At 48.9% G+C, this 48,188-nt stretch carries 49 protein-coding genes, 1 tRNA gene and 2 riboswitches (1 of these 52 only partly in view); of the genes, 41 read left to right on the top strand and 9 right to left on the bottom strand.

Annotated elements, in window-relative coordinates; all coding sequences use genetic code 11:
- From PBN151_RS26790 to PBN151_RS26740, 11 genes are all read left to right on the top strand, one after another.
- Nucleotides 1–950: WIAG-tail domain (locus tag PBN151_RS26790; RefSeq protein ID WP_139295433.1), on the top strand; the 950-nt coding region annotated here is incomplete at its 5' end.
- A gap of 204 nt (nt 951–1,154) precedes the next feature.
- Nucleotides 1,155–1,985, top strand: coding sequence for a glycosyltransferase family 2 protein (locus PBN151_RS26785; RefSeq protein ID WP_227775122.1), 831 nt, complete (start codon nt 1,155–1,157; stop codon nt 1,983–1,985).
- A gap of 219 nt (nt 1,986–2,204) precedes the next feature.
- Nucleotides 2,205–3,170: a glycosyltransferase family 2 protein gene (locus PBN151_RS26780; RefSeq protein ID WP_227775119.1), complete on the top strand. Its 966-nt coding sequence runs from the start codon at nt 2,205–2,207 to the stop codon at nt 3,168–3,170.
- A 122-nt stretch (nt 3,171–3,292) separates the two neighbouring features.
- A complete protein-coding gene (locus tag PBN151_RS26775) occupies nt 3,293–4,024 on the top strand; it encodes a sugar phosphate nucleotidyltransferase (RefSeq protein WP_072731633.1) in 732 nt (243 codons plus the stop codon).
- Nucleotides 4,021–5,013 carry a dTDP-glucose 4,6-dehydratase gene (gene rfbB, locus PBN151_RS26770; RefSeq protein WP_072731632.1) on the top strand — a complete coding sequence of 331 codons (993 nt, stop codon included), beginning with the start codon at nt 4,021–4,023 and terminating at the stop codon, nt 5,011–5,013. Before PBN151_RS26775 ends, rfbB begins: the two co-directional genes overlap by 4 nt.
- 66 nt (nt 5,014–5,079) lie before the next feature.
- Nucleotides 5,080–6,189, top strand: a complete 1,110-nt coding sequence (locus tag PBN151_RS26765) for a GT-D fold domain-containing protein (protein WP_227775117.1) — start codon at nt 5,080–5,082, stop codon at nt 6,187–6,189.
- Nucleotides 6,190–6,251: 62 nt separating this feature from the next.
- Complete coding sequence (locus PBN151_RS26760; RefSeq protein ID WP_072731630.1) at nt 6,252–7,634, top strand: glycosyltransferase family 2 protein; 1,383 nt, start codon at nt 6,252–6,254, stop codon at nt 7,632–7,634.
- A 47-nt stretch (nt 7,635–7,681) separates the two neighbouring features.
- Nucleotides 7,682–7,969: a nucleoside-diphosphate sugar epimerase gene (locus PBN151_RS26755; protein ID WP_072731629.1), complete on the top strand. Its 288-nt coding sequence runs from the start codon at nt 7,682–7,684 to the stop codon at nt 7,967–7,969.
- Between the two features lie 23 nt (nt 7,970–7,992).
- Nucleotides 7,993–8,337 (top strand): alpha-helical endospore appendage domain-containing protein, encoded by a 345-nt coding sequence (locus PBN151_RS26750; RefSeq protein WP_021252375.1) that lies wholly within the window; start codon nt 7,993–7,995, stop codon nt 8,335–8,337.
- Nucleotides 8,337–8,642 carry a hypothetical protein gene (locus PBN151_RS26745; RefSeq protein WP_021259107.1) on the top strand — a complete coding sequence of 102 codons (306 nt, stop codon included), beginning with the start codon at nt 8,337–8,339 and terminating at the stop codon, nt 8,640–8,642. The genes PBN151_RS26750 and PBN151_RS26745 overlap by 1 nt, the downstream gene beginning before the upstream one ends.
- Entirely contained in the window at nt 8,635–8,934 is a 300-nt protein-coding gene (locus PBN151_RS26740) for a hypothetical protein (protein ID WP_139295431.1), read from the top strand. Before PBN151_RS26745 ends, PBN151_RS26740 begins: the two co-directional genes overlap by 8 nt.
- Before the next feature lie 193 nt (nt 8,935–9,127).
- Here the strand turns inward: PBN151_RS26740 and PBN151_RS26735 are convergent, their stop codons facing one another.
- On the bottom strand, nt 9,128–9,520 hold the full coding sequence (locus PBN151_RS26735) for a hypothetical protein (RefSeq protein ID WP_072731626.1): 393 nt from the start codon (nt 9,518–9,520) through the stop codon (nt 9,128–9,130).
- 376 nt (nt 9,521–9,896) lie between these two features.
- Nucleotides 9,897–10,086, top strand: a riboswitch (cyclic di-AMP (ydaO/yuaA leader).
- Between the two features lie 70 nt (nt 10,087–10,156).
- Between PBN151_RS26735 and PBN151_RS26730 the strand changes: the two genes are divergently transcribed.
- The 10 genes from PBN151_RS26730 (at nt 10,157) to PBN151_RS26685 (ending at nt 22,429) form a co-directional block, all read left to right on the top strand.
- Nucleotides 10,157–10,564 carry a hypothetical protein gene (locus PBN151_RS26730; RefSeq protein ID WP_028533775.1) on the top strand — a complete coding sequence of 136 codons (408 nt, stop codon included), beginning with the start codon at nt 10,157–10,159 and terminating at the stop codon, nt 10,562–10,564.
- A gap of 14 nt (nt 10,565–10,578) precedes the next feature.
- Nucleotides 10,579–10,756: riboswitch (cyclic di-AMP (ydaO/yuaA leader) on the top strand.
- Between the two features lie 300 nt (nt 10,757–11,056).
- The gene (gene kdpF, locus PBN151_RS32600) at nt 11,057–11,137 is read left to right on the top strand and encodes a K(+)-transporting ATPase subunit F (protein ID WP_065291998.1); all 81 of its coding nucleotides are present in this window, start codon (nt 11,057–11,059) and stop codon (nt 11,135–11,137) included.
- Between the two features lie 54 nt (nt 11,138–11,191).
- Complete coding sequence (kdpA, locus tag PBN151_RS26720; protein ID WP_370510459.1) at nt 11,192–12,871, top strand: potassium-transporting ATPase subunit KdpA; 1,680 nt, start codon at nt 11,192–11,194, stop codon at nt 12,869–12,871.
- Between the two features lie 94 nt (nt 12,872–12,965).
- A complete protein-coding gene (gene kdpB, locus PBN151_RS26715; RefSeq protein WP_227775126.1) occupies nt 12,966–14,975 on the top strand; it encodes a potassium-transporting ATPase subunit KdpB in 2,010 nt (669 codons plus the stop codon).
- 183 nt (nt 14,976–15,158) lie between these two features.
- Nucleotides 15,159–15,743 carry a potassium-transporting ATPase subunit KdpC gene (kdpC, locus tag PBN151_RS26710; protein WP_072731624.1) on the top strand — a complete coding sequence of 195 codons (585 nt, stop codon included), beginning with the start codon at nt 15,159–15,161 and terminating at the stop codon, nt 15,741–15,743.
- A complete protein-coding gene (locus tag PBN151_RS26705) occupies nt 15,744–18,122 on the top strand; it encodes a histidine kinase (RefSeq protein ID WP_483311014.1) in 2,379 nt (792 codons plus the stop codon).
- A 236-nt stretch (nt 18,123–18,358) separates the two neighbouring features.
- Nucleotides 18,359–19,309, top strand: coding sequence for an ABC transporter ATP-binding protein (locus tag PBN151_RS26700; protein WP_072731622.1), 951 nt, complete (start codon nt 18,359–18,361; stop codon nt 19,307–19,309).
- Nucleotides 19,296–20,003: an ABC transporter permease subunit gene (locus PBN151_RS26695; RefSeq protein ID WP_021252365.1), complete on the top strand. Its 708-nt coding sequence runs from the start codon at nt 19,296–19,298 to the stop codon at nt 20,001–20,003. The genes PBN151_RS26700 and PBN151_RS26695 overlap by 14 nt, the downstream gene beginning before the upstream one ends.
- A gap of 3 nt (nt 20,004–20,006) precedes the next feature.
- On the top strand, nt 20,007–21,395 hold the full coding sequence (locus PBN151_RS26690) for a GldG family protein (RefSeq protein ID WP_227775115.1): 1,389 nt from the start codon (nt 20,007–20,009) through the stop codon (nt 21,393–21,395).
- A 5-nt stretch (nt 21,396–21,400) separates the two neighbouring features.
- Nucleotides 21,401–22,429: a DUF4340 domain-containing protein gene (locus tag PBN151_RS26685; protein WP_227775124.1), complete on the top strand. Its 1,029-nt coding sequence runs from the start codon at nt 21,401–21,403 to the stop codon at nt 22,427–22,429.
- 209 nt (nt 22,430–22,638) lie between these two features.
- On the opposite strand, the gene PBN151_RS26680 is transcribed toward PBN151_RS26685, so the two are convergent.
- Nucleotides 22,639–23,649 carry a ketoacyl-ACP synthase III gene (locus PBN151_RS26680; protein WP_072731618.1) on the bottom strand — a complete coding sequence of 337 codons (1,011 nt, stop codon included), beginning with the start codon at nt 23,647–23,649 and terminating at the stop codon, nt 22,639–22,641.
- Nucleotides 23,650–23,985: 336 nt separating this feature from the next.
- Between PBN151_RS26680 and PBN151_RS26675 the strand changes: the two genes are divergently transcribed.
- The gene (locus tag PBN151_RS26675) at nt 23,986–24,891 is read left to right on the top strand and encodes a YhcN/YlaJ family sporulation lipoprotein (protein WP_072731616.1); all 906 of its coding nucleotides are present in this window, start codon (nt 23,986–23,988) and stop codon (nt 24,889–24,891) included.
- A 240-nt stretch (nt 24,892–25,131) separates the two neighbouring features.
- Nucleotides 25,132–25,356 carry a helix-turn-helix domain-containing protein gene (locus PBN151_RS26670; protein WP_005547175.1) on the top strand — a complete coding sequence of 75 codons (225 nt, stop codon included), beginning with the start codon at nt 25,132–25,134 and terminating at the stop codon, nt 25,354–25,356.
- 289 nt (nt 25,357–25,645) lie between these two features.
- Here the strand turns inward: PBN151_RS26670 and nagA are convergent, their stop codons facing one another.
- From nagA to PBN151_RS26650, 4 genes are all read right to left on the bottom strand, one after another.
- Nucleotides 25,646–26,824, bottom strand: coding sequence for an N-acetylglucosamine-6-phosphate deacetylase (gene nagA, locus PBN151_RS26665; RefSeq protein ID WP_021252360.1), 1,179 nt, complete (start codon nt 26,822–26,824; stop codon nt 25,646–25,648).
- A complete protein-coding gene (gene nagB / locus PBN151_RS26660; RefSeq protein WP_072731615.1) occupies nt 26,817–27,545 on the bottom strand; it encodes a glucosamine-6-phosphate deaminase in 729 nt (242 codons plus the stop codon). Before nagB ends, nagA begins: the two co-directional genes overlap by 8 nt.
- 8 nt (nt 27,546–27,553) lie before the next feature.
- Nucleotides 27,554–28,411: a MurR/RpiR family transcriptional regulator gene (locus PBN151_RS26655; RefSeq protein WP_021252358.1), complete on the bottom strand. Its 858-nt coding sequence runs from the start codon at nt 28,409–28,411 to the stop codon at nt 27,554–27,556.
- A 158-nt stretch (nt 28,412–28,569) separates the two neighbouring features.
- Nucleotides 28,570–29,439 carry an AraC family transcriptional regulator gene (locus PBN151_RS26650; protein WP_072731613.1) on the bottom strand — a complete coding sequence of 290 codons (870 nt, stop codon included), beginning with the start codon at nt 29,437–29,439 and terminating at the stop codon, nt 28,570–28,572.
- A 210-nt stretch (nt 29,440–29,649) separates the two neighbouring features.
- Between PBN151_RS26650 and PBN151_RS26645 the strand changes: the two genes are divergently transcribed.
- From PBN151_RS26645 to PBN151_RS26610, 9 genes are all read left to right on the top strand, one after another.
- A complete protein-coding gene (locus PBN151_RS26645; protein ID WP_175560805.1) occupies nt 29,650–30,408 on the top strand; it encodes a sugar phosphate isomerase/epimerase family protein in 759 nt (252 codons plus the stop codon).
- 103 nt (nt 30,409–30,511) lie between these two features.
- Complete coding sequence (locus PBN151_RS26640; protein ID WP_021252355.1) at nt 30,512–31,594, top strand: Gfo/Idh/MocA family protein; 1,083 nt, start codon at nt 30,512–30,514, stop codon at nt 31,592–31,594.
- A 56-nt stretch (nt 31,595–31,650) separates the two neighbouring features.
- The gene (locus PBN151_RS26635) at nt 31,651–32,619 is read left to right on the top strand and encodes a sugar phosphate isomerase/epimerase family protein (protein ID WP_021252354.1); all 969 of its coding nucleotides are present in this window, start codon (nt 31,651–31,653) and stop codon (nt 32,617–32,619) included.
- Between the two features lie 155 nt (nt 32,620–32,774).
- Nucleotides 32,775–33,494, top strand: a complete 720-nt coding sequence (locus PBN151_RS26630) for a ThuA domain-containing protein (protein ID WP_065292008.1) — start codon at nt 32,775–32,777, stop codon at nt 33,492–33,494.
- 86 nt (nt 33,495–33,580) lie between these two features.
- Nucleotides 33,581–34,636 carry a Gfo/Idh/MocA family protein gene (locus tag PBN151_RS26625; RefSeq protein ID WP_083545342.1) on the top strand — a complete coding sequence of 352 codons (1,056 nt, stop codon included), beginning with the start codon at nt 33,581–33,583 and terminating at the stop codon, nt 34,634–34,636.
- 266 nt (nt 34,637–34,902) lie between these two features.
- Nucleotides 34,903–35,064 (top strand): hypothetical protein, encoded by a 162-nt coding sequence (locus PBN151_RS31560; RefSeq protein WP_174811209.1) that lies wholly within the window; start codon nt 34,903–34,905, stop codon nt 35,062–35,064.
- 17 nt (nt 35,065–35,081) lie between these two features.
- Complete coding sequence (locus tag PBN151_RS26620; protein ID WP_072731612.1) at nt 35,082–36,242, top strand: glycosyl hydrolase family 8; 1,161 nt, start codon at nt 35,082–35,084, stop codon at nt 36,240–36,242.
- A 202-nt stretch (nt 36,243–36,444) separates the two neighbouring features.
- A complete protein-coding gene (locus tag PBN151_RS26615; RefSeq protein WP_036590195.1) occupies nt 36,445–37,182 on the top strand; it encodes a class I SAM-dependent methyltransferase in 738 nt (245 codons plus the stop codon).
- Between the two features lie 94 nt (nt 37,183–37,276).
- On the top strand, nt 37,277–38,254 hold the full coding sequence (locus PBN151_RS26610) for an MBL fold metallo-hydrolase (RefSeq protein ID WP_072731611.1): 978 nt from the start codon (nt 37,277–37,279) through the stop codon (nt 38,252–38,254).
- A gap of 1 nt (nt 38,255) precedes the next feature.
- Here the strand turns inward: PBN151_RS26610 and PBN151_RS26605 are convergent, their stop codons facing one another.
- Nucleotides 38,256–38,801 (bottom strand): phosphatidylglycerophosphatase A family protein, encoded by a 546-nt coding sequence (locus tag PBN151_RS26605; protein ID WP_021252348.1) that lies wholly within the window; start codon nt 38,799–38,801, stop codon nt 38,256–38,258.
- Between the two features lie 272 nt (nt 38,802–39,073).
- Here PBN151_RS26605 and PBN151_RS26600 point away from each other — a divergent pair, with 272 nt between their 5' ends.
- From PBN151_RS26600 to PBN151_RS26585, 4 genes are all read left to right on the top strand, one after another.
- Nucleotides 39,074–40,132, top strand: a complete 1,059-nt coding sequence (locus PBN151_RS26600; RefSeq protein ID WP_072731609.1) for a GerMN domain-containing protein — start codon at nt 39,074–39,076, stop codon at nt 40,130–40,132.
- An 81-nt stretch (nt 40,133–40,213) separates the two neighbouring features.
- The gene (rph, locus tag PBN151_RS26595) at nt 40,214–40,999 is read left to right on the top strand and encodes a ribonuclease PH (protein ID WP_021252346.1); all 786 of its coding nucleotides are present in this window, start codon (nt 40,214–40,216) and stop codon (nt 40,997–40,999) included.
- Nucleotides 40,983–41,642: an XTP/dITP diphosphatase gene (locus PBN151_RS26590; protein WP_072731608.1), complete on the top strand. Its 660-nt coding sequence runs from the start codon at nt 40,983–40,985 to the stop codon at nt 41,640–41,642. The genes rph and PBN151_RS26590 overlap by 17 nt, the downstream gene beginning before the upstream one ends.
- A gap of 304 nt (nt 41,643–41,946) precedes the next feature.
- A complete protein-coding gene (locus PBN151_RS26585) occupies nt 41,947–43,254 on the top strand; it encodes a homocysteine synthase (protein ID WP_072731641.1) in 1,308 nt (435 codons plus the stop codon).
- 94 nt (nt 43,255–43,348) lie between these two features.
- Here PBN151_RS26585 and asnB read toward each other — a convergent pair whose 3' ends face one another.
- Nucleotides 43,349–45,196, bottom strand: a complete 1,848-nt coding sequence (gene asnB / locus PBN151_RS26580) for an asparagine synthase (glutamine-hydrolyzing) (protein WP_072731606.1) — start codon at nt 45,194–45,196, stop codon at nt 43,349–43,351.
- Nucleotides 45,197–45,412: 216 nt separating this feature from the next.
- Between asnB and PBN151_RS26575 the strand changes: the two genes are divergently transcribed.
- From PBN151_RS26575 to PBN151_RS32390, 3 genes are all read left to right on the top strand, one after another.
- Nucleotides 45,413–45,715, top strand: coding sequence for a hypothetical protein (locus PBN151_RS26575; protein ID WP_021259076.1), 303 nt, complete (start codon nt 45,413–45,415; stop codon nt 45,713–45,715).
- A gap of 15 nt (nt 45,716–45,730) precedes the next feature.
- Complete coding sequence (locus PBN151_RS26570; protein WP_072731605.1) at nt 45,731–46,081, top strand: carboxypeptidase; 351 nt, start codon at nt 45,731–45,733, stop codon at nt 46,079–46,081.
- Nucleotides 46,082–46,177: 96 nt separating this feature from the next.
- The gene (locus PBN151_RS32390; RefSeq protein ID WP_260612424.1) at nt 46,178–46,306 is read left to right on the top strand and encodes a hypothetical protein; all 129 of its coding nucleotides are present in this window, start codon (nt 46,178–46,180) and stop codon (nt 46,304–46,306) included.
- Between the two features lie 181 nt (nt 46,307–46,487).
- Here PBN151_RS32390 and PBN151_RS26565 read toward each other — a convergent pair.
- A tRNA-Arg gene (locus PBN151_RS26565) sits at nt 46,488–46,564 on the bottom strand.
- Nucleotides 46,565–46,822: 258 nt separating this feature from the next.
- Between PBN151_RS26565 and PBN151_RS26560 the strand changes: the two genes are divergently transcribed.
- Both PBN151_RS26560 and tig read left to right on the top strand, forming a co-directional pair.
- Nucleotides 46,823–47,773, top strand: coding sequence for a hypothetical protein (locus PBN151_RS26560; protein ID WP_072731603.1), 951 nt, complete (start codon nt 46,823–46,825; stop codon nt 47,771–47,773).
- A 172-nt stretch (nt 47,774–47,945) separates the two neighbouring features.
- Nucleotides 47,946–48,188, top strand: partial view of a trigger factor gene (gene tig, locus PBN151_RS26555; protein WP_065292018.1) — the 5' end (the start) only. 1,044 nt of this gene lie beyond the right edge of the window; the window shows 243 of its 1,287 coding nt (coding positions 1–243); its start codon is at nt 47,946–47,948; its stop codon lies off the right edge, out of view.

Here is a 48,188-nt window from a genome sequence, read left to right as displayed (position 1 = left end):
AGCACGTGAGTCAAGGGGCAATAACAGCGGAGCACGTGAGCCAAGGAGCGATAGGCTCGGAGCATGTGAGCCACGGGGCAATAACAGCGGAGCATGTGAGCCATGGGGCAATAAGCGCGGAGCACGTGAGCCAAGGAGCGATAAGCTCAGAGCATGTGAGCCAAGGAGCGATAAGCGCGGAGCATGTGAGCCAAGGAGCGATAAGCGCGGAGCACGTGAGCCATGGGGCAATAAGCTCGGAGCATGTAAGCCACAGGGCAATAAGCGCGGAGCATGTGAGCCAAGGAGCGATAGGCTCGGAGCATGTGAGCCACGGGGCAATAAGCTCGGAGCACGTAAGCCACAGAGCAATAAGCTCGGAGCACGTGAGCCAAGGAGCGATAGGCTCGGAGCATGTGAGCCACGGGGCAATAACAGCGGAGCATGTGAGCCATGGGGCAATAAGCGCGGAACACGTGAGCCAAGGAGCGATAACTGCGGAGCATGTGAGCCACGGGGCAATAAGCGCGGAGCACGTGAGCCAAGGAGCGATCACTGCGGAGCATGTGAGTCAAGGGGCAATAACAGCGGAGCACGTGAGCCACGGGGCAATAACAGCGGAGCACGTGAGCCAAGGAGCAATAAGTTCTGAGCATGTTAGCTTTGGGGCAATAACGCCAGAACATTGTACGTTCTCGTCTATTCGTACTACATCGACGAGAACCTCTGCACTGCAGCAATTCGGGATGTCGTCTTTCGCTTTCCGTGAACTAGACGAGAAGATTGAGTTAACGATACAGTTCGAAGAATCCTATCCGCATGAAAACTATGTTTTCGTCGCAATGACCAATCATCCCTCTTGTTATGCAGTTCTGAAGTCGCAGTTCACGGATCATGTCGTCATTGAAATTATCCGTACACGCATTGGTCCGCAGCCGGAAGGATTCGTATCATGGATCGTGATCGGATAGAAAAGGATCACTTCGCAAATGCCGATTCGTGATTATGAGTAACCGTCAGCGTCAACATGGCTGCTGGCGGTTATTCACCCACGTATTTCAGCCGTTTATCCCCGCTAATCCCTCGTGTATGTACAGATGCCGTTACAACTTATCAGGTAGGCACATACAATGTGGTGGTTACACAGGCATAACTGTCCTAGGGGGTGAAGCGAATTGCGGAGAGTGAAACTGCGTCGGCGGCGGTTCCGTTCTACAAAAAAGCGTAAACGGAGAATGCGCAGATGGAGTCCCAAGTTAAAAATACCTGCCCATTCTTATCCGGTCTTATCTGTGATCATTCCTGTCTTAAATGAACGCCGCACGCTGTCAAAAGTCATTGAACAGGCTGCCCGAGTCCATCCAAGGACAGAAGTTATCGTGGTATCGAACGGCAGTACAGACGGATCAGATCGGATTGCTGAGTCAATGGGAGCCCGGGTGCTCCGATATGATCAGCCATTAGGGCATGACATAGGGCGAACCGTTGGGGCACAGGCAGCTCGGGGGAATATTTTATTATTCTTGGATGGCGATATGGTGATCGCATCCTCGAAGCTCAGACCTTATATACGGAAGGTTGAAGAAGGCAAAGACATTGTACTTAATGACTATTCAGGACCTGTGAATCGCCATGAAGTGCATCAGGTCGTCTTGGCCAAGCATGCGCTTAACGCGCTGCTATCACGTCCTGACTTGAAGGGGGCATCAATGACAGCGGTGCCCCACGTCATTAGCCGTCGGGGATTGGAAGTTATCGGAGCGGATGCGTTGTCCGTACCGCCGCTCGCACAGGCCATGGCCATCAACAAAGGGCTCGTTGTCACGACCGCTCCTTCCATCGATGTAGGGAAATTGAACCGAATTCGCACCAAAGGGCACATAGCGGATCCATTAGAACAGCTCATCAATGACGATCATATGCGGGCAGTTTGCTGGCTGCTCGAACAGGCTGGAGATCGTGGTGGACATACTGACTTGACTAGACAACGATGGCGGGTGAATTAAGTGAAACTAAGGAGAAAGCGACAACGGCGCATCAAGATACGGCGTAGAACCCGGCAAGTATTCAGCGTGGCCAGTCGGCGGCGACGCAAAAAAATCCGCCAGCGGAAATCCCAACGGAGGACGAGGAGGAAGCCTCGCCCAATTGCTCCGAAGGTTAGCATCACGGCTGTTCCCCGCGTCCCACGGGAAATGTGCATGGAGGCCTCAAGGGCTGGACAGGTGCAAGGCATCGAATACGCTATGCAACAAGAAGTGTCGACAGAAGTCCCGCGCCCAATCGTCAAGAATGAGATGCAGAGGCGGTTTGCATTGTTTATGGAGCCTTATCGCCCCATCCTGCGGCACTTTGAGTGGATAAGGGCTATGGCTGAATCGTTCCGAGACGGGTTCGTACAGAGTCGTTTCCCTCAGGCTGCAGATGCGGTGCTTGTGCCGACAACGAAGCGTGTAGACGTCGTGCTCAGCGCATGCAATGAGGAGAGAAGCATTGGAGCTGTTCTGCAGCAATTGCAGCAATTGTCGCTAAATGCTCTCTTTGTCATCATCAATGGTTCCAAAGACGGTACGCTGCAGGTCGCCAAAGAGCAGGCCCAGGAGGCAACCATTGTTCATTATACCGATCCGCTAGGGCACGATATAGGCCGCTCAATAGGGGCAAAGCTGTCGGACGCTGATATTGTATTGTTTATGGATGGGGACTTTCCAGTACCTGCTGATAATTTGGCCCCGTTCATATGGGCAATTGAGACGGGGGTCGATGTTGCACTGAATAATATTACTCCATTACTTCATCATTTCGGACAGCAGGATGGAATTACGCACTGCAAGCAATGGCTCAATCGCTGCTTGGGGAGAGAAGATCTGTATGCGAACTCAATGACAGCAGTTCCGCATGCCCTTAGCCGCCATGCCATCGAGACGGTGGGTGAAGAGGCGCTCTGTGTTCCACCCAAGGCGCAGGCACTTGCTATCGTACGGGGGCTCCATGTTCAGGCCGTACAGGTCGTGGACGTCATTCATAATAACCGAATTAGACAAACGAATGTCGGAGCAAGCAATCCGGTTGCCACATTAATTCTTGGCGATCACATGGAAGCCTTCCAGGCGCTGATGATGGAGAGGGATACAGTTCAAACAGACAACGTGGAGCGAGAGCGCATTGCAAGGGGAAGAAATGTTGGTTGAAGAAATCATATCCGTCTCCACACACCAGTATGATCATTTCAACATATAATGCGCGCAAGTAACGGATAAATGTGCGAGATCAAGTATCGAACGCATATGTTCATGTAGGGAGGATGTACGTCATGAAGGGCATCATATTGGCTGGGGGGACTGGAACCCGTCTCTATCCACTGACCAAGCTAATGAATAAGCACTTAATACCTGTGGGCAAACATCCTATGGTTAGCTATGGGATAGAACGATTGCGCTCAGCGGGCATAACCGACATTTTCATGGTGATTGGTAAAATGTCTGCTTCGTTGTATACCGAGTATTACGGCAGCGGCCAGTCTATGGGGGTGCGCATAACGTATGCAATTCAGGATGAAGCAGGGGGCATCGCGCAGGCGCTGTCGTTGGCAGAGCCCTATTTGACGCGGGATGAGAAGTTTGTTGTGTTGCTGGGCGACAACTTATTTTTGGACAATTTAACCCCTTATGTAGAAGCGTTTCATCAACAAGATGCTGGAGAGGCCCGTATTCTGCTCAAAAAAGTCAAGGATCCGCATCGATACGGCGTCCCTAAATTCGATAGAGAGCATCAAGATCGAATAGCATGCATTGTAGAAAAGCCAAAAAGCCCCCCATCATCCTATTGTGTCACAGGCATATACATGTACGATACTCAGGTGTTCGAACATATTCGCGCAATTGAGCCATCCGCGCGAGGGGAACTGGAAATTACCGACGTGAACAACTGCTATGCGCAAGCTGGCAAGCTGCAATACAATACGCTTCAGCAATGGTGGATCGATGCGGGGACATTTGATTCCTTATCAGAGGCTTCGCAACAATTGTGGGAGGTGCGGTTGTGACGCATTTGCTCGTAACCGGCGGCATGGGATTTATCGGGAGCAACTTTATTTCATATATGCTCTCTCAATATGAGGGATTGCGCATTACGAATTTGGATGCACTCACTTACGCTGGCAACCCAGATAATGTGGGGGATGTTGTAACATCCGGTCGTTATCGTTTTATTAAAGCGGACATTACAGAACAGGCGCGTCTCGAACAGATCTTTGCGGAGACGGCGTATGATGCGGTAGTCCATTTCGCGGCCGAGTCCCATGTTGATCGCAGCATTTCTGATCCAGAGGCATTTGTCCGTACGAATGTATTCGGAACATTTCAGTTGCTTGAGGCTGCGAAGCGTCACCAGATCTCGAAGTTCATTCATGTATCTACGGATGAAGTATATGGATCGCTAGGCAAGACAGGTTATTTCACAGAAGAGTCTCCATTGGCGCCGAACAGCCCCTATTCTGCATCGAAAGCGGGATCTGACTTGCTTGTGCGAGCTTATGCACATACGTATGGAATGCCTGTTGTAATTACTCGATGCTCCAATAATTATGGGCCAAGACAGTTCCCGGAGAAGCTTATTCCGACGATTATCCTGCGTGCATTGCATGATGAACCGATTCCTGTATATGGTGACGGGATGTACGTGCGGGATTGGCTGTATGTTACAGACCATTGTGCGGCAATTGATGCGGCATTGAGAGCGGGTAAGGCAGGGGAAGCCTATAACATTGGCGGGCATAATGAGCGTACGAATATTGACATCGTGAAGATGATTCTTCAAGTGCTGGATAAACCGGAATCACTCATCTCCTTTACCTCAGATCGTCCTGGACACGACAAGCGTTATGCCATTGACCCAGCAAAAAGTGAGCGTGAGTTGGGCTGGCGCCCAGCCGTCAATCTGGAGCAAGGGATGCAGGAAACGATCGATTGGTATGTATCCAACCGAACTTGGTGGGAGAGGGTTCGCACCGGCGCTTATTTAGGCGCACGCTGATTCAGGCTTCAGGCATAATAGGCTTTATAGGCAGATAACTGCATGATGACAAGGGAAGGTGAAGGCATGAGTACGACTGTGGGCCGCAAGAGGCCGCTGCTTATTCTAACTACAGCTTCTATTCGTACTCCACGCAAAAGAAAGCGTCGTCCGCTTGGCAAGCGATTGCGAACAAAGAATGGTCGAGCGGGCAGTCTGAGACGCAAAGGGGCGCGAAGAGGGTTACGGAAAAAGGGGGTTCTGAGATCGAGGCTATCGAAGCTATCGAAGCAGTCGAGGCTGCCGAAGCTAGGAAAAAACGACCCTGTTATTCATCAATTCATTCCAACCATCCCCAATCTGGAGGATGAGAAGCGGCTTAGCTTTGAAGATGGATACCGTCATGGAAGGTATGAGGGAGGCGAGTTGATTCTGGCGAATTTATTGCCTGAGAATACGTATCTCCCTGATATATCCGTAGAAGACGTCATCACTGCAGGCTTCGAACAGTTCCGGCATCAGTTGCAGTCGTTCATAGAACCGGAGGCAGTATGCGCAGAGCTTCATAAGGCGCTGGAAGAGCGAAGACCGATGTCCCTTGTCCGACTTGGTGATGGAGAGATGTTCGCCTTGGCACATGATAAGGTCGTTTCGACTGAACTCGTGCGGAGACATGGCGATTTCCTGGCCTATGCAGGACTTGAAATTCCTGATCATAATTGCCGGGAACAATTGGCTGAAGCTGTGCGCAAAGCGTCATTTGTCGGTGTACCTACCTTCCGTTCTCCGAATTTCCATGGCCTCCTCTTGCCGGTGCTTCGTGCACATGGCATACACATGGGTGATATGAGGCTGACCGTGTCGACAGTGAATTACGCTATTGCATTGCAGGGACACCTGTATGGCTTGCTTAGAAGGCGCCGCGTATTGACTGTGGGCAATGCCGCCGTGGGATTAGCATCCATGTTGAGGAAGCGAGGAATTACAGTTACCGGTACAATTGCTCCTGTTCGGGGGACAACGGATATCCCACGCATTCTAGATGAGGTGTCCCGATATGAATTTGATATCGCCTTGGTAGCGGCAGGAATTCCAGCGGTCATCCTGGCACAGCAAATAGCAGAGCGATACAACAAAGTGGCCATTGATTTCGGCCATTTAGCGAACAAGATCGCGGATGGAGTCATTGCAATATGAAGTTGAGATTGGATTCGGTAGTGTGAACTTGCATTAAGGGGAAGGGGAGGTGTGACACGTTTATGACTCGACATCGTCGGCCGGTACTGCAGAAGACGCGGAGGGCAGGAGCTCGAACATCAAACAGCACACACCAGCTATCAGGGAAGGGCAAGGGTGACCGAAGGCAAGACCGATTCGATCATGGTTATTCGTTAGGTTATGTCAGAGGCTTTCAGGCAGGTCAAGAACGGTATGGCACCCCATTCGACGGAACGAGCATCATTTTACCTGTTTATAATCAACGGAATCAGCTGGAGCAGTGCTTGGACAGTATTTTCTCGAATACGGACAGACCGATCGAAGTGATCGTTGTTGATGATGCCTCAACCGATGATACGCTGGCCTATCTGCAAAGGCTTAGCGGACAGATTAGATATCACAGCCATGAGACCAATCGAGGTCTGGCAAGTGCAATCAATACTGGATTGATGATGTCCAAAGGCAGCACGATATGCATATTGAACAGTGATACGCTCGTAACGCCGAATTGGTTGTCCGGTATGCTGAATTGCTTACACAGCAACATAGAATTTGGTATGGTTGGATCAGTGTCGAACCGTGTTGACGGCGAACAGCAGATACCTGTGCCTTACGAACATATCAAAGATATGTATGACTTTGCTGCTGAATATAATATCCCAGATGCAAGTCGGTGGCATAGCACAGATCGTTTGTTCCATGTGTGCCGCCTTATGCGCCGCAGCACATTTGAAGCGAATGGATACTTTGATGAGCGATTTGAGAATAGCGGATTTGCAGATGAAGATTATCATTTGCGCATGCGGCTGCTAGGGCTCAAGCTTATCGTATCGAGGGACGTATTTATCCATCGCTCGTTCCAAGCAAGCCTGCAGGAGCAGGACGGTCACACTCAATCTAGTAAGGATAAGCATGCGGCTTTCTTTCAAGAGAAGTGGGGCAATGCTTATGATTGGCTTCAGCGTATTCGTACGCAGCATGGGATGCTTGCGGGCCGGCAATGTCAGGCATTTTATCCGTCTCAGGTGGCAGTTACTGGACTAAACGATGCAAATTATTGGATTGAAAATGGGGCAAAACGTCCTGTTCAAGGGGAGTTGCGTATCCCGATTGTAAGGGTAAGTCAGCTTGAATTGCGAGGCTGGCCAACAGGAGTACCAATTGAGGCTACTGCGGTTGCGCAGAAATGGAGTAAACAGCATGCAACAGAGGGAAAGATTCCTGACGGTGCTGTATTTAAAACGGAACTAGGAAAGTATTATCGTCGTGAGGGTGAAGCATGCAGAGAGCTTGTTAGTGATCATGCGCTGAACCGCTGGGGATTCGCTGATAAGGTAGCAATCCGTACGGAACAAGAGAGAAGCAACCTTACGGAACAGTTGCCAATTATGGCGCACCCGGTCATTCATTCCTATCACATTTGAGGAATTGAAGAGTGGAAGTTAGGCCTTGTGCTTGGGAGGGGAGAATATTGCAACATTTCATCACGGACATGATTGGTCAAATGTCATATACACAGCGGCATATGGCGCGCGTGCTTGACGCAGAGCGGCAAGTAGCGGTTCGCATGGCGCAAATCGTGCATGCACTGCCGGATGTTGACCCTCAATTCGGGGGGGAGAACGATTATAAGGAATACTCCCAGGCATTAACGAAAAGTATCGTTGCTTATCTGAACGGAATTGCCGAGCTAGAGGAAGCGATGGCGGAACAGCTGCAGCATGTGTTGAAGGAGATTTCGGATGATGCAGAGGAATAATGCGCATGCAAGGGGGGATCTGCATGAATAGAGAACAGTCCTATCACGTCATTCTGGAGGCTATGGCCAAGATGCAGGGCAATGTAGCGAAGATCCTAGAAGCTAAAGCAGTAGAGGCCGAGAAAATGCGCAACTGGACGTTGAATCATATGACAGAGCACTCGTTCACGAATCATCGGGAACAGATTGTCGAACCTCTTGACGTGCATGCGCAAGTGGTTGAAGTAATCGAGAGTTTGACGAAGCTGCAAGTCAGTCTGTCCCACAATATGAAGGTACTGCTCCGGCGTGAAGAATCCGAGGGTTACGGGGATAGCCTCGGAGGGGGCATGTTGAATGGAGAGTTCGGAATAGGAGACAAAATGTAATGGCTGCAGCGCACGAGGAGCAGCAGGTGCAGATTGAAATGATCAAGGCTATTGTGCAGAGCCAATCCGCATTGGCACGTATGTTGAATCAAATGGCTGACCTCACAGCACATTCAGAAGCTGCAACGAAATTGCTCAAGGACAATATTCGTCTGTTGTCCATGTATCAGCTTGCACTATGCGGCATGGTCACAGGTTTTCAGACCCGTATTCGCAAGACAGGCACAGCTGCGCCTCCATGGCTGCATCCGGATTGTCAATTCGAGGAGATGAGAGTGGAGGAGGGAGAAGTTGCAAGTGAATAAGCTGAAGCGAGCACGGAGATCCCGGCGGCAAATAGGACAGCAGAAGTTGGTTAGCGGCACTGCATCAACGGGAAGCGTAAGGAAAGCGGGCAAGCAGGTTCCGCAACGGAAATCGCAACGCCGTCTTCAGGTTGTGAAGCAGCCCGATCGTCGGCGTACAACGAAGCAATTTGCCTCAACACATTCGACTCATCATCGCATTCAGCATCCTGCATATCAAGATGGATATCGGGTGGGGTATGCGAAAGGATATGAAGATGCACATCAACTGTCCTATGCCAATCAAGCATAACGAAGTGAACAGTCTGACGCTTGCATGGGCAAGAGGAGGGCTGTTTTTTAATAGCTATCGAGTGATAGGATTCGGGCAAGAAGGAACTTGAACAAGTATCACGTTTGGGTAAACGGGGTAGAACGATGCGCAGTTGTATGCCTGCGCATCGTCAGAAACTTGATTTTCGTTTACAGCTCTCTATAAATTGGTTTCAAGGGGAGAGACATAGCTTCCTGCTTGAATGTGGCTCCAGTTGTATGACGTCAAGCGTGGTTCCGCCTACCAGAGGTAGATCGAGCCACATGCGCATAACGCTTACTCCCCATGCACGAGGAATGATCGTATCCCACATGATTCCACGCTGCTGCACTTCCCATTGGGAGATCGCCTTGTGAGCTCGTAGACGAGTGCTGCCGCTATAGTTGTGTTCCGCACTGTCGAGTAGCTGTTCACGCGGTTGAAGTCGAATATAAACAAGGTCGGAAGCAAGATGAACGTCCATCTCTTCTGGTTGAACGATTCTGTCTCCATGCTGCTCGCTCCATTTTCCCCAGTGTTCAGATAGCTTGTGACTTAGTAATTGTGCAAGTTCTAGGTCTTGCATATCGTGCCTCCTCTCGATGAGATGCAATATCTGCCGTGCAGATCGAAATCGATTGCAAGCAGCGTCTCAGTTGTTGTGCGTATCCTACCTTTTGGAATAGAGATTGTAAATAGAATCCAATCCAGGAAATCCAAACAAATGGTCAAACAAAGCGTTTACATACAGGTATTTATTTAAATTTCTTTGTTTTTCTCATGAAATCATCGCCGCATAAGCAAAGTTGAGAAATTGCGAGGTAATGATGCTGTAATGAGAGATAAGATGGGATTAGTTGATCACAATTGCCCGGAAATGGAGAAATTATGGTTTTCATTTCATTTACAGCAGGAGGGGGAAAGGCGTAAGATTCAGTTCAGCAACAACAACGTTATCCGTTGCGTCTCAATCGCTGAATTCCGCAGGAAGCGGAAGCGGGGGAACCAATCAAGTGAATGGAGCTGAGTGGACAGTCAGCAGCCACCGTTCGCATGGGGTGAATCCGGCACAGGATTACTGTCCTGGCTGGTAGGGCGACTCTTCGCGCCCGAATCCGTCAGCTAACCTCGTAAGCGTACGGGAGAGGCGCGCCTGATCATATGGCGACGCACCTCTTTCTTGCAAGTAGGGCTTCGGACAGATGAACAGGAGGAACTGGATATGTACGATGCGGACCGGGTCATTACAGTGTTCGCAGGCTGTGAGACGGGGATTGAATTCATACGTCAGTTGAAAGGAGCAGGATATTCGGTGGCGGGAATTGCCCATAATGGGCGATTGGCAAAGCGATTAGAAGGTATTGGCGTTCATTCCATATGCCGGATCAATACGACGGAGCCGAAGGCGTGGGCCGTCCCTCATGTCCCGATTGGCCGAATCTATGTGTTTGAACAGAGCTTTGCGCTTTCCTGCCGGCTGCTTCAAATATGCCGGCAATGGACGACGGATCCGATCACAATCGTGACGAAACGTCATCATCCGCAGTCGATCTACCGATTGCTTGGTGCAAATTACGTCATTTATACGCAATCGGATCAAGTTTCATTTTTACTATCAGATATCATCTAATTTATCCATATAGGCAATGCTCACCGCTGAATCCCATTCATGGGAACGGGGGAACCAATGTTAGTGCGCCAGCTGTACATCTACAGTTCGCGCAAGGGGTGAATCCGGCACAGGAATCTGTTCCTGGCTGGTAGGGCGACTCTTCGCGCCCGAATCCGTCAGCTAACCTCGTAAGCGTCCAAGGAGGCAGCCTTTATTTCGTCGTGGAACATTACGCGCACGTTTTTTTGACGATGCGCGAAATAGGCCACACGGAAAGGGTCCCTCTTTCCGTGTGGCTTTTTGTGTTGCCTGCGCGTTCCTACTGAGCAGGAAGTCTTGGTAGGAGCGGGATCGCGGCAGCATTGCCTGGAGAGATGAGAACCTTATTCAGGAGGAGGAAGGGACTATGTTTGATGCAGTCATGATGATTCTTCTCGCACTGCTTGGACTAAGCGTATTGGGTATTCTCCATTGGTGCAAGACAGAAGTGGAGGAACGGGGTGATCGCTCATGATGATCGTGTTATTCACCTTAATTACGGCACTGTTCATTTATTTGCTATATGCCTTAGTCAAGCCGGAACGATTTTAGTTTGGGCAGAGTGATTATTGATATTTGTACATTAGAGAAGGGTGGAACGGAACAATGAGTGCAATCGAATGGATCGCCATTGGAATTACCTTATTGCTTGCCTTGGCGATAGCGCGTCCGATCGGAATATATATGGCAGGGGTGTTTGATAATAGCGGAGCTCCAAGACCGCTGGATCTTGTATTTGGTCCGATAGATCGTTTTTTATTTAAGTGTTTCGGCATTAAGGATCAATCGCAAAGCTGGAAGGCATACGCCTTTACGGCAGTTGCCACGAACGTGCTGATGATTGTGGTGACGTATGCAATATTCCGCCTTCAAGGGGTATTGCCGCTCAATCCGAATGGCATTCCTGGCATGGAACCGGGAGTAGCATTCAATACGGCGATCAGCTTCATGGCGAATACGAACTTGCAGCACTATAGCGGTGAAAGTGGACTGTCTCCGCTGTCACAAATGACGGGCATTATTTTCTTGATGTTTACGTCACCTGCTACTGCGCTAGCGGCAGTAATGGCCATTGTACGAGGGTTGACTGGCAAACCGCTCGGCAACTTCTTGGCAGACCTTGTGCGTTCGATTACGCGCATTTTCCTGCCAATTGCGATCGTTGCCAGTGTACTGTTCATCTGGAATGGGGTTCCGCAATCCTTAAGTCCAATGGAAAGTGCAGTAACTGTTGAAGGAGCAGAGCAGCACATTCCGCTTGGGCCCGTAGGCTCGATGATGTCGATTAAGGAGCTTGGCAACAATGGCGGTGGCCATTATGGAGCGAACTCCGCACATCCATACGAGAATCCGAACGGTGTGACGAATTTAATTCATATTTTACTCATGTTGATGCTGTGCACGGGGCTGCCGTTTGCCTACAGCCGCATGGTCGGCAACAAGAAGGAAGGGCGAGTGCTGTTCGTCTCCATGGCAATCTTGTTCCTCATTATGCTCGGATCATCGCTTACGGCCGAACATATGGGCAATCCTGTGCTGAACACAGCAGGATTAAGTGGAACAGGCAGCATGGAAGGGAAGGAAGTGCGCATTGGCGTTGTGCAATCGTCACTGTATTCGGTCGTTACGACTGCATCGGAGACGGGCGGAGTCAATAATATGCATGACACGCTGACACCACTCGGTGGCTTGATCCCGATGGCGAATATGATGCTGAATACCGTATTCGGCGGCGTCGGTGCTGGATTTATGAACGTGCTGCTGTACGTCATGATCGCCGTATTCCTATCCGGTCTCATGGTCGGACGGACACCTGAATTTTTGGGCCGCAAGCTGGAAAGTAAGGAGATGAAACTGCTGGCGGTTACCTTGCTGGTGCATCCGATATTGATTCTAGTACCGACTGCAATTGCAGTTGCTACACAGGCGGACACACTGTCCAATCCAGGATTCCACGGATTGTCGCAAGCATTATATGAGTTTACATCATCTGCGGCGAACAATGGATCCGGGTTTGAAGGGTTGGGAGATGCAACGCCGTTTTGGAACATTTCCACAGGTATTGTCATGTTCTTAGGGCGCTACGTATCGCTCGTTACGCTCCTTGCCGTAGCAGGATCGATGGCGAAGAAGCAGCCAATTCCGAACACAAGTGGTACGTTCCAGACGAATACGGCGCTGTTCGGTATCGTATTTGTCGGCACAGTACTTATTGTGGGTGCTCTGACGTTCTTCCCGGTAGTCGTGCTCGGTCCGGTCGCAGAACATCTGACGTTGTGGAAATAAGGGGGAACGGAAAATGAAGACGGAAAAACAGATGAAAACACCTGCGCCATTTGAACCGGCGCGCACGCATACACATCAAGACAAGGAACGGAGCATGTTCCAAGGCAGCTTAATGCGGGCAGCATCGATCGATGCGTTGCGGAAGTTCGATCCGCGCCAGATGGTTAAAAACCCGATGATGTTTATTTGCGAGGTTGGCTTCGTTATTACACTGCTGCTTACGTTCGTGCCGGATGCCTTTGGTTCGCCAATGCCACGTTGGTTCAACGGCGCGGTCAGCTTCATCTTATTCATTACGGTTTGGTTCGCGAACTTTGCTGAGGCTCTCGCTGAAGGTCGCGGCAAGGCACAGGCGGATTCGTTGAAGCAGGCGAAGCGGGATTTGTGGGCGAACAAGATAACCGAAGGTGGAACGGTTCGCGTATCCTCATCCGAGCTCCGTAAGGGTGATGTCGTAGTCGTTCGTGAAGGGGAGACGATTCCTGGCGATGGCGAGGTCATCTCCGGATTGGCCTCTGTGGATGAATCAGCGATTACTGGGGAGTCTGCGCCAGTATTGAAAGAAGCAGGCGGGGATTTCTGCTCGGTAACTGCTGGAACGAAGGTAATTAGTGATGAGATTCGTATTCGGATTACAAGCGATCCGGGAGAATCGTTCTTAGATCGAATGATTTCATTAGTTGAAGGCGCGCAGCGCAAGAAGACTCCGAATGAGCTTGCTCTTCATACTGTACTTGTCAGCTTGACGCTTATCTTCTTGGTTGTCGTTGTGACCTTGCCTGTATTCAGTCATTATTTGCAGGTCGAATTGAATGCGGCGGTGCTAATTGCCCTGCTGGTCTGCTTGATTCCTACTACGATTGGGGGGTTGCTGTCCGCGATCGGTATTGCAGGTATGGACCGCGTAACTCGGTTCAATGTCATTGCAACGTCAGGTAAGGCGGTTGAAGCCTGCGGGGATATTCATACAATTATTCTAGATAAGACGGGAACCATTACGTTCGGGAATCGCTTGGCTCATGAACTCATTCCGGTGCAAGGAACGAATGTAAACACATTGTCTCAGTGGGCAGCTGTTGCCTCTCATCATGATGAGACACCTGAAGGTCGCTCTGTCGTGGATTGGGTATCCAAGGCAGGAATTAAGTATGAAGCAGAACTTGCTATACAAGGGGAATTCATCCCGTTCAAAGCGGAAACACGCATGAGCGGTGTTGACCTGAAGGATGGGCGCAGCGTGCGCAAAGGGGCTGTTGATGCGGTGAAACGCTGGGTTATCGCCCAGGGAGGTACCGTTCCGCAGGATTTGGATGCCAATTCAGATGCGATTGCTTCTGCTGGCGGAACGCCGCTGGCTGTGGCCGTCGGACGCGATATTTATGGGCTGATCTACTTGAAGGATACGGTGAAGCCAGGCATGCGGGAACGGTTCGAACAGCTTCGCCGCATGGGCATTCGCACCGTCATGTGTACAGGGGATAATCCACTGACGGCAGCAACCATTGCTCGGGAAGCGGGGGTAGATGACTTCATCGCAGAGAGCAAGCCAGAAGATAAGCTGGCTCTGATTCGCAAGGAGCAGGCGGCAGGGAAGCTGGTAGCAATGACTGGAGACGGTACGAATGATGCTCCGGCACTGGCACAGGCGGATGTCGGCATCGCGATGAACAGCGGTACGGCAGCAGCGAAGGAAGCGGCAAATATGGTCGATCTCGATTCTGATCCGACGAAGGTCATTGAGGTGGTATCGATCGGCAAGCAGCTTCTCATGACGCGTGGCGCATTGACGACATTCAGTATTGCGAACGATGTGGCGAAATACTTTGCTATCATTCCAGCAATGTTCATGATTGCCATTCCGCAGATGTCAGCCCTGAATATTATGGGCTTGCATTCGCCCGTATCAGCCATTTTGTCGGCGCTTATTTTTAACGCCATCATCATTCCGTTATTAATTCCGCTGGCGGTCAAAGGCGTGGCGTATAAGCCGATGTCTTCGGCTAAGCTGCTTCAGCGCAACCTGTTCGTATACGGCTTGGGCGGATTAGTAGCTCCGTTCGTCGGCATTAAGCTGATCGATCTAATTGTGGGCATTTTAGTGTAACCTTGCAACAATTGTAACTGCAAATAGCCGAATAACAACCTTAACTGTAATAGCTGAGTAGCTGTCCCAAATTGTAATTAGCGGCAATAACTGGAATAACGCTAATGGTTGGTATGTAGATAGAGAAGATTGTTGAAATAATCATATCGGGTTCAAGCAAGGAAGAAGAGAGGATGAACGAACATGACAGAGCGTATGAATATTGGTGGAGCGATGGTGCGGACGACAATCGGCTTGCTGCTGCTGTGCGGCCTTGCTTATCCATTTGCAATGACGGGGCTTGCACAGGCGGTAATGCCGAATCAAGCGAACGGCAGCATGGTATACAATGAGAAGGGGCAGTTGCTGGGCTCGAAGTTGATCGGACAGACATTTACAGAACCGCAATATTTCCATGGGCGAATATCTAGCATCGGGAACGATGCTGCTGGCTCTGGTTCGCCGAACTACGCTCCTTCGAATCCAGCGCTTAAAGAGAGAGTTGACAAGTCAGTTGAGGAATGGGGCAAGGAGAATCCAGATGCGGATGTGAAGCGGATTCCACAGGATTTGCTGACCAACTCTGCCTCGGGACTGGATCCGCACATTACACCGGAGGCGGCACGTGTACAGCTGCCTCGTGTAGCGAAGGCTAGCGGAATCTCGAAGGAACGACTTGAACAGTTGATTACGAAATATACAGAAGGAAGAGACTTGGGAGTATTCGGTCAACAGCGCATCAATGTATTGTTGCTGAACCTGGAAGTACAGCACGAAATGAAAGGTTAGGTGTCGGCTGTGAATGAAGGGGATGAGTACCGTAGGCAATCGCCGGAAATGATATTGCGAATGCTTGAGCAGATGAAGCGGGGAAGGCTGCGGATTCTTATGGCTGTTGCCAGTGGGGCGGGCAAGACGACACAGCTGCTGCTGGAAGGGGTGAATTGTACCAAGCAAGGGCTGGATGTGGTGTACGGCACAGTGCTGCCGACGCAGGAAATATGGAATGAGGCTGGGCTGCACGTTGGCATTGATTCTTCCCCCATTCAAGCCATTCCGATGATCGCATGGCAGAGGGATGGACAGGATCGTTACGACATCGATGTGGAGGCCATTACAGTTCGGATGCCGGATGTGGTGCTTATTGATGGACTTGCTCATCGTAATCGACCGGAAGCCTTACGTTCAACGAGGCTGGAAGATGTAAGAGAATTGTTGAAACGGGGCATGAACGTAATTGCGACGATGAATGCTTATGAAGAGGAAAGTGTTCAAGCTGCGGCAAAGAAAATGGCAGGCGTCGTCAGCGAATGGACGATACCAAGTGAGGCATTGAAGGAGGCAGACGAAGTCCGCCTCCTTGATGTGTCTGCAGAGTCTTTAATGGAGCGTAGAATGCAGGGGCAGTTCAGTCGAGCTAAGCATTCGCGGAAGCATCGAGCGGAAGAGCGAAGCCGTATAAGTATATTGCGCGAGCTCGCGCTCCGCACGATGGCGGAGCATGTCAACGGCTCACTTGAGCAGCATCGGAATGAGATGGGCCTTACAGGCCCTTCGGGAGCTTCCGAACGGATTCTTGTTCTTGCACAATACGGCTGGAATGGATCGATTCATATTCGAAGAGGGCAGCAAATTGCGAAGCGGCTTAACGGTGAACTGTATATTGTGACCTTTGTTCAGCCAGATATGGAATTGACGACGGAGCAGGCTGCATTCCGCCGCTCGCTGAAGAAGATGGCGATGAAGACGGAAGCGGTATGGGAGGAGATTGCTTCCCGATCGCGCCGCGATATGGCATCTGCACTGGCTGAATATGCGAAGATGCATGGGATAACCCGCTTCGTACTCGGCCATTCTCGTCAGACGCGGTGGCAGGAGCTGTTGAAAGGTTCGCTGATTGGAGCTCTGCTGAAACGTATCGAGATGACGGACTTGTTCCTCATTGCCGATCACTCGATTGCAGAGGGGGAGCGGATACTGCCTGCCCGCCTATCCGGCGCAGCTGAGGCTGAGACGCCATTTAAGCGGGTGACGGAACAGCGGGTTCAAGAGAAGGCAGCCGGACTGAAGCGAGGGAAGCTGAAAGTGATTATTGGTGCGGCACCTGGGGTGGGAAAAACCTATCATATGCTTCAGGAAGGCAACCGCTTGCGGGAGCAGGGCGTTGACGTCGTCATTGGCTTGCTGGAAACGCACGGGAGAGCAGAGACAGCCGGTCAAGTAGGAGGGCTTCCGGTTATTCCTCGCAAGCGCATTGCGTATAATGGCAAGATGCTGGAGGAGATGGATACGGAGGAGCTGCTCCGCATTCATGCAGAGGTTGTGCTTGTCGATGAACTGGCGCATACGAATGTGCCGGGAAGTATTCGAGCCAAGCGATATGAAGATGTCTTATGTTTGCTTGAGGCGGGGATATCCGTCGTAACGACGGTCAATGTCCAGCATATTGAAAGCTTGAATGATGCAGTTGAGCATGTAACAGGAGTACGCGTGCGTGAGACGGTTCCGGATGTCGTGCTTCGGCAGGCGCGGGAGATTCAATTGATTGATGTAACGCCGCAGACGATCCAGGAACGAATGCGTGCTGGGTTGATCTACAAGGCGGATAAGGTAGATCAAGCCTTATCGAATTTCTTCCGTACGCCGAATCTGATTGGCCTGCGGGAGCTTGCACTGCGCGAGGTTGCTGACGATGTGGATGAGCGATTGGAGTCATGGGAACGAAGAGCACTGTTCCGTGGACCGTGGCGGAGGCAGGAAGTGATATTCGTATGTATCGACTCTGACGTGCGGCCCGAGAGATTGGTGCGCCATGGCTTCCGCATTGCCCATCGCTTGAAGGCGCCTATGCATGTGGTACATCTGCCTATTGCTCCATGGAGAAGAAGAGGAAAGACGGCAGATATAGAGAAGGAGATGGCCGCTGTGCAGGCATTGACCGAACGGCTTGGCGGTACGTACCAAGAATATGAGGCAGTTGCACGCAGAAGATGGGCCAGTACGGCTGTGTATGTAGCAGATCAACTGCGGGCAAGCCAAATCATCGTAGGGATGCCGAGTCGTGTACGCCGCTTGGGCAGGTTAGGAGCTATGAAGGCGTTGGTGCGTCATGCGAGGCATATGGATGTGCTAGTTCTCTCTGAATGGGAGGACTTGCGAGTGCGATAACCTATTATTTATCCCTCTATTTAACTATTTTTATATCAATGCCATGAATCATAGCCTTGCCGGGCTATGATTTTTTTTGTTCACAAATTAGACACGGGTTTTTAAGTTACCTTTCAGCCTCTTTTCAGCTTGATTTAGAGTTGAATCGTTATCATGAGTATAGCGATTCATACAGACTTACTTAGTTAACATGGGTGAGGTATGTCTTGGATGAAGTCTGGACAAGGGGGATACAGATGTTAGAAGTGAAGGACGTTAGTAAGCTGTACAACGAGCGTCGTGGTGTTCAGCATATCGACTTCTCTATGGCGCGCGGCGAAGTTGTGGGCTTTCTAGGCCCTAACGGTGCGGGGAAGACGACGACGATGCGGATGATTACGGGATATTTGCATCCGACAAGCGGGAGCATCTCCATTGATGGCATTTCCATGGCAGACCATGGGGGTACGGCCAGAAGCAAGATTGGTTATTTGCCGGAAAGCCCGCCGCTGTACCCAGATATGACGGTGAAGTCGTATTTGCGTTTTGTGGCGGATATAAGAGGTGTATCGGTACGAGAACGCAGCGTGCGAATTAGTGAAATGGTAGACAGATTGGGCTTGCAAGGCAGAGAAAATCAGGCGATTCGGGGGCTATCCAAGGGCTACAAGCAGCGGCTAGGACTTGCGCAAGCCATCATTCACAAGCCGGATCTGCTTGTTCTGGACGAGCCTACATCAGGGCTAGACCCGAATCAGATCGTGGAAATACGCCAGCTCATTCGAGAGCTCGGGGAGCAGCATACGGTATTGCTCAGTACACATATTCTCCCGGAAGTGAACACACTATGCAACCGGGTCATTATTATTCATCAAGGGCAAATTGTGCTTGACGAGCTGCCTGAACAACTGGGAACTGCACTTGGTCAAGAATCGAAGCTGCATCTCATTGTGAAGGGAACAGCTGCAGAGGTGGTTGAAGCGATAACGGTTATTCCCGAGATCGCCCACATCGAATCTGAAAGCAATGATCAAGAGGTTCATCTTCAGATTACTGCGAAGGAGCAGGCGGATATAAGGGAAGCTCTTTTTTTCACTTTGGCTAATGCAGGGTATCCCCTACTAGAGATGAAGCGGGAATCGACAAGTCTGGAGGATGTATTTACGAGATTGACGACAGAGGAGGAGTCTGGTGATGCGCAGATTTAGCGCGATATTTCGCAAAGAAATGCTCGCATATTTCACATCGCCGACATCTTATGCGGCTTTCTCGGTGTATGTGTTGATTTCAGGGATTATGTTTTATTTGAATTTTGTATTGTTCCAACCTAGTATCGTTGATTTCCGGCTTGTAACGGGCAATACCACATTTATGTATATTTTTATCATTCCCTTGTTGACGATGCGGCTGTTCGCAGATGAATTCCGCCACGGTACCGATGAGCTGCTGCTTACTTCGCCTGCCCGTCTGAGCGAGATTGTTCTTGGCAAATATGCTGCAGCATGTGTCTTGATGGTTGTGCTTGTCGGGTTTAGCTTGGTGTATCCATTCGTCATGTCGTTCTTCGGAACATTGGATATGCGTGTGCTGCTGACTTCTGTACTCGGATTGCTGCTGCTTACGATTGCAATGGCTTCTATTGGCTTATTTGCATCTGCACTGTCTGAGCATCAGATGGTAACCGCCATCGCTGCATTCGTGATCCTGCTCATGTTCTGGCTGCTGGATGCCATTCCTTCTTCTGCCGTCGGTGATTGGATTGCTCCATTTTCGATGAACAATCGATTGCAGTCCTTTATGAAAGGGGTACTGAATGGGCCGGACGTACTCTTTTTCCTAACACTCGCGATTGTATTTGTCGTGCTGAGTATCCAAGTACTTGAAAGAAAACGGTGGAGGTAACGAATGATGAACAAGTGGCTGCGAAGAACGAATGCGGCAGTACGATCAGTCGCTGTCCTCGGAATTTTTGTGTTGTTGACCTATTTTCTACAATCGATGACGGGGTGGCAGTGGGACTTCACGAAGAATAAGTCTTTCACGCTATCGGAACAAACGATTGCCGCTCTGACTTCGGTCGAAGATAAGGTCAATGTGAAGCTGTTCTATACGTCGCAGGATGATCCTGTGCTAATTAGGGAAGTTGCTGACATGGCAGAACAGTATGCACTGCGAAATAAACATATTAAGGTCGAACAAATTGATTTAATGAAGGAACCCTCCCTAGCACAGCAATATGGCTTAGCGGGGAGCTCCCTTGTGTTCGAGCGCGGAACGAAGCGCAAGACTGTTGGACTGTATGAGATGTTCAGTGGTGGAGAGGACTATGGGGCTTATCGTTTTAGTGGCGAGGAAAAAATGACCCAAGCACTTAGAAGCCTAACATCTGAGCGCAAAGCAACAGCTTACGTATTGTCTGGCCATGAAGAGCTGCCGTTGTCGCAAGTAACTGCCCTCCGCTCCAGCTTGGAAGAGGACAATATCCAAGTCAAAGAGCTGAATTTATATCGAGAAGGTGCAGTCCCACAGGATGCGGACATGGTCATGATGCTAGGCGCAAACAAAGATATTACGGATAAGGAAGCGAAGCTTCTGCAACAGTATGTGGATGACAAGGGGAAGTTGTACATTGCGCTTGGCTTCAATCCAGACATGTCGAAATCTTGGAAGAACATTGACAGCTTGCTCAAGCATCTTGGTGTGACGAACAAGCATGCAGTCGCAGTCGAGCAGAAGAAGAGCACATTGTATGATCCATTTACGATTGTGCCTGAATACGGAGAGCATGAACTAACATCCAAGCTGTCGCAGTATAATTTGCTTACTTTGCTGACGTTGGGGCTGCCTTTAGAAGCTTCGTCTACCGATAAGCTGTCAGTGGAGCCGATCTTGAAGACTTCTACAACTTCTTATGGGGAGACAGATATTCCAAGGCTAATGCAAGAGGGAAGCGAACGCGACGATAAGGATCTTGCTGGATCATTAACGCTGGGCGTAGCCGTAACGACAACAGACGGGAAGCCAAAGGCAGTTATTATTGGTGGATCGAGTTATATCGAAGATCAGAATCTATATACGCAGGGTAATCGGGACTTCGCGCTGAATAGCATGAACTGGCTCCAGGGGAATCAAGAACAAGTGACGATCAGGCCACGGGAGAATGAAGCCTATCAAATTGCATACCTGACTCCTGGACAGGGCAAGGCAATTCTATGGACGACTGTTATCGGCTTCCCGGTGCTATTGCTTGGTATAGGGGCAGCATTATGGTGGAGAAGGAGACGGGCGTCGTGAATAATATGAGACAGATGAGAAGGCTCATCCCAACCTTTCTATTATTGATTGTATTCATAGCCGGTTATGTGTACGCCTCTACACACGATTTCTTCCGCACCAAACAGGAGAATACGGAGGCCGTGCCGCTCATAACGATGCAAGCGCAGGATATTGATTCTATTATGATAGCGGGGGAAGGTTCCCGAGTATCGCTTCATAAGAAGGGCGAACAGTGGGAGATGTTAGAGCCGCGTCCGTATCCGCTCAATTCGTATCCGATTAATGACTGGATCTCTATAGTGACAAAGGCGAAGGCAGATTCGATCGTTGAGGGAGAGTCAGCGAACCTTGGGAAATATGGCTTGGATAAGCCAACGTGGGTATTCCAGGCAACTGGTGCTAACGGGATAAGACATAATCTTAAGATCGGCAATGAAACCCCGATTTCAGGCACTTACTATGCAATGGTAGATGACAATAACAAGGTATATCAAGTCCCTGCTACTGAATGGTCGGGATTGAAGCGGAGCGCGTATGATTTTGTGTTGAAGGAACCGATAACATTCCCAATTGAACGGGTGGAACAATTTAGTTGGAGCTATGCGGGGAACACATATAACCTAAGTTCAAATGATGATCCAGGATCCGTTCCAACGAATGTGAATGAAAGGGATTCTTCTGCAGGGAATTCAGACTCAGGCAATCAAACAGAGATGAATTGGCGGCTTCAGGACAAGTCTATTACGGAAGATAAAGCTAATGTGCTCATCAATCAATTCCGAGATTGGTCGACAACCGAACTGCCGAAGCAGAAGAAGGAATTATTGGCAGGCTCATCTCACGAGCCAGGTTGGAAGCTGGAACTCTCATTGAAGCCAGATGCCATCAATGCTACGGAGAAGAGGATATTTGAAGGATATGTGATCGGAGAGAAAGTATGGATAATCCCTCAAGACGGGCAATGGGCGTATGCTGTCCCGAAGGCGAAGCTTGATGAAGCAATCAAAGAATGGGAAATTAAGGGGAATAGTGCATCTGCAACAGGTAAATAGAGTTTGTACGTAGGAATGCATGTGGGTCTGTCCCAAGAAATGTGAGCCAGTCCTGCTAGATGAACAAAGACGCTTCCGGAACCACTGTATTGGTGGGGATGGAAGCGTCTTTTTATGCATGCTCATTCAAAATTAGGGGCACCCTCTGGTTCCATTGTGTAGGAGTTATAAGAGATTTAGGTGAATCATAGAGATGCCCAATCCGAGCCTTATGCTTGTAAATCCGGCCAGCGCAGCAGCAAGATCGATTGCGAGAATCCGCCGCCGAATCCATACAGTAAAGTGAGTGCTCCCGGTTTCAGACGGCCGTCTGCTAATCCTCCCGCTATCGCCAGCGGAATACTGGCTGCAGATGTATTACCATAATATTGGACACTAGTAAGCGTGCGCTCAAGCGGAATCCCACTTCGTTCACATATGGACTCTATCATCCGTAGATTAGCGCTGTGCGGCACAAAGATGTCAATTTGCTCTGTCGTGTAGCCAGTGTCTTGAAGCAATTGCTGAATGCCTACCGGAACTTGGCGGAGCGCCCACTTAAGGACCTCGCGCCCATTTTGAACTAACGTGCTGTCAGGTTTCATCTCCACATCGCCAATCCGATCGGCGACAGCCTTGCGATGCAAGATCCCGCCCAAATCTCCTGTCGTTAATGATCCAGAAGCAAGGAAACAAGATTGCTGCTCAGCAGTCCCAGCTTCTAGAAGAATCGCTCCAGCCCCATCTCCGAATAAGATGCAAGTGCTGCGATCCGTGTAATCAACCGTGCGGGTCAGCACTTCGGTTCCAATTACTAATACTTTGCGATGCATACCAGCATCAATGAGTCCTATCGCCAATTGCATGGCACTAACAAATCCTGCACATGCATTCGATATATCAAGCGCCATTGCTTGAGGGATGCCAAGTCTTCCTTGAATGATGCCAGCCGTGCTTGGGAAGAAGGCATCTGGTGTTGATGTTGCTACAAGTACTGCATCAACCGTTTGCAGATCAACATGATACGTGTCTGCCAGATTCTTAGCAGCTTCGAACGCAAGATCGCTGGCATATGTTCCTTCATCTACAATCCGTCGTTCAATCATGCCCGTTCGTTGAACAATCCATTCATGGTTCGTATCAACCATGTGCGACAGATCCTCATTTGTTAAGCGGCGCTCAGGCACATAGGTGCCGAATGCTGTAATTTGCGCTTTGGTGTGCAGTTTCACCGTTTGCATGCTTATCCTCCTTCTTTATGTTCGGACCGAAAGGGAGCGTGCGATCCAAGTAAATCGAGATGAATGAACGCCTAAACAAAAATTAGTGTATATAATTTAAATTAGTACCTGGTACTATAGTCTAATACTAATATGATAATACGTCCGGTAAAAAATTGTCAATCCATGCTTTTGTAATTTGCACGATTGGGGAATTCGTCATTCTTTTTAGGACAAGCTGATAACAAGATGCAAGGAGTGGAAGTATCGGAAAAACCTATCGGCATAACATCAGGCGGTCAGCGCATGCTAACATTGTTGGCACCTCAATTATGAACTGAACAAGGAGGAACATTGATGCGAGCAAAAGCAGTTTTGCTAACGTTGACGGCAGCATTAGTGATGACAATGGGGCTTACAGGTTGTGGAAATCGGGACAATATGTCCACGAAGAGTGTGCGTCAGCATAATATGAATTATGGCAATGATGGTGTAAGACCGCTCGGAACGGATCATCGTTATAACGCGAACCGCTACAATACGAACTTCTCGGGTGATGGACTACGTTCCTATAACATGAATCAGTTCAGCCCAGATGGTTATACACGCGGTTACGGTTATGATGGAGGTTACCGCACCAATAATTTCAACAATGGTACGTATGGACAGTATGGTACGTATGGTTACAATGGTTCGTATGGTAACAATGGTACGTATGGTAACAATGCCTACGGAGGGCGCTACGGCACTCATTCCGCGAACAAGCTGGAAATGAACCAAAAACTGGCCAAAAAAATCGCTTCTATTAAGGGTGTGAAGTCGGCACATGTCATGATGACGAACAACAACAATGCTTATGTTGCTGTTGTAACTGATCATACATCTAAAGGAGTTCACAGCAAGAGCGTTAAGCCTGGACATGGACCACGGCCATACTCTGCTGGCAGCCTCGGTTCTTATGATGGTACATCTAATGTGAATGATAACATATCTGGTGACTTGAAGGCACATATTGCCAACGCGGTGAAGAAGGAAGATCCGAGCTGCAATAATGTGTATGTATCTGCCAATCCAGACTTCGTCAACCGCATGAATGAGTACAGCAAGCAAGTAGGTGCAGGCCATCCGATTGCAGGATTTGCTAATGAATTCTCTGAGATGGTGTACCGTTTGTTCCCAACCAATGTAACGAATCAATCGTACAATCATCCAACTCGCTTGCACAATATGGCTCCAGGAACAGGAACAACAGGAACTCGTTAATTTCACGCTTCGAACGGACTTCATTCCTCACTCTGTTGAGGGCGGAGTCCTGTTTACATAATCGGATAAGGGTAGCATTTGACGAACATAAGGAATTATACTGTTTTAGCCAAACAAACACGTTAGTTAGCCCATTTTTGCGCATTACCGCACCAAGTGTAATGGCCCTTCATAGTATAAATTTGACTGTATCCCTAAACCTTGTTAAATTACAAAAACTCGGGCAAGGAGGGGTGACACTTGAAGGGTAGCGATCACAAAAATAAGTTTCTACTGACTAATCGTGAGCGCGAAGTTTTTGAATTATTAGTTCAGGACAAAACGACCCGTGATATTGCACAACAATTGTTCATTAGTGAGAAAACCGTTCGAAATCATATTTCGAATGTGATGCAGAAATTGAATGTAAAAGGTCGTTCGCAAGCGGTAGTCGAGCTAATCAAGCTTGGGGAGTTAAAAATCTAACAATAAGCTAAGCCCATCGCCCTGACAATTCAGCCTTCTGGAACACATCGGTTGGTGTGGGAAGGAAGGTCTTTGATGAGTAGGTCCGGATGACAGACTCGGATAGATTCGAGCGTATACCCATGCTGCATAGAACGAGCATCGTGGCAAGTACGCTTTATTTTTTGTTCCGATGGTCATGCCCTGCAATCAACAAATGGCTTCCCGAATACGATGCAGGTATCGTTTCGGAAAGCCATTCTTTTTTATGCGGATATGGTTGTAAACAAGGTATGATAACAACAGCTGCTTACATATGCGTGCTGCCTTTTACCCATACGCGTTCAATGTTCAGATCAGCATCTGTCCATACCAAGTCAGCTTGCTTGCCAACTTCGATGCTGCCTGTATAGCCGTCGATTCCAATTTGCTTCGCAGGATTCAAGCTTGCAAGGCGTGATACTTCATGCAGCGGGAGTCCGGTAAATTGAATCATATTCTTCACAGCCTGAATCATCGTAAGCGTACTGCCTGCGAGCGAACCGCCGTCAGTCAATCGGCATACGCCTTCCTTCATCGTTACAGCGAGACCGCCAAGATCATACTGTCCATCAGGCATACCAGCTGCGGACATCGCGTCTGTAATCATTACGAGCTTGCCGGAAGCCTTCGTACGGCTCAGCATCTTGATGCAAGCAGGGTGTACGTGAATTCCGTCGGAGATAATCTCAGCTGTAATGCGGTCATCGGTAAGCACGGCTCCGGCTACACCTGGATCACGATGGTGGATTGGAGTCATTGCGTTGAACGTGTGAACCGCTTGGTTCAGACCAGCATTGGCTGCGGCCGTCACTTGATCGTACGTAGCTGCTGTATGTGCTGCAGCAGCATTTACGTCGTGAGCGCGAAGCCAGCGGATGGCTTCCGTAGCGTTGTTACGCTCAGGCGCTAAGCTCACTTGCTTCATCAGGCCAGGGAAGCGTGCATGCCAATCCTCGAACCAGTCGATTTGAGGATCGATCATGTAGATATCGTTCTGTGCGCCCTTGTACTTCGGATTCACGAACGGACCTTCCAAATGAACGCCTGCCAATTGAGTATACTTCATGCCTTGCTTGATGTAGGCATCAACCGCTACCATAACACGATCCAGTGCTTCATGAGATTGTGTCATCGAAGTAGCGAGCATAGCAGTTGTACCGTGCTCCATATGGAACTTCGTAATTTTATCGTAAGATTCGGCATTTGCATCCATGAAGTCTGCGCCGAAGCCGCCATGAATATGCAGATCGACAAAGCCTGGTAGCACCCAGCCGCCCTTAGCGTCTACTGCTTCCTTGCCCCAAGCATCCTGCTCAGGCTGTGCCAATTCTGACCACTTTCCAATAAAGGAAATAAGGCCATCTTCTACCCGAACGACTCCATCATACAATACGCCGTTCGGTGTTACGACATTTGCATTGGTTAGGGTAAACGTTGAATTAGCCATGGAAATGTTGTGCCGCCTCCTTGTCAAGCAAAACTACTACATTCGGATGAGTTTGCAACAATGATGCCGGAACTTCTGTCGTAACCGGGCCAGTCAAAGCGCGATGAACAATGTCAGCCTTGTCCGCACCGCGAACAACGAGCATAATCATTTTAGCCTTCAAGATCGAGCCAACGCCCATTGTTACCGCTTGTGTTGGCACTTCATCAATGGAATCGAAGAAGCGCTTGTTCGCTTGACGAGTCTCTTCTTTCAATTGGACAAGATGTGTGCCTGCATGCAGATTTTGGTCTGGTTCGTTGAAGCCAATGTGACCATTGTGGCCAAGGCCGAGCAGCTGCAGGTCGATGGATGCATCAAAGAGCATCTCATCATATTGCTTGCACTCTTGTTCCAAGTCGGCTGCATTGCCGTTTGGTACACGAGTGTTCTCTTTATTGATATCGATATGATCGAACAATTGCTTGTTCATGAACGACATGTACGATTCTGGATGGCCTTCAGGCAGACCAACGTATTCGTCCAGGTTGAAGGAACGCACATTTTTGAAGCTTACATACTTTTTCTCATTCAGGCGAATCAGCTCTTGGTAGATGCCGATTGGCGTACTGCCAGTTGCCAAGCCGAGTACGGCATTAGGCTTTGTCTGGATGAGGCTTGCAAAGATGCCTGCAGCGATTTGGTTTAATTCCTCGTTTGTTTGGAACGTTAAGATGTTCATGAACTGAGTTACCTCCCTTTATCTTTACGGTACTTTCGTACCATGCGATACGACTGTTCTAGCTTCGGAATATGATCATCGAACTGCTCCGTGACCATTCCCGCGAACAAAATATCAATTATATGGAGCTGTGCGATACGGGAAGCCATGTCACCGCGACGCATGCCTTCTTCGAGAGAAGAAGCAGATAAATGAATATCAGCAAGACTAGCGAGGCGATTAGAACCAACCTTCGTTAGTGAGATGGTGGTCGCGCCGCGCTCCTTGGCGCATTGCAGCGCATCGATCGTCTCGGGTGTCTCTCCAGAATAGGAGATGGCGAACGCCACATCAAGCTCATTCAAGTTGGCGGCAGATGTAATCTGCATATGCGGATCGGAGAAGCAGGTCGCGCGTTTGCCAACACGAATCAGCTTCTGGTAGAAGTCCAGTGCTACGATACCGGACGTTGCCATTCCGTACAGATCAATCTGTCTTGCCTGCTGAAAAGCATGCATTGCCCGCTCTAGCGTAACCATGTCTAATAGCCGCGTCGTGTCGGATATCGAGCGTATATGATTGGACTCGATGGCCGTAATAATATCGCGCAGCGGATTACCTGCGATAATGTCCTGATAGGATAGTGGTGTGGACTGCTGTGCCATGTCGGCCGCCAGCTTCGTCTTGAAGTCCGGGAATCCACGGAAATGAAGGGTTTTACAAAATCTAGTGACGGTTGCGGGTGAAGTGCCGGATTGTTCAGCCAGCTCTGTGATGCCCATCGTCACTACATTGCCCGGAAACTGCAAAATATAGTCCGCCACTTTGCGCTCCTGCGGGTGAAAATCTTGAACCTGCTGCCGGATCGCATGCAAAATGCTCGACAAAAATATCATCCTCTTACGTGAAAAATGGTGAAAATAATTTTAACCATATATCTAATCTTGATGAAAATTATTTCAATATCATCATAGTCAATCCACAGCAGAAACACAAGCTGATTATGCAAAATACCACAATTTCCTCACAAATCATTTCGCGACCGTCAATTGCTCGAATCCGCATGATTGTCCAGCTGCCGCTGCTCCCGGAAATCACGTGGCGCTATGCCAAGGCGAGTTTTGAACGTTCGATGGAAATAGGAGTAACTTTGAAATCCACACATTTCAGCAATTTGCTCCAGCGGCATATACCCATGCAAAATCCGCTCGCAAGCCATCGTCAATCGGAGTTGGATGGCATAGTCCATGACGGATTGATGGAATGTTTCTTTGAAAATATGTGATGCTCTGGACACACTTAGCTGCACGCGGGTTGCTACATCCTGCAGCGTAAACGGCTCCGTAACATTCATTTCAATATAATGCTTCATTTGATGGGCGACCTGTTCACTGCGATTGCGATTCAAATAAGAGGGATGTGCGCGTTCATTTAAGGTTCTCTCCAACATGCGGAAGTAAGCAAAGCTTAGGTGTCTAACAATATCGTTCATGTTGTGGCTTCCATAAAGCCGCTGCTCCTGCATAATCTCCCGCCATATCGACAGAAGACGATCGTCGATTCCGATGTCTACCTTGCCGTGAGTGGTAATCTGGTTCCACCACGCTTGTATCCATGGACCATTCAATATGAAGTAGTAGTCGAGGCTGTGCACTTTTTTGTGAGGGATGCCTGATTCGGGGTGGCGGTACCCTATTTTCAAATCATAATGAGAGCCCGGTGACAGCATGAGCATATCGCCAGGTGTAATTTCCGTATATTGATCATCCATCCAGACATGAGCATTGCCTTCCAACTGTATGCGAATGAGGTAATGCTCCAGCTTAGGGATGACGAGAGTGAATGGCTTCGTGTGTCTCGCATGCCCGGAGTACATAATCGTAAATTCTTCTTGATTGATAGCAGATTGCGACATATTCTCCTCCATCATGTCCATATATAGGTGTCTACGCTCTTTACAAAGAGTATAGCAAAGATAGCAAGATTGTTCATGTTAAAAGGATATCCTTCATTCACACCCCGAAAGCAATGTGGCACAATGAAATCAGTTCATTGAAAACCTTTTCAAAAAGTAAGCCGATATCATAATCGTTCATAACGATTTATACAAAATGAGGTGGATCCATTGAAAATTGGAGTACAGCTTTATACATTGCGCGATGAGATGCAAAAAGACTTTATCGGAACACTGGAGCAAGTGGCGGCTATGGGCTATGAAGGTGTAGAATTTGCCGGCTACGGCGGATTGGCGCCGGAGAAATTAGCAGGTGAACTGAAGCGCCTGAATTTGAAGGCGGCCGGGTCTCATGTCAGCATCGAGCAATTGACTGAACACCTAGATGAGCAAATTGAAATGAATCTTGCCATCGGCAACCGGAACATCATTTGTCCGGGAATTCCGAAGCTGCACGAAGCCGATGAAGACATCTTGGAAGAGTCGGTTCGCGCGCTTGCAGCTGTTGCGGAGCGACTTGCAGCGCATGGAATTAAGCTGGGCTATCACAATCATGGATATGAATTTGAAGCTAAGATTGGGCAGGAGACGGTATTTGATTTGCTGTTCAGGAAGCTGCCTGAAGACAGTCTCTTCGCGGAACTGGATGTTTGTTGGGTGAAGCATGGTGGTTTCAACCCGTTGGAAGTAATCGCTCAATATTCAGGTCGTGTTCCGTTCATTCATTATAAGGATCTCAAATATGATGGAGAAGGCAAGCCAATGACAATGGAGCTTGGTCAGGGTGAACTCGATTTAGTGGGTGTAGCTCAAGCTGCTCGAGAAGCAGGAACGGAATGGCTTATCGTAGAGCAGGATGATTGTCAGCGTGCACCACTTGATAGCGTGCGCGGAAGCCGTCAATGGATTAAGGACAATCTCGGACTTTAATAGAAGACTTCAAGAGAAAACTTCAAGAGGTATGACCTCTACACATATTACAGTTGAATACAATGACCTACACCATCAATCTAAACTCGGGAGGAATAGATTCATGTCAAAAGTATATAAAATTGCGATTATCGGATGCGGCGGCATTGCCAATGCCAAGCACATGCCTAGCTTGGCCAAGCTGAAAAATGTTGAAATGGTAGCATTCTGCGACATTGTTGAGGAGCGTGCGGTTGAGGCGAAAGAAAAGTACGGCACACCGGATGCTAAAGTCTATACCGATTATAAGGCCGTATTGGAAGATAAGAGCATTGACATCGTCCATGTATGTACGCCGAATGATTCCCATGCAGAGATTACAATTGCTTCGCTGGAGAGCGATAAGCATGTATTGTGTGAGAAGCCAATGGCGAAGAAGGCGGAAGATGCACGCCGCATGGTTGAAGTGGCGAAGCGTACAGGCAAGAAGCTTACAGTAGGCTACAATAACCGCTTCCGCAGTGACAGCCGCTATTTGAAGAAGCTGTGTGAAGAGGGCACCTTGGGTGAGATTTATTTCGCCAAAGCGCATGCGATTCGTCGCCGCGCGGTTCCTACATGGGGCGTGTTCTTGGATGAAGAGAAGCAAGGCGGAGGCCCGCTTATCGATATCGGTACACACTCGCTGGATATGACGTTGTGGATGATGGACAACTACGAACCGCATATCGTGCTTGGCAAGGCTTATCATAAGTTGAGCGGCCGTGAGAATGCAGCGAATGCTTGGGGTTCATGGGATCCAGCGAAGTTCACGGTTGAAGATTCCGCGTTCGGGATGATTGTGATGAAGAACGGAGCGACAGTTATTTTGGAATCCAGCTGGGCGCTTAACGTAACATCCAACATCGAAGCGAAGTGTACGCTATGCGGTACAGAAGGCGGCGCAGATATGAATGACGGCTTGACGATTAACGGGGAAAGACACGGCCAACTGTACGATCAAAAATTCCATTTGACTGCGAGTGGCGTTGATTTCTATGAAGGTGATTCTGATAATCCGCCAGATGTAGAGATGCATATGTGGATTGATGCGATTGAAAATGACAAGACGCCAATCATTACGCCGGAACAAGCGTGCGTCGTTTCTGAGATTTTGGAAGCCATTTACGAATCCTCGCGCACAGGCAAAGCAATTTACTTTGACTAATCGGAATAAGCAGCACGAATGCACATGAATCGTACCGAAGGAGGCAAAGAACACTCATGAAATTAGGCGTATTCTTAGTTCTGTACGGACAATTGCCATTAGAAGAGGCATTGGATACAGTAGCAGCTAAAGGTGTGGAAGCTGTTGAGATAGGTACTGGCGGGTATCCAGGCGCGAAGCATTGCAACCCCCATGAACTGTTAGCGAGTGAGGCGAAGCTAAAGGCATTTAAGGAAGCTGTTGCTTCCCGGGGCTTGACGATCAGTGCGCTAAGCTGTCATGGCAATCCGCTTCACCCACAGAAGGATATTGCGAAGCAGTATCATGAAGATTTCATGGCGACGCTGGATCTCGCCGCGAAGCTGGAAGTGCCAGTTGTGAACGGCTTCTCCGGCTGCCCGGGTGACCATGAAGGCGCGAAATACCCGAACTGGCCTGTGGCACCATGGCCTACAGATTATCAGGAAATTCTGGACTGGCAGTGGAAGGAAAAGGTTATTCCGTACTGGACAGAGGTGGGCAAGTTAGCCACTGAACGCGGCTTGAAGATCGGACTCGAGCTGCACGGCGGCTTCTCCGTTCACTCGCCAGGTACGATGCTTCGTCTCCGCGAAGCGGCAGGCGAGGCAATCGGAGCGAACCTTGACCCGAGCCATATGTGGTGGCAAGGCATAGATCCGGTACAAGCAATCCGTATTCTGGGGCAGGCGAATGCCATTCATCACTTCCATGCCAAGGATACGACCATTGATCCTGTGAACATCCATAAGCACGGGATAACAGATATGCAGTCTTATACGATGATGTTGGATCGCGCTTGGCAGTTCCGTACTGTTGGTTATGGTCATGATACGAAGACATGGGCTGATATAATTAGTGCCCTTCGCCTTGTCGGTTATGACTATGTTGTGAGCATAGAACATGAGGATGGCTTGATGTCCGTTGATGAGGGCTTCACGAAAGCTGTTGAGAATTTGAAGCCGATCTTAATGAAGGAACCGATTGGTGAGATGTGGTGGGTCTAGGCCTCAAATCATGCACGCCAAGTAACGTGATATAGGCATCGCATCTTCCTCGTTCTCGTGCATCAATGGATGAATGGAAGGTGCGATTGCTTTTCTAAATAAGATGTTGTCAGTAATGAGCTTATCTATATGAATGGACAAAGGAGCATGCAGCGATGACAAAACAAAACGTAACGATCTGGAATGAATACAGACATGAACAACACAACAAGACCGTAGCTGATATTTATCCGCAAGGGATTCATACAGCGATCGGCGAGGGACTGGGTCAGGAGTTTCATGTGCGCTATGCAACGCTCGATATGCCTGAACATGGGTTGACTGAGGAAGTATTGAATGAGACAGACGTATTGATTTGGTGGGGGCATAAGGCACACGAAGAGGTGGACGAGGCGATTGTAGAGCGTGTCTATCAACGCGTGCTCCACGGGATGGGGCTAATTGTACTTCATTCCGGTCATTTCTCGAAAATTTTCAAGAAGCTTATGGGAACCGGCTGTGATTTGAAATGGCGTGAAGCGAACGACAAGGAACGGTTGTGGGTTGTAGCTCCAGGGCACCCGATCGCAGAAGGAATTGGGGAGTATATTGAGCTTGAAGCGGAAGAAATGTACGGCGAGCACTTCGACATTCCGGCACCGGATGAGCTTGTATTCGTCAGCTGGTTTACTGGCGGAGAAGTATTCCGCAGCGGCTGCTGCTATCAGCGCGGCATGGGCAAAGTCTTCTACTTCCGTCCAGGTCATGAGACATATCCGACCTATTACAATGAGCAAATTCGTCGTGTCATCGCCAATGCGGTGAAGTGGGCTAAGCCGTCGGAACGCACATATCCGAAGTATGGCAACGCTCAACCGCTTGAACCATTGAATTAATGGGACAAGTTAGACAACATGCACGGATTTCGTTGAGATATCATCATACAGCCTAATGTAATTTGAAAGAAAGAGTGGGTATAAACATGACATCAATTGAATCTTCACAACCATTACGCGTCGGAGTTGTTTCAACAGGCAACATATTCCGTGGGGCGCATATGCCTGCATTTCTCTCAAACCCGCATGTTCAGATCGTCGCTGTATGCGATCCGCATAAGCCATCTGCTTGCGAAGTTGCGGATCAAATTGGTCAGGTTCGAGTCTATGAAGACTGGCAGGAGATGCTTGAACACGAGGAGTTGGATATTGTAGATATTTGCTCCCCGAACTATTTGCACGCTCCAGTTGCGATTGCTGCCTTAGAAAAAGGGTTGCACGTATTCTGCGAGAAGCCTGATGCGACGAATCCAGAAGATGCGGTACGTATGCAGCAGGCTGCCGAGAAGTCGGGCAAAGTGCTGATGGTCATGCGGAATAATCGTTTCCGCTCGCGTTCTCAATTTCTAAAACAGTACATTGATGAAGGACAGATGGGGCAGATATACACGGGAAGATGCGGCTGGGTGCGCAGATATGGCATTCCAGGTGCAGGAGGCTGGTTCACAACCAAATCCAAATCTGGAGGAGGGCCTCTGATCGATTTGGGTGTGCATATGATCGACTTGGCCATCTGGCTGATGGGCAATCCGAAGCCAGTTGCAGTATCAGGAGCGACATACGGCCATTTCATGGATAAGGCTGCTCCGTCAGGGAGTCGGGATACGTTCAATGTGGAAGATCTGGCAACTGGATTCATTCGCTTTGACAATGGGGCGACGCTCCAGCTGGAAGTAAGCTGGGCTTCACATATCGAGAAGGAACAATCGTTCGTGGAGCTGCGCGGGACACAAGCTGGCTTCAGCCTGCATGATAATGAGCTTCAGATGTTCACAGTTGCTGCTGGCAAGCATATGAACATGAAGCCCGAAGGATTCACAGATGGATCAGGACATAAGGAGAATGTGGATCACTTTGTCGATGTAATATTAGGCAAAGCTGATCCGATATTCACACCAGAACAGGGTGTAGACATGATCCGCATACTAAATGCGATTTATGAATCGGCGAAGCTTGGCCAAGAAGTAAGATTGTCTCTATAGCCATTCATGCTGATGTAAACCTGAGTACAAATGTGCTGTACGCTCATTTGTACTCAGGTTTTTTTGTGTTCAACAAGCACATCCTAAAAATTACGTTTGGTTCATGGTGTGACAACTTGCGTCATTGCCGGGAAGCCGTGTTGCCTATTCTGCCGTGAAGGCGTCGGAGTTCCAGTTTGCCCAGCAGCAGGACGAGCATTTCATCTTCACCGGCCCGCCGCAGGGTGGACACTAGAGGGGAAAGTATGGCATCCTGAGAAGGATGGATGCATTCATATAATGCCATCTCCTTGGAATGCAAATCGTTCCGTACTGACGATCAGATCTGGGTTCGATTTGAGATAGAGGCTGTCTTTGGATTGCGCTATTTGCAATCACTGTACTTATATGGAGAGCGATTCAGCGGAGACGGAAATAACGGAAACTAAGGGAGGAGCCATCTCCAATGAATTTGAAGAGAAATCGATCGATAGGTGTAAAGATCATAGGGGGCGCCTTATTTATTGTATTAATATGGGTTGCTGCGGATATGTGGTATTCAGACACGAAACAGGTTGCTGCTGTTCCTCTGCAGCTAACGGAGCAGCAATCGCCGCTCCTGTTGTTTGTCGCGAAACACATGATGAGCAGCGATGGCGGAGTCTTTACGAATTTGCGTGACGACTTGCCCGAGTCAGAGCATCAAGCAGCCAATCATCAGATGCTCTCAGAATCAACAGGGCTGATGATGTTGTATGCAGTACAGATGAACAATCGTAACCTGTTCGATAATCAGCTCGCGTTCTTGCAGCGGCGTCTATTAGCGGAGAAAGGCTACGTCCGCTGGCGCTACTCCCCTAAGCATGAACCGACTGACGTTAATGCGGCAGTCGATGATCTGCGTATTGCTCGGGCACTGCTCGATGCGGATCAATTATGGGGGGTCGAGGAAGCAAGACGGATCGCGAAGGGAATCAGCAAGACGCTGTTGGATGGCAATGTGAGCAAGGACTACATGTTCGACCATTATGATTGGAAGTATAAATCCCGCTCAGACCGTGCAACGATCTCCTATATGGATATTCATACGATGGGAATGCTGGCTGTGTTCGATAAGAAGTGGGAGACGGTTCGGAATAACAGTTTGCAGCTAATGAAGAAGGGCTCGATTGGGAACGGGTTGTTCAAGACGTTCTGGACACCTGATCAAGGTTATTCGTCAACGGGATCCATCAATATGATCGATTCCTTATATACTGCGTTGTACTTGGCGGAAGAAGGCGAGGATGTAAGTGCGACAATTCGATTTCTGAAACAGGAATGGAGCCTCCACAAAGGGAAGATCCCGAGTGTATACGCAGAGGATGGGAGTGTCCGAGAAACCTTCGAATCTCCATCAGTTTATGCGCTTGCTGTTCGGATCCTCCAGCTGAAGAATGAGCATGAACTTGCGGAGCAATTGAAGCGGAGAATGTATGCATTTGCCGTGCAGCGTTCCTCCTCGCCGAATTTCGGCGGTTTCGTCGAAGAGAAGGACAATAGTGCCTTCTCATTCGACCAGCTGCAAGTATTGTTGACGGAAGTCAATCCTGTAGGAAGCAAGAAGAATGAAATCAAGGGAAAGTGAAGTAAACGGAAACGAAATCTACAAGTAGATACGATGATGGATGAACTGGGTTAGGTTATAGGACAGGGACTGCCATGGCAGATAGTCACTTATCTGTTGGGCGGTCCTTTTACATAATAGAAATAGGTAATGCTGTAGGAAACATTGCTTTTAGATCCTAACTCGATACAATGAAATGGAGAAATAAATTGAGGTGACAGGTATGAAAGAATGGTACGAGCGGAGTTTCGGTCGCGACTATTTAGTTGTATATAAACATCGTGATTTTCAAGGGGCCGCACAAGAAGTGCATCGGATGATGAAGTGGCTGGAGCTGCCCGAAGCAGCCTCTGTGCTGGATCTATGCTGTGGGATGGGCAGGCACTCACTGGCGCTCGCGGAAGCTGGGTACAAGGTGACAGGAGTAGATTTGTCTGAGGTGCTTCTACGAGAGGCGGCGAAGCTGGATGAAGAGCATGTCGTAACCTTCTTGGCAGGGGACATGAGAGAGCTGCCAGTGGAGGGGGCGTTTGATGCCGTTGTGAATTTATTTACGTCTTTTGGATATTTCCAAGCGGATGAAGACAACGGCCAGGTATTCCATGAAATTCACCGGGTGCTCCGGCCGGGCGGGCAATTTATTATAGACTTCTTAAATCCGAGCTATGTTATGCAGCATCTGGTTCCAGTATCTGAGCGCCAGGATAAAGGGACATGGATTCAAGAGAAGCGGCATATTGAGAATGGATTCGTGAAGAAGGAAATTACGTTGACGGATGAGGGTACAGGGGAACAGCGCCATTATGAGGAGCGTGTTAGACTGTATGAATTAGGCGATTTCCATCATATGATTGAAGAGGCAGGGTTGCAAATGGAGAAGGTATATGGTGGGTATGATGGTTCCTTATACAATGAAGCCGTTTCTTCTCGACTCATCATGGTTGGAACACGTCCGGAGTAAGTCCGAACTAGCAATTGGCAGCGATAACATGGGTGCATTAGACCAGTATAGATGATTAAATGTGACTCAATCTGTGGATGAGGGGGAACAAGTAATGAAGTTGCAGCAGGTGAATGCGAATATTTATGTAGCCAGAATGCCGCTTCCTAACTCACTTCGGTGGGTGAATACCTATTTGCTTCATGGCTCAGCAGGCTGGACTATCATTGATCCGGGGCTTCGTAACAATGAGACAGAGAGTGCATGGGTCAGCTTAATGGGGGAAATGGACATTCATGCTGGCAATACGGCTTCCATTGTGCTGACGCATTACCATCCAGATCATAGCGGGATTGCCGGCTGGCTTCAGCAGCAGTTGTCCGTACCCGTATGGTTGTCGGAAATAGGCTGGAATCACGTTGAGAGGCTGTGGGATGGGAAATCTCCTATGACTGTGGACATGCAGCAGTTGTACCGTAAGCATGGGGCGCCGATAGCGGTAGTGGAATCCATCGGAGTACATATGGATAGCTTCATTCCCCAGGTAACCCCGCTGCCCGATATATCGTTCATTAGGGATGGAGATTTGGTGACGCTAGGGGATGATGCTTGGCAGGCACTTGAGACAGGAGGGCACGCTCCAGGCCATATGAGCTTCTATCATGCGGAAGAGCGTATAATATTGTGTGGTGATCACGTTCTGCCGCAAATAACGCCGAATGTCAGCTTCATGCCGAATAGTGATCCCGAGCCACTGCAGTCCTTCCTCATCGGGCTTGAGCTTCTTGCTGCTCTGGATGTAGAACTGGCGCTTCCAGGGCATCGACATCCATTCCAACATTTCAGGAGTCGTGCGGAAGAGTTAATCCAGCATCATGAAGCACGTCTGCAGGAGATGCAGGTCGTGCTCCACAAGCCGATGACAGCCTACGAGCTGTGCTGTATCAGCTTCGGTACGCTGGATCGTCTAACTGTGCACCAATTCCGCTTTGCAATGGGCGAGACTCTGGCTCATCTCGTCGAACTTCAACGGCGCGGCTTAGCGATGACTACTTCTGCTTCTGGCGAGTTCATGCTGTGGAAGTCATCATAAACTACAAAGATTGCATTTCTTGCTCGCGTTCCGCCTGCTTGCGGTGAGCAATTCGACTGCTTGCCGCAGCGGCAATGGCGCCTACGATATCATCAAGGAACGTATGGATCTGCCCGCTATCCTTATTGTTTAATCGTTCCAAGACTCCTGGCTTCAGTTTATCGACATATCCGTAATTGGTGAATCCGATGCTTCCATATACATTAACAATGGAGAAGGCTAGAATTTCGTCCACGCCATACAGACCCTCATCATTCTCAATCATTTCCTGCAGCGCGGGTGTCAGCTTCCCTTCTTCTGCCATGATATCAAGCTGGATACCGGTCAGAACCGCATTTTGAACCTCGCGTTTGCGCAGCACCTGTTCCACATTGTAGATACAATAGTCGATTGTCAATTCAGGGAAATATTTTTGCTGCAAGAACATAACCAACTCTGCAATTTCTTCTACGCGAACTCCTCGTTTGCGCAGCCACTCGCGTGTCTCAGCTTCGACTTTCTCACTGTCTAGGCTATACGCCTTGGCAGTATGTTTATGATCTGTCACGGAAGTCACCTCTATCTCTTGTCATCATTCCTATACCTATCATTTTGCACCATTGCATGAGGAAAGTATACGACAATGATATACCCAATCCCTGCTTTCCTTACACTCTTTCTCTTGTATTTTCTCGTTGCAATATAGAAACCTCGTCATGTTTTGGACAGCCCTCTCGTATATATAGGTGTATGACGAAGGGACGCCTTATGCACGCTTTATATAAGGAGATAGGCTCCCGCTGATCACACGATAGATGCATAGAGGAGGTTGCTTCGCCTATGGTGCGGACACAATATTTCCGACAAGGTGTACTGGCAGCAGTACTGACGCTGCCCTTGCTATTAACAGCTTGCAATGGCACGAGCGGTGCGATCGATCCGCCGCCAGCAGATGTTGAGGCTAAGATGATGACTGCAACAGATGGTAAGAGCGAATTAACTGTTAATCCAATGGATGCAGCGCAGCAGCAAGCGAATATGACGATATATGCACAGGATCGCCATGGCTACTTGGCTCCAATATCGTATCAATGGAATTCCGAGGATCCGGCGGTAGTGGCGCAGGCGTCACTGGAGATGCTGGTGAAGGACGGGGTGCATAAGGGAATGCTGCCTCCAGGCTTTACGGCTACGCTGCCGAAGGGGACGAGCTTGAAGGTAACGCTCAAGCCGGAGCAGAAGACTGCATTTGTGGAATTATCGAAGGAGTTTGCCACTTACGACAAGAACGATGAGCGCAAGGTGATGGAGTCTATCACGTGGACGCTTACTTCTCTGCCGAATGTAGATCAGGTGCAATTATGGATGGATTCTAAGAAGCTGTCTGAGATGCCAGTAGACCACACCCCAATGGATACGCCGCTTTCCAGACAATTAGGAATTAATTTAGAGAAGGATTTGTCGGTCAATTATCTGCGCTCCATGCCGGTTACGTTGTATTTTTCCAGTTACAGTGAAGAGGGGAAGGCCTATTTTATTCCTGTGACTAGACTGGTTGAGCCATCATCGGATTCAGTGAGAGCAACACTGGAACAGATGATATCCGGGCCGTTGAATAAGAAAGCGATGAACATGGTCATGACCAAAGAAACGAAAATTAATGATATTTCGTCTAATGGCGATACACTGACAGTGGATCTCGCTGATACGATGTTCGAAAAAGGGGATCAAGTTCCTGCAGAATTGGTGAAGGCGGTTGTTCTATCGCTTACTGAACGGCAAGGTGTGAAGAAGGTTCAGTTGAAAATAAACGGCAATATGGATATTCAAGGAACAGACAAGATAAACTATTCGGAGCCGGTCACGCGGCCTGTTGTAAATATGGCTTGGAAAGGATAGATGCTTTTCGCCAAGCTCTTTGGTAGAATAGGGGATGTTACTTTTTACGGACGACAGTGGAAATGTAGGAGGCACTATTAAATGAGAAGCAACGGACGCAAGGCGGATGAACTCCGCCCGGTTACGATTCGAACAAACACGAACAAATACGCGGAAGGATCCGTATTCATCGAAGTAGGCGACACGAAGGTGCTGTGCACGGCTACGGTTGACGAGAAAGTTCCTCCTTTTATGAAGGGGCAAGGCAAGGGCTGGATTACGGCAGAATATTCGATGCTCCCACGTGCAACGCAGACACGCAACCAGCGTGAAGCGAACCGGGGCAAGTTAACTGGCCGTACGATGGAAATTCAACGGCTGATTGGGCGGGCTCTACGCTCGGTTGTTGACTTGCATGCATTAGGTGAGAGAACAATTACGCTTGATTGCGACGTTATTCAGGCTGATGGTGGTACACGTACCACTTCCATCACCGGTTCCTTTATTGCGATGGCAATGGCGATTCATAAAGTGGCGAACCAGCATTCATTGAACAAATACCCGATTACAGATTTCCTTGCTTCGGTTAGCGTTGGTGTCATTCAAGGAAATACGCTTCTTGACTTGAATTACGAAGAAGATTCTTCAGCGAAGGTCGATATGAATGTTGTGATGACAGGACAAGGCAAGTTCGTTGAAGTGCAAGGTACGGGGGAAGAGAGTCCGTTCTCCCGTGAAGAGCTTAACCAACTCCTTGCTAGCGCGGAGAAAGGGATCTTGGAGCTTGTTGAGATGCAGAAGGAAGCACTTGGCCCTATTGCAGACAAGATCGCTGCACGGGCAGCATTGGAGCGTGGGGAGGCAGCCGGTCATGCATCTAGCAAGTGATACGATCATTATTGCGACGAGCAACCAAGGCAAGCTGAAGGAATTTCAGCTTGCTTTCGCCTCGCTTGGCAAGCGTGTGCTCAGCATGGCAGACTATCCGCAATTGCCTGAAGTAGTAGAAGACGGAGATACCTTCAAGGCAAACGCGCTGAAGAAGGCGCAGGAAGTCGCTGAAGCGATTCAACTTCCTGTTCTTGCTGATGATTCAGGACTTTGTGTGGAGCGCTTAGAGGGTGCCCCTGGCGTGTATTCTGCACGATATGCTGGTGGGCATGGCGATACGAAGGCGAACAATGCCAAGCTTCTCGAAGAGTTGGAGAAGCTGCCGGTATCCCGTACAGAACATGAGGAGCTGGGAGAAGTAGCAGAGCATGTACGGAGTGCGGCTCAATTCGTCTGCTGCCTCGTGCTGTATGATCCAGCAGAGAAGCGGTATGTCGATGTCACGGGCACATGTGATGGATTCATCATTGATGAGGCGCGTGGAGAGCATGGATTTGGCTACGATCCGCTCTTCTATGTTCCTGCATTCGGCAAGACGATGGCGGAGCTGTCTCCAGAGCAGAAGCAGAGCATTAGCCATCGCGGCAACGCGATTCGCAAGCTGCTTGAAGTGATGAAGGCGGAGCAAGCTGAGGTATAGCCGCATTGTGCATCTTGATCCCGCATGTTGAATGCTGAAAACACTGAATACTGAATAAATTGAATGTTGATATTAAATTCAGCATGTTACATAACTGCATGTTGGCATGATGCCTGCTTCTCTTGGTGGGAACAACTGCAACAGAACCATTTTCAACGGCATAACAAGCATCGGAGGGCACCTGACTACATAGTTAGTTAAGTTGTCCTTTTTTTCATATCAAAATACTCAGGATTTATACTTTCCAACAACGGAAAAATATGAGAAAATAATGGGCAATAAGGCGAAGGAGGATTGGTTGAAGATGAGTGAAGCTCCACGTGAATTCGGATTTGAAACTTTAGCTGTACATGCTGGACAGGAGGTTGACCCGACTACATTGTCCCGCGCGGTTCCACTGTATCAAACAACGTCTTACGCGTTCAAGGATACTGATCATGCTGCGGATTTATTTGCTCTGAAGGAATTTGGCAACATTTATACACGGTTGATGAATCCTACAACAGATGTGTTTGAGAAGCGGGTTGCTGCCTTGGAAGGCGGTGCAGCGGCGCTGGCTACTGCCTCTGGTCAGGCTGCGATTACGTACGCTATATTGAATATCGCGGGAGCAGGGGATGAGATTGTCTCTGCGACGAGTCTGTATGGCGGAACGTATAATCTGTTCTCGACAACATTAGCGAAGCTCGGCATTACGGTTCGGTTCGTTGATTCCAGCGATCCGGAAAACTTCCGCAAGGCGATTACGAGCAAGACGAAGGCGCTGTATGCGGAGGTCATCGGTAACCCTAGGGGCGATGTTCTCGATATCGAGGCAGTAGCCGATATCGCACATGAGCATGGTATTCCGCTCATCGTAGATAATACATTCCCAAGCCCATTTCTGCTTCGTCCCCTTGAGCATGGTGCGGATATTGTAGTTCATTCCGCAACGAAGTTCATTGGCGGTCATGGCACCTCGATTGGCGGGGTAATCGTAGATGGAGGCAAGTTCGATTGGGCTGCCAATGATAAGTTCCCAGGATTGACAGAACCGGATCCTAGCTATCATGGGGTTGTATATACGGATGCTGTTGGGCCAATCGCATACATTATTAAGGCCCGTGTGCAATTGCTGCGCGATATGGGAGCTGCCATATCTCCATTCAACGCATTCCTGCTTCTTCAAGGGCTTGAAACGCTTCACCTGCGTATGGAGCGCCATAGCGAGAATGCATTGAAGGTTGCTCAGTTCCTTGAAGCACATGAAGGTGTGCAGTCGGTCAGCTACAGTGGTCTGTCAAGCCATCCATCTTATGAGCTTGCACAGAAGTATTTGCCGAAGGGCCAGGGTGCCATCTTAACATTTGAGATTAAGGGCGGAATCGAAGCAGGACGCCAAGTGATTAATCACGTCAAGCTCTTCTCTCATCTTGCGAATGTTGGTGATTCGAAGTCGCTCATTATCCATCCTGCCAGCACAACGCATCAGCAATTGAGTGAAGATGAGCAAATTGCTGCAGGTGTAAATCCAGGACTTATTCGTTTATCTATCGGTACGGAATCCATTGACGATATATTATTTGATTTGGATCAGGCGATCCGTGCAAGTCAGCCTGCTGCTGTCAAATAAGAAGCCATAAAAACAAAGACACACGGACGATACGCTGCTGCGTATCCCGTGTGTCTTCTTTTTATTGGATGAATGAGCTATTGTGGGCTTCAGGTTACCATGCTACACGAATGCGGTATTCTCGCAGCCAAGTGTCCATTTGAAGCAAATAAGCAAATAATTGAGGGCCGGACATCAGTTGACCGAACCAAGGAAAGTTCGAGCTCGCTTCCTCGGAGGCTGCGATACTGCGGATTCGCTCCACATTCACAAATTGATGGAGTGGGGATGATGTATCATCCAGCCGCTCCAACGCAAGACGACGAACGGTATTCAAGTAGTTCGGATTGTGGGTTTTCGGATAAGGGCTCTTCTTGCGGTACAGCACATCTTCCGGCAATACGCCTTCAAGTGCTTTGCGAAGCAGACCCTTCTCTCGCCCACCATATGTCTTAATGCTCCATGGAATGTTGAATACATACTGGACGAGGCGGTGGTCTGTATAAGGTACACGAACTTCTAATCCTACCCCCATGCTCATTCTGTCCTTGCGATCCAGCAAGGTAGGCATGAAGCGGGTAATATTGAGATAGGACATGACCCGCATCTTGGCGGCTTGTGCATCTTCGCCAGGCAGCACGGGGACTTCGCGAACGGCATCTGCATACCGATCGGCTACGTACTGCTCTGCGCGAAGCAAGGAAGCGACTTCAGGCTTCAGGAGGCTGGAACGCAGTGGGGTAGCTAGTGCCCACGGGAAGGTACCGGCATTCAGGGCATCTTCTCGATGGAACCAAGGATATCCGCCGAATACTTCATCGGCCGCCTCGCCGGAGAGAGCGACAGTGGCGCCTTGCTTGATTTCCTTACAGAATAAGAGGAGAGAACCATCAATATCGGTCATGCCTGGCAAATCACGAACCTTCACAGCCTGTTCTAGGGAGGCGACAAGCTCAGGGGTATCGAATTTGATCCAATGATGGGTTGTGCCAAGTTCCTCCACCATACGGTAAATCCAGGGCTCATCGGCATTGGGCTGAAATGCATGGGATTGGAAGTACAGATCGTTATCAACATAATCGACCGAGTACGTATGCACTTGGCCAAGATTATGCCGCTCGTAATGTTGAACGGTAAGGGCCGTCAGCGCACTGGAGTCCAGCCCGCCAGATAACAAGGTGCAGACGGGTACATCAGAGATGAGCTGCCGCTCAACGGTATCCTCCAGCAGCTCACGCACATGTCTAGCTGTCTGTTCGGCGTCCTCTTCATGCGGGATGCTCTCCAGCTTCCAGTAGCAATGAATTCTAAGACCATCCGGACTGTACTTCAAGGTGTGGCCTGGCCGCAGTTCTGATAGCGCTTGGTATATACCGTGTCCCGGGGTTCGAGCGGGACCAATCATCCATATTTCAGCGGCTCCCTCCAGCCCGATGACCGGTTCGATGTCCGGGTGAGCAAGCAATGATTTAGGCTCAGAACCGAATGCGAACCAGCCCTCGCCCTGTGAATAGAACAATGGCTTCACCCCGAGCCGATCACGAGCCATGAACAGATGTCTTTCCGATTCATCCCATATTGCAAAGGAAAAGATACCGTTAAATCGTTCAACACAAGCCTCTTTCCACTCCAAATAGGCAACAAGCAGCACTTCCGTATCACACTGCGTGGCAAATGAATGCCCGCGGCTGATTAATTCCGTTCTTAATTCCATCATATTGTACAGTTCGCCATTATATACAATGGCAAACACCCCTTGCTCCGTGTGCCGAATCATCGGCTGGGCGCCATTCGCGGGATCAATGACAGATAAGCGCCGGTGCCCCAGCGCACATGAACTGGTTAACCATGTTCCCTTCGCATCCGGCCCACGAGAGGATAATGTTGCGGTCATTTGTTCGACAACGCCAGAACATTGGGTCAAATCACGGTTCCAGTCAATCCATCCTGTAATTCCACACATGTTACGTTCATCCTTTCCGCACCAATCTGTCCATCCGGAAGAACGAGCACCGGCATGCTGGAAGATTGAGATAATACCATGGGTATGCGCAAATCGGCATAAGATGTATGTCCATCGGGAGATGATAAAAAAAGCTTCACATATAAGCAGAACTAAAGCTGCATGAAAAGCAGGACTAAAAGAAGCATTGGCTCCAATGAGAAAAGGAGGGGCTGAATGGAGCGACAACCTTATTATGTATCCGTGCAGCAGCGTTCTGTTGTGGCAGAACAAGATGCAGGGAATTATGAATTCGTTGTCTACGCGAATGAGGCAGAGAGGGACAAGCTGCAAAGGCTGCTGAATGAAGTGGATGACGCTGAGACAGATGGAATGTGGGATAACATCATGTTAGTGACGAACCAAACGAATGATAGGATTAACGTCCCTTATCAGCTCCACTTGAACAGAGTATATGCCTACATATACGCAATCGGGACTTCTGAAACAAAGCGATTTGTGGAGCAAATGTTGAAGTGAGGAGAGATGACCATAATGGAATTTAAAGCTGCAAAATTTCGTCGTCCTGTAGAAATCGAAGGGCGGTTGTGCGCCGAGATTGGCCTCATCCCGGATGATGAGAAGCAGAAACCGCTGCTGGCATATGTCGCCCCTGTACGTAATGGCGGCTATGAAATTGTTCGCCTTCTGCGCAACGATGCGCATTATGAAGCAGATTGGTATGACAACAATTTGCATAACGCCTTCGAGGAAATCGCTGCGGAGGAATTCATTATAAGCAATAACGAAATCAGCTGCAGTGATCGCGATTCGATTGTTGATGCTGTCTTAGGTTCCACAGAAGTTCGAGCAGCGGTGGATGAGTTGTTTCAATTAGACACGTAATGCTATCCGTTATCATGCAGCGGAAATGGTTCGCTTTCTTATCATCGGCTTCGTGGAAAGAAATGATCAAGGAACGATGAAGGGAGGTGAGAAACGATGTCAGAGCAATTCAAGCAAAACAAGGGCAATAAATATGCCCATCAGAAGAAACATGCGGATGCCGTACTATCGAAAAACTTCAAGCATCCAGGCGAGAAGAACCATTGGGAGTTTCACAATAAGTAAATAAGTAAATAAGTAAGTTCTGTATCAAAAGAAGGCGGCAATTATACAAGGCTCTGCGATAAGCAGAGCCTCTCATGCAGAGGTATTCTGGGATCGATGTGAGTGGGAAATAAAAAAAAGCCTCACCAACCAATAAAAGGTTCTGTGAGGCATGTTCATGTATATTTAGTAAGCAAATGAATGGCGTCCCAGGAGGGATTCGAACCCCCGACCGACGGCTTAGAAGGCCGTTGCTCTATCCAGCTGAGCTACTGGGACATGAATAAGTTAAATTTAGAACATAAATGATTGTATCAAAGAAATTGACTCTTAGCAATAGGAAAATGAAAAAATATTAATTTACATATCTTTTACAGTTTGAGTATCAGGAAAGCACATATGGTGACCGCGCAGGATAAAGAGTGAATATGATATAATGCATCATATAAGAAGCTCACCTAATTGAGGGAGAACGAGCTGCATACATAGGAGAGATTATCGTAATACATAGGCGCAGTACAGAAAGCAGGTGTTCGTATGACAGAAGATTACAAAGAGCCGGCAAAGAATAATGTCATCCTGTTTCCGAAAACTCATGATTACTACCAAATTGAGTTGACACGGATGCTGGAATCTGAGCGTTACGGCGAAGCAATTGCCCTTCTTCAATTCCTGCTGACATGTGATGGTGAGGACGAACGGATTCGGGAAGAGTGGGACGCGCTGCTGCAATGGCTCGTGTCGGCGTTCCCGGAAGCAGAACGTGCTGCTCGTGATTTGAATATGGCTGAGGGAATAGCCAGTTGGCCGGAGTCCACACCGGAAGAGGAGTCTGAAGAGACCGAACAAGATATCCTGCGACGCCAATTCCAGCAGAAGCTGAATGCGGACGGACAATATACAGAGCGATTGTTTGCTACCCTTGTAGAGGGAGAGATGGATGACCGCAAGCTCCTTATTCTTGAGCAGCTTGCAGCAGCAGAAGATCCGGGTGTTGATGAAGCTTTGGCTAAACTGCTCAAAGAGGAGAACCTTAACTCCTTGCTTCAATTCGGAATTCTTCAAGTTATGAAGAGACGGGGAATGCATGGAGAAATCCGCTTCCCTCGCGGGCAGGAGTCGCTGGTCGTACAAATAGAGGATACTCCGCTTGATAATTCGGGGTTCCCAGAGGCCGCCAAGGCACCAGCGGTGCGTGTGAACGAGGCTGCTTCTGTAAGAGAGCCTTCTCTCGCTTATTTTGCTCAGGAGATATGGCAGCAGTACTTGAAGCATATATACGGTTCTCCATCTTATGAACAGTTGTGCGGGCATGGGCAAGAGGATTCGAACGCTTGGGCGGCAGCGCTGCATTTCATCGTGGCTCGAATGCTGCGTGTCGACGAAGAAGTGGAAGTGAAGCAGCTGTACGGTATCACGAATGAACTTCGTGTGCAATATGAGCTAGCGCTCCGATCCTTAAATCGATCATTGCGCGTACAGTCATAGGATCTGAGGCTAAGCAATGAACGGTCGATAGCGCTTTCGTAGAAGGCCGAATGTGGGAATGACGCCCTCCTTGAAAAAGTTATCGTAGTCGGCTATACTAAAATGGTTATTCTGGACGTGTTATGTTAGGTACACTCTAGCCATGATCTTTTTTTGGAGGGGAAGGCATAAAATGAAAGCAACTTGGGAAAAAATAGAGAAGAACATTGGGGTATTGGAAGTAGAGGTTAATGAAGATCGCGTAGCAGAAGGATTGGACTTGGCATTCAAAAAAGTGTCCAAGCGTGTTAACGTTCCTGGTTTCCGCAAAGGTCGCGTACCTCGCCCAATTTTCGAAGCAAAATATGGTGTGGAAAGCTTGTATCAAGATGCGATTGACATCATCTTGGGCGAAGTTTACACACAAGCTGTAAAA

Origin of the sequence: Paenibacillus sp. NAIST15-1 (genome assembly GCF_001894745.1) — a bacterium.
GTDB classification, from domain to species: Bacteria; Bacillota; Bacilli; order Paenibacillales; family Paenibacillaceae; genus Paenibacillus_B; species Paenibacillus_B suaedae.
The sequence above is the reverse complement of the archived record's forward strand: the minus strand, read 5'-3'. Positions and strand labels throughout refer to the sequence as shown.

What these genes read in the sequence shown, in the direction of transcription:
- PBN151_RS26775 (WP_072731633.1), top strand. Translation starts at nt 3,293, where the DNA reads ATGAAGGGCATCATATTGGCTGGGGGGACTGGAACCCGTCTCTATCCA.
- PBN151_RS26765 (WP_227775117.1), top strand. Translation starts at nt 5,080, where the DNA reads ATGAGTACGACTGTGGGCCGCAAGAGGCCGCTGCTTATTCTAACTACA.
- PBN151_RS26760 (WP_072731630.1), top strand. Translation starts at nt 6,252, where the DNA reads ATGACTCGACATCGTCGGCCGGTACTGCAGAAGACGCGGAGGGCAGGA.
- PBN151_RS26750 (WP_021252375.1), top strand. Translation starts at nt 7,993, where the DNA reads ATGAATAGAGAACAGTCCTATCACGTCATTCTGGAGGCTATGGCCAAG.
- PBN151_RS26745 (WP_021259107.1), top strand. Translation starts at nt 8,337, where the DNA reads ATGGCTGCAGCGCACGAGGAGCAGCAGGTGCAGATTGAAATGATCAAG.
- PBN151_RS26735 (WP_072731626.1), bottom strand. Translation starts at nt 9,520, where the DNA reads ATGCAAGACCTAGAACTTGCACAATTACTAAGTCACAAGCTATCTGAA.
- PBN151_RS26730 (WP_028533775.1), top strand. Translation starts at nt 10,157, where the DNA reads ATGTACGATGCGGACCGGGTCATTACAGTGTTCGCAGGCTGTGAGACG.
- kdpF (WP_065291998.1), top strand. Translation starts at nt 11,057, where the DNA reads ATGATGATCGTGTTATTCACCTTAATTACGGCACTGTTCATTTATTTG.
- kdpA (WP_370510459.1), top strand. Translation starts at nt 11,192, where the DNA reads ATGAGTGCAATCGAATGGATCGCCATTGGAATTACCTTATTGCTTGCC.
- kdpB (WP_227775126.1), top strand. Translation starts at nt 12,966, where the DNA reads ATGTTCCAAGGCAGCTTAATGCGGGCAGCATCGATCGATGCGTTGCGG.
- kdpC (WP_072731624.1), top strand. Translation starts at nt 15,159, where the DNA reads ATGACAGAGCGTATGAATATTGGTGGAGCGATGGTGCGGACGACAATC.
- PBN151_RS26700 (WP_072731622.1), top strand. Translation starts at nt 18,359, where the DNA reads ATGTTAGAAGTGAAGGACGTTAGTAAGCTGTACAACGAGCGTCGTGGT.
- PBN151_RS26695 (WP_021252365.1), top strand. Translation starts at nt 19,296, where the DNA reads ATGCGCAGATTTAGCGCGATATTTCGCAAAGAAATGCTCGCATATTTC.
- PBN151_RS26690 (WP_227775115.1), top strand. Translation starts at nt 20,007, where the DNA reads ATGATGAACAAGTGGCTGCGAAGAACGAATGCGGCAGTACGATCAGTC.
- PBN151_RS26685 (WP_227775124.1), top strand. Translation starts at nt 21,401, where the DNA reads ATGAGACAGATGAGAAGGCTCATCCCAACCTTTCTATTATTGATTGTA.
- PBN151_RS26680 (WP_072731618.1), bottom strand. Translation starts at nt 23,649, where the DNA reads ATGCAAACGGTGAAACTGCACACCAAAGCGCAAATTACAGCATTCGGC.
- PBN151_RS26675 (WP_072731616.1), top strand. Translation starts at nt 23,986, where the DNA reads ATGCGAGCAAAAGCAGTTTTGCTAACGTTGACGGCAGCATTAGTGATG.
- nagA (WP_021252360.1), bottom strand. Translation starts at nt 26,824, where the DNA reads ATGGCTAATTCAACGTTTACCCTAACCAATGCAAATGTCGTAACACCG.
- nagB (WP_072731615.1), bottom strand. Translation starts at nt 27,545, where the DNA reads ATGAACATCTTAACGTTCCAAACAAACGAGGAATTAAACCAAATCGCT.
- PBN151_RS26650 (WP_072731613.1), bottom strand. Translation starts at nt 29,439, where the DNA reads ATGTCGCAATCTGCTATCAATCAAGAAGAATTTACGATTATGTACTCC.
- PBN151_RS26640 (WP_021252355.1), top strand. Translation starts at nt 30,512, where the DNA reads ATGTCAAAAGTATATAAAATTGCGATTATCGGATGCGGCGGCATTGCC.
- PBN151_RS26635 (WP_021252354.1), top strand. Translation starts at nt 31,651, where the DNA reads ATGAAATTAGGCGTATTCTTAGTTCTGTACGGACAATTGCCATTAGAA.
- PBN151_RS26630 (WP_065292008.1), top strand. Translation starts at nt 32,775, where the DNA reads ATGACAAAACAAAACGTAACGATCTGGAATGAATACAGACATGAACAA.
- PBN151_RS26625 (WP_083545342.1), top strand. Translation starts at nt 33,581, where the DNA reads ATGACATCAATTGAATCTTCACAACCATTACGCGTCGGAGTTGTTTCA.
- PBN151_RS31560 (WP_174811209.1), top strand. Translation starts at nt 34,903, where the DNA reads ATGCATTCATATAATGCCATCTCCTTGGAATGCAAATCGTTCCGTACT.
- PBN151_RS26620 (WP_072731612.1), top strand. Translation starts at nt 35,082, where the DNA reads ATGAATTTGAAGAGAAATCGATCGATAGGTGTAAAGATCATAGGGGGC.
- PBN151_RS26615 (WP_036590195.1), top strand. Translation starts at nt 36,445, where the DNA reads ATGAAAGAATGGTACGAGCGGAGTTTCGGTCGCGACTATTTAGTTGTA.
- PBN151_RS26610 (WP_072731611.1), top strand. Translation starts at nt 37,277, where the DNA reads ATGAAGTTGCAGCAGGTGAATGCGAATATTTATGTAGCCAGAATGCCG.
- PBN151_RS26600 (WP_072731609.1), top strand. Translation starts at nt 39,074, where the DNA reads ATGGTGCGGACACAATATTTCCGACAAGGTGTACTGGCAGCAGTACTG.
- rph (WP_021252346.1), top strand. Translation starts at nt 40,214, where the DNA reads ATGAGAAGCAACGGACGCAAGGCGGATGAACTCCGCCCGGTTACGATT.
- PBN151_RS26590 (WP_072731608.1), top strand. Translation starts at nt 40,983, where the DNA reads ATGCATCTAGCAAGTGATACGATCATTATTGCGACGAGCAACCAAGGC.
- PBN151_RS26585 (WP_072731641.1), top strand. Translation starts at nt 41,947, where the DNA reads ATGAGTGAAGCTCCACGTGAATTCGGATTTGAAACTTTAGCTGTACAT.
- asnB (WP_072731606.1), bottom strand. Translation starts at nt 45,196, where the DNA reads ATGTGTGGAATTACAGGATGGATTGACTGGAACCGTGATTTGACCCAA.
- PBN151_RS26575 (WP_021259076.1), top strand. Translation starts at nt 45,413, where the DNA reads ATGGAGCGACAACCTTATTATGTATCCGTGCAGCAGCGTTCTGTTGTG.
- PBN151_RS26570 (WP_072731605.1), top strand. Translation starts at nt 45,731, where the DNA reads ATGGAATTTAAAGCTGCAAAATTTCGTCGTCCTGTAGAAATCGAAGGG.
- PBN151_RS32390 (WP_260612424.1), top strand. Translation starts at nt 46,178, where the DNA reads ATGTCAGAGCAATTCAAGCAAAACAAGGGCAATAAATATGCCCATCAG.
- PBN151_RS26560 (WP_072731603.1), top strand. Translation starts at nt 46,823, where the DNA reads ATGACAGAAGATTACAAAGAGCCGGCAAAGAATAATGTCATCCTGTTT.